General features: G+C 41.5%; 56 protein-coding genes (2 of these 56 cut by a window edge). 31 read left to right on the forward strand and 25 right to left on the reverse strand.

The window, feature by feature from the left end; genetic code table 11:
• Nucleotides 1–407, reverse strand: the 5' portion of a protein-coding gene (locus J0X14_RS05140; RefSeq protein ID WP_207096710.1) for an MlaE family ABC transporter permease. It extends 331 nt beyond the left edge of the window; the window shows 407 of its 738 coding nt (coding positions 1–407); its start codon is at nucleotides 405–407; its stop codon lies beyond the left edge, outside the window.
• Nucleotides 408–526: 119 nt separating this feature from the next.
• Between J0X14_RS05140 and pafA the strand changes: the two genes are divergently transcribed.
• Nucleotides 527–2,194: an alkaline phosphatase PafA gene (gene pafA / locus J0X14_RS05145; RefSeq protein ID WP_207096711.1), complete on the forward strand. Its 1,668-nt coding sequence runs from the start codon at nucleotides 527–529 to the stop codon at nucleotides 2,192–2,194.
• 5 nt (nucleotides 2,195–2,199) lie between these two features.
• Here the strand turns inward: pafA and J0X14_RS05150 are convergent, their stop codons facing one another.
• The 5 genes from J0X14_RS05150 to J0X14_RS05170 form a co-directional block, all read right to left on the reverse strand.
• Nucleotides 2,200–2,628: a hypothetical protein gene (locus tag J0X14_RS05150; RefSeq protein WP_207096712.1), complete on the reverse strand. Its 429-nt coding sequence runs from the start codon at nucleotides 2,626–2,628 to the stop codon at nucleotides 2,200–2,202.
• A gap of 77 nt (nucleotides 2,629–2,705) precedes the next feature.
• A complete protein-coding gene (locus J0X14_RS05155; protein WP_207096713.1) occupies nucleotides 2,706–3,914 on the reverse strand; it encodes a C10 family peptidase in 1,209 nt (402 codons plus the stop codon).
• A 340-nt stretch (nucleotides 3,915–4,254) separates the two neighbouring features.
• Complete coding sequence (locus J0X14_RS05160) at nucleotides 4,255–4,752, reverse strand: GNAT family N-acetyltransferase (RefSeq protein WP_207096714.1); 498 nt, start codon at nucleotides 4,750–4,752, stop codon at nucleotides 4,255–4,257.
• Between the two features lie 55 nt (nucleotides 4,753–4,807).
• Entirely contained in the window at nucleotides 4,808–5,653 is an 846-nt protein-coding gene (locus tag J0X14_RS05165) for a glycosyltransferase family 2 protein (protein WP_207096715.1), read from the reverse strand.
• 55 nt (nucleotides 5,654–5,708) lie between these two features.
• Entirely contained in the window at nucleotides 5,709–6,218 is a 510-nt protein-coding gene (locus J0X14_RS05170) for an integrin alpha (protein WP_207096716.1), read from the reverse strand.
• A gap of 196 nt (nucleotides 6,219–6,414) precedes the next feature.
• Here J0X14_RS05170 and J0X14_RS05175 point away from each other — a divergent pair, with 196 nt between their 5' ends.
• Nucleotides 6,415–7,308: an FkbM family methyltransferase gene (locus tag J0X14_RS05175; RefSeq protein WP_207096717.1), complete on the forward strand. Its 894-nt coding sequence runs from the start codon at nucleotides 6,415–6,417 to the stop codon at nucleotides 7,306–7,308.
• 50 nt (nucleotides 7,309–7,358) lie between these two features.
• Here J0X14_RS05175 and J0X14_RS05180 read toward each other — a convergent pair whose 3' ends face one another.
• A complete protein-coding gene (locus J0X14_RS05180; RefSeq protein WP_207096718.1) occupies nucleotides 7,359–8,417 on the reverse strand; it encodes a 3-oxoacyl-ACP synthase III family protein in 1,059 nt (352 codons plus the stop codon).
• A 161-nt stretch (nucleotides 8,418–8,578) separates the two neighbouring features.
• A complete protein-coding gene (gene gcvP, locus J0X14_RS05185; RefSeq protein ID WP_207096719.1) occupies nucleotides 8,579–11,437 on the reverse strand; it encodes an aminomethyl-transferring glycine dehydrogenase in 2,859 nt (952 codons plus the stop codon).
• 124 nt (nucleotides 11,438–11,561) lie between these two features.
• Here gcvP and J0X14_RS05190 point away from each other — a divergent pair, with 124 nt between their 5' ends.
• Nucleotides 11,562–12,386: a hypothetical protein gene (locus tag J0X14_RS05190; RefSeq protein ID WP_207096720.1), complete on the forward strand. Its 825-nt coding sequence runs from the start codon at nucleotides 11,562–11,564 to the stop codon at nucleotides 12,384–12,386.
• On the opposite strand, the gene J0X14_RS05195 is transcribed toward J0X14_RS05190, so the two are convergent.
• Both J0X14_RS05195 and J0X14_RS05200 read right to left on the reverse strand, forming a co-directional pair.
• Entirely contained in the window at nucleotides 12,383–12,613 is a 231-nt protein-coding gene (locus J0X14_RS05195) for a hypothetical protein (RefSeq protein ID WP_207096721.1), read from the reverse strand. The two genes, J0X14_RS05190 and J0X14_RS05195, sit on opposite strands and share 4 nt — an antisense overlap.
• 2 nt (nucleotides 12,614–12,615) lie before the next feature.
• Entirely contained in the window at nucleotides 12,616–13,170 is a 555-nt protein-coding gene (locus tag J0X14_RS05200; protein WP_207096722.1) for a sigma-70 family RNA polymerase sigma factor, read from the reverse strand.
• Nucleotides 13,171–13,348: 178 nt separating this feature from the next.
• On the opposite strand from J0X14_RS05200, the gene J0X14_RS05205 reads away from it, so the two are divergent.
• Together J0X14_RS05205 and J0X14_RS05210 are read left to right on the forward strand one after the other, a co-directional pair.
• On the forward strand, nucleotides 13,349–13,690 hold the full coding sequence (locus J0X14_RS05205; RefSeq protein ID WP_207096723.1) for a hypothetical protein: 342 nt from the start codon (nucleotides 13,349–13,351) through the stop codon (nucleotides 13,688–13,690).
• 19 nt (nucleotides 13,691–13,709) lie between these two features.
• Entirely contained in the window at nucleotides 13,710–14,066 is a 357-nt protein-coding gene (locus J0X14_RS05210) for a hypothetical protein (protein WP_207096724.1), read from the forward strand.
• Here the strand turns inward: J0X14_RS05210 and J0X14_RS05215 are convergent.
• From J0X14_RS05215 to J0X14_RS05230, 4 genes are all read right to left on the reverse strand, one after another.
• Complete coding sequence (locus J0X14_RS05215; protein ID WP_207096725.1) at nucleotides 14,063–16,099, reverse strand: M3 family metallopeptidase; 2,037 nt, start codon at nucleotides 16,097–16,099, stop codon at nucleotides 14,063–14,065. The genes J0X14_RS05210 and J0X14_RS05215 overlap by 4 nt on opposite strands.
• Nucleotides 16,096–16,491, reverse strand: a complete 396-nt coding sequence (locus J0X14_RS05220) for a hypothetical protein (RefSeq protein ID WP_207096726.1) — start codon at nucleotides 16,489–16,491, stop codon at nucleotides 16,096–16,098. Before J0X14_RS05220 ends, J0X14_RS05215 begins: the two co-directional genes overlap by 4 nt.
• Before the next feature lie 17 nt (nucleotides 16,492–16,508).
• Nucleotides 16,509–16,997, reverse strand: a complete 489-nt coding sequence (purE, locus tag J0X14_RS05225; protein WP_207096727.1) for a 5-(carboxyamino)imidazole ribonucleotide mutase — start codon at nucleotides 16,995–16,997, stop codon at nucleotides 16,509–16,511.
• A gap of 73 nt (nucleotides 16,998–17,070) precedes the next feature.
• Nucleotides 17,071–18,228, reverse strand: a complete 1,158-nt coding sequence (locus J0X14_RS05230; RefSeq protein ID WP_207096728.1) for a 5-(carboxyamino)imidazole ribonucleotide synthase — start codon at nucleotides 18,226–18,228, stop codon at nucleotides 17,071–17,073.
• Between the two features lie 119 nt (nucleotides 18,229–18,347).
• Between J0X14_RS05230 and J0X14_RS05235 the strand changes: the two genes are divergently transcribed.
• The 8 genes from J0X14_RS05235 (at nucleotide 18,348) to J0X14_RS05270 (ending at nucleotide 26,110) form a co-directional block, all read left to right on the forward strand.
• The gene (locus J0X14_RS05235) at nucleotides 18,348–19,454 is read left to right on the forward strand and encodes an adenylate kinase (protein ID WP_207096729.1); all 1,107 of its coding nucleotides are present in this window, start codon (nucleotides 18,348–18,350) and stop codon (nucleotides 19,452–19,454) included.
• Between the two features lie 3 nt (nucleotides 19,455–19,457).
• Nucleotides 19,458–20,015 (forward strand): hypothetical protein, encoded by a 558-nt coding sequence (locus J0X14_RS05240; RefSeq protein ID WP_207096730.1) that lies wholly within the window; start codon nucleotides 19,458–19,460, stop codon nucleotides 20,013–20,015.
• Entirely contained in the window at nucleotides 20,012–21,013 is a 1,002-nt protein-coding gene (obgE, locus tag J0X14_RS05245; protein ID WP_207096731.1) for a GTPase ObgE, read from the forward strand. Before J0X14_RS05240 ends, obgE begins: the two co-directional genes overlap by 4 nt.
• A gap of 66 nt (nucleotides 21,014–21,079) precedes the next feature.
• Nucleotides 21,080–21,601, forward strand: coding sequence for a DUF4136 domain-containing protein (locus J0X14_RS05250; protein WP_207096732.1), 522 nt, complete (start codon nucleotides 21,080–21,082; stop codon nucleotides 21,599–21,601).
• 166 nt (nucleotides 21,602–21,767) lie between these two features.
• Nucleotides 21,768–23,792, forward strand: a complete 2,025-nt coding sequence (locus J0X14_RS05255; protein ID WP_207096733.1) for an alpha/beta hydrolase family protein — start codon at nucleotides 21,768–21,770, stop codon at nucleotides 23,790–23,792.
• A 263-nt stretch (nucleotides 23,793–24,055) separates the two neighbouring features.
• Entirely contained in the window at nucleotides 24,056–24,268 is a 213-nt protein-coding gene (locus tag J0X14_RS05260; protein WP_207096734.1) for a hypothetical protein, read from the forward strand.
• Nucleotides 24,269–24,326: 58 nt separating this feature from the next.
• Complete coding sequence (locus J0X14_RS05265) at nucleotides 24,327–25,385, forward strand: sensor histidine kinase (protein ID WP_207096735.1); 1,059 nt, start codon at nucleotides 24,327–24,329, stop codon at nucleotides 25,383–25,385.
• Nucleotides 25,382–26,110, forward strand: a complete 729-nt coding sequence (locus J0X14_RS05270; RefSeq protein WP_207096736.1) for a LytR/AlgR family response regulator transcription factor — start codon at nucleotides 25,382–25,384, stop codon at nucleotides 26,108–26,110. The genes J0X14_RS05265 and J0X14_RS05270 overlap by 4 nt, the downstream gene beginning before the upstream one ends.
• 46 nt (nucleotides 26,111–26,156) lie before the next feature.
• On the opposite strand, the gene J0X14_RS05275 is transcribed toward J0X14_RS05270, so the two are convergent.
• The 3 genes from J0X14_RS05275 to J0X14_RS05285 form a co-directional block, all read right to left on the reverse strand.
• Nucleotides 26,157–26,534 carry a DoxX family membrane protein gene (locus J0X14_RS05275; RefSeq protein ID WP_207096737.1) on the reverse strand — a complete coding sequence of 126 codons (378 nt, stop codon included), beginning with the start codon at nucleotides 26,532–26,534 and terminating at the stop codon, nucleotides 26,157–26,159.
• Nucleotides 26,535–26,628: 94 nt separating this feature from the next.
• Nucleotides 26,629–27,414: an SDR family oxidoreductase gene (locus tag J0X14_RS05280; RefSeq protein ID WP_207096738.1), complete on the reverse strand. Its 786-nt coding sequence runs from the start codon at nucleotides 27,412–27,414 to the stop codon at nucleotides 26,629–26,631.
• Nucleotides 27,415–27,417: 3 nt separating this feature from the next.
• Nucleotides 27,418–27,729: a cupin domain-containing protein gene (locus J0X14_RS05285; RefSeq protein WP_207096739.1), complete on the reverse strand. Its 312-nt coding sequence runs from the start codon at nucleotides 27,727–27,729 to the stop codon at nucleotides 27,418–27,420.
• A gap of 96 nt (nucleotides 27,730–27,825) precedes the next feature.
• Between J0X14_RS05285 and J0X14_RS05290 the strand changes: the two genes are divergently transcribed.
• Nucleotides 27,826–29,181 carry a UDP-N-acetylmuramate--L-alanine ligase gene (locus J0X14_RS05290; RefSeq protein WP_207096740.1) on the forward strand — a complete coding sequence of 452 codons (1,356 nt, stop codon included), beginning with the start codon at nucleotides 27,826–27,828 and terminating at the stop codon, nucleotides 29,179–29,181.
• 262 nt (nucleotides 29,182–29,443) lie between these two features.
• Here the strand turns inward: J0X14_RS05290 and J0X14_RS05295 are convergent, their stop codons facing one another.
• On the reverse strand, nucleotides 29,444–29,893 hold the full coding sequence (locus J0X14_RS05295) for a DUF1569 domain-containing protein (RefSeq protein WP_207096741.1): 450 nt from the start codon (nucleotides 29,891–29,893) through the stop codon (nucleotides 29,444–29,446).
• A 56-nt stretch (nucleotides 29,894–29,949) separates the two neighbouring features.
• Here J0X14_RS05295 and radC point away from each other — a divergent pair, with 56 nt between their 5' ends.
• From radC to J0X14_RS05325, 6 genes are read left to right on the forward strand one after another with little or no spacing between them, the layout of a single operon-like run.
• Nucleotides 29,950–30,648: a RadC family protein gene (gene radC / locus J0X14_RS05300; RefSeq protein WP_207096742.1), complete on the forward strand. Its 699-nt coding sequence runs from the start codon at nucleotides 29,950–29,952 to the stop codon at nucleotides 30,646–30,648.
• Nucleotides 30,649–30,661: 13 nt separating this feature from the next.
• Nucleotides 30,662–31,957 carry a polysaccharide deacetylase family protein gene (locus tag J0X14_RS05305; RefSeq protein ID WP_207096743.1) on the forward strand — a complete coding sequence of 432 codons (1,296 nt, stop codon included), beginning with the start codon at nucleotides 30,662–30,664 and terminating at the stop codon, nucleotides 31,955–31,957.
• Nucleotides 31,950–32,639: a YjjG family noncanonical pyrimidine nucleotidase gene (locus J0X14_RS05310; protein ID WP_207096744.1), complete on the forward strand. Its 690-nt coding sequence runs from the start codon at nucleotides 31,950–31,952 to the stop codon at nucleotides 32,637–32,639. Before J0X14_RS05305 ends, J0X14_RS05310 begins: the two co-directional genes overlap by 8 nt.
• Before the next feature lie 53 nt (nucleotides 32,640–32,692).
• Nucleotides 32,693–33,241, forward strand: a complete 549-nt coding sequence (locus tag J0X14_RS05315; protein WP_207096745.1) for a hypothetical protein — start codon at nucleotides 32,693–32,695, stop codon at nucleotides 33,239–33,241.
• Nucleotides 33,238–34,692, forward strand: coding sequence for a DUF5723 family protein (locus J0X14_RS05320; protein WP_207096746.1), 1,455 nt, complete (start codon nucleotides 33,238–33,240; stop codon nucleotides 34,690–34,692). The genes J0X14_RS05315 and J0X14_RS05320 overlap by 4 nt, the downstream gene beginning before the upstream one ends.
• Before the next feature lie 12 nt (nucleotides 34,693–34,704).
• Nucleotides 34,705–35,559 (forward strand): hypothetical protein, encoded by an 855-nt coding sequence (locus J0X14_RS05325; RefSeq protein WP_207096747.1) that lies wholly within the window; start codon nucleotides 34,705–34,707, stop codon nucleotides 35,557–35,559.
• On the opposite strand, the gene J0X14_RS05330 is transcribed toward J0X14_RS05325, so the two are convergent.
• Nucleotides 35,556–36,833, reverse strand: coding sequence for a replication-associated recombination protein A (locus J0X14_RS05330; protein ID WP_207096748.1), 1,278 nt, complete (start codon nucleotides 36,831–36,833; stop codon nucleotides 35,556–35,558). The two genes, J0X14_RS05325 and J0X14_RS05330, sit on opposite strands and share 4 nt — an antisense overlap.
• A gap of 119 nt (nucleotides 36,834–36,952) precedes the next feature.
• Between J0X14_RS05330 and J0X14_RS05335 the strand changes: the two genes are divergently transcribed.
• Nucleotides 36,953–37,681 (forward strand): rhomboid family intramembrane serine protease, encoded by a 729-nt coding sequence (locus tag J0X14_RS05335; protein WP_207096749.1) that lies wholly within the window; start codon nucleotides 36,953–36,955, stop codon nucleotides 37,679–37,681.
• On the opposite strand, the gene rlmB is transcribed toward J0X14_RS05335, so the two are convergent.
• The 6 genes from rlmB to J0X14_RS05365 all read right to left on the reverse strand — a co-directional run bounded on the left by rlmB (nucleotide 37,678) and on the right by J0X14_RS05365 (nucleotide 49,235).
• The gene (gene rlmB, locus J0X14_RS05340) at nucleotides 37,678–38,409 is read right to left on the reverse strand and encodes a 23S rRNA (guanosine(2251)-2'-O)-methyltransferase RlmB (RefSeq protein WP_207096750.1); all 732 of its coding nucleotides are present in this window, start codon (nucleotides 38,407–38,409) and stop codon (nucleotides 37,678–37,680) included. The two genes, J0X14_RS05335 and rlmB, sit on opposite strands and share 4 nt — an antisense overlap.
• Nucleotides 38,410–38,443: 34 nt before the next feature.
• A complete protein-coding gene (locus tag J0X14_RS05345) occupies nucleotides 38,444–41,782 on the reverse strand; it encodes a VCBS repeat-containing protein (RefSeq protein WP_207096751.1) in 3,339 nt (1,112 codons plus the stop codon).
• Between the two features lie 81 nt (nucleotides 41,783–41,863).
• A complete protein-coding gene (locus J0X14_RS05350; RefSeq protein WP_207096752.1) occupies nucleotides 41,864–43,186 on the reverse strand; it encodes an arylsulfotransferase family protein in 1,323 nt (440 codons plus the stop codon).
• A gap of 93 nt (nucleotides 43,187–43,279) precedes the next feature.
• Complete coding sequence (locus tag J0X14_RS05355; RefSeq protein ID WP_207096753.1) at nucleotides 43,280–44,200, reverse strand: hypothetical protein; 921 nt, start codon at nucleotides 44,198–44,200, stop codon at nucleotides 43,280–43,282.
• A gap of 30 nt (nucleotides 44,201–44,230) precedes the next feature.
• Nucleotides 44,231–45,961: a SusD/RagB family nutrient-binding outer membrane lipoprotein gene (locus J0X14_RS05360; RefSeq protein WP_207096754.1), complete on the reverse strand. Its 1,731-nt coding sequence runs from the start codon at nucleotides 45,959–45,961 to the stop codon at nucleotides 44,231–44,233.
• A 22-nt stretch (nucleotides 45,962–45,983) separates the two neighbouring features.
• The gene (locus J0X14_RS05365) at nucleotides 45,984–49,235 is read right to left on the reverse strand and encodes a SusC/RagA family TonB-linked outer membrane protein (protein WP_207096755.1); all 3,252 of its coding nucleotides are present in this window, start codon (nucleotides 49,233–49,235) and stop codon (nucleotides 45,984–45,986) included.
• A gap of 428 nt (nucleotides 49,236–49,663) precedes the next feature.
• Between J0X14_RS05365 and J0X14_RS05370 the strand changes: the two genes are divergently transcribed.
• From J0X14_RS05370 to rplD, 10 genes are all read left to right on the forward strand, one after another.
• Nucleotides 49,664–50,464, forward strand: coding sequence for a hypothetical protein (locus J0X14_RS05370; protein WP_207096756.1), 801 nt, complete (start codon nucleotides 49,664–49,666; stop codon nucleotides 50,462–50,464).
• Between the two features lie 58 nt (nucleotides 50,465–50,522).
• On the forward strand, nucleotides 50,523–51,317 hold the full coding sequence (locus tag J0X14_RS05375; RefSeq protein ID WP_207096757.1) for a hypothetical protein: 795 nt from the start codon (nucleotides 50,523–50,525) through the stop codon (nucleotides 51,315–51,317).
• A gap of 40 nt (nucleotides 51,318–51,357) precedes the next feature.
• Nucleotides 51,358–52,152 (forward strand): hypothetical protein, encoded by a 795-nt coding sequence (locus J0X14_RS05380; protein WP_207096758.1) that lies wholly within the window; start codon nucleotides 51,358–51,360, stop codon nucleotides 52,150–52,152.
• 155 nt (nucleotides 52,153–52,307) lie between these two features.
• Nucleotides 52,308–53,129, forward strand: coding sequence for a hypothetical protein (locus tag J0X14_RS05385; protein WP_207096759.1), 822 nt, complete (start codon nucleotides 52,308–52,310; stop codon nucleotides 53,127–53,129).
• Nucleotides 53,130–53,357: 228 nt separating this feature from the next.
• Nucleotides 53,358–53,732 carry a 30S ribosomal protein S12 gene (gene rpsL / locus J0X14_RS05390; protein WP_013305196.1) on the forward strand — a complete coding sequence of 125 codons (375 nt, stop codon included), beginning with the start codon at nucleotides 53,358–53,360 and terminating at the stop codon, nucleotides 53,730–53,732.
• Between the two features lie 19 nt (nucleotides 53,733–53,751).
• Nucleotides 53,752–54,228, forward strand: coding sequence for a 30S ribosomal protein S7 (gene rpsG / locus J0X14_RS05395; protein WP_207096760.1), 477 nt, complete (start codon nucleotides 53,752–53,754; stop codon nucleotides 54,226–54,228).
• A gap of 8 nt (nucleotides 54,229–54,236) precedes the next feature.
• A complete protein-coding gene (gene fusA, locus J0X14_RS05400) occupies nucleotides 54,237–56,363 on the forward strand; it encodes an elongation factor G (protein ID WP_207096761.1) in 2,127 nt (708 codons plus the stop codon).
• Between the two features lie 10 nt (nucleotides 56,364–56,373).
• A complete protein-coding gene (rpsJ, locus tag J0X14_RS05405) occupies nucleotides 56,374–56,679 on the forward strand; it encodes a 30S ribosomal protein S10 (RefSeq protein WP_007094989.1) in 306 nt (101 codons plus the stop codon).
• Nucleotides 56,680–57,001: 322 nt separating this feature from the next.
• Nucleotides 57,002–57,625 (forward strand): 50S ribosomal protein L3, encoded by a 624-nt coding sequence (gene rplC / locus J0X14_RS05410; RefSeq protein ID WP_207096762.1) that lies wholly within the window; start codon nucleotides 57,002–57,004, stop codon nucleotides 57,623–57,625.
• A protein-coding gene (gene rplD, locus J0X14_RS05415) for a 50S ribosomal protein L4 (RefSeq protein ID WP_207096763.1) crosses the window boundary here: on the forward strand, nucleotides 57,625–57,671 show its 5' portion. It continues 583 nt past the right edge of the window; 47 of the gene's 630 nt are visible here — the first part of the coding sequence; its start codon is at nucleotides 57,625–57,627; its stop codon lies beyond the right edge, outside the window. Before rplC ends, rplD begins: the two co-directional genes overlap by 1 nt.

Raw genomic sequence — 57,671 nt, forward strand, 5'->3', positions numbered from 1 at the left:
ATCTTGGGAAAAACCAAATAGTTCAAGGAATTTACGCCCATTACCTCCAAAGCATCTATTTGTTCGGTTACCCTCATGGTTCCAATACTGGATGTAATATAAGACCCCACCTTTCCGGCCATTATGATGGAAGTGAACGTGGGTGCGAACTCCAAAATCACCGATTGCCTGGTGGCAAACCCAATAAGACTTTTTGGTAAAAGAGGACTGTTTAAATTGAGAGCTGTTTGAATGGTAACAACACCTCCGATAAAAAAGGAAATAAAAATGATAATACCCATGGCTCCATAAATAAGATCATCAATCTCCTTTAAAATCAAGGATTTCATGATGGGCCATTTGGTAGGTTTTTTAAATACTTCCCATATCATGATGAAGTACTTTCCAATCGCTTCAAGATATTTCATGGGCTTAAATTGGACTTGCGGGGATAAAAATAAGAATATTGTTAAGCTTTTAACCTTCATTTAAAATTTTAAACAGGATAAATGAATAGCTTTGCTAGCGTTTTAGTTAAATCCAACCCATGAAAAACCACTTTGTTTTACTGTTGCTCGCTTTTTGCATGACTAGCTTTGGCCATGGACAACGTAGAAAGAAGAGCCAAGAAGAAAAAACTCCTGTTGAAATTGCCCAATCGCCAAAATTGGTGGTGGGCATTGTGGTAGATCAGATGCGGTACGACTACCTTACCCGATTTTGGAATCACTATGGAGAAGGAGGGTTTAAGCGGTTGGTGAACGATGGCTTTAACTGTAAGAACAACCATTTTAATTATGCGCCTACCAGTACGGGACCTGGGCATACATCGGTTTATACGGGGACCACTCCGGCAACGCACGGAATCATTGGAAATAATTGGTACGATAAGGAGACTGGGGAAGAGGTGTATTGTGCAGGCGATGATAGCTATCAATCGGTGGGGACAACATCCGATGCCGGGCAAATGTCCCCCCACAGAATGCTTACCACTACGGTTACCGATCAATTGCGTTTACATACCCAACAACGGGGGAAAGTCATTGCGGTGGCCTTAAAGGATAGAGGTGCCATATTACCTGGAGGGCACTCGGCCAATGCAGCCTATTGGTTTGAAGGTGGAACAGCAGGTAATTGGATTACCAGTTCCTATTACATGAATGCCCTGCCCCAATGGGTGAACGATTTTAATACTTCGGATGCTGTTGAAGCATACAAGAAGCCTTGGACCACCCTGAAACCAATTGAAACGTATCTGGAGAGTGGTCTTGACAATAACAGCTATGAGGGAAAGATAGATGGGGAAACCACTACGGCATTTCCACACGACCTCCCAAGCTTATGGGAAGACAATGGTGATTTTGGGTTATTGCGCATTACCCCATACGGAAATAGTATTACCGCAGATTTTGCATTAACGGCTTTGGATGGAGAGGATTTAGGTACCGATACTATAACCGATTTCTTGGCGATTAGCTTCTCCAGTACGGATTATGTGGGGCATTTTTTTGGAGTGAACTCCAAAGAAGTGCAAGATACCTACTTGCGATTGGATCAAGATTTGGCCCGAATTTTTGCTGCTTTGGATGAAAAAGTAGGAGCAGGGGAATACACCGTGTTTTTAACAGCGGACCATGCTGCGATCAATGTGCCAGCGTATTTGGCCGACCAAAAAATACCAGCTGGGTACTTGGACATGGAAGGAATGCGGGAAGAATTTAACGAATACTTGCAATACAAGTATGGTACTACGGATGTGGTGAAAAATATATCCAACAACCAAATATTCTTGGATCATAAAATCCTAACCAATTTGGATATTGACTTGGATGATGCAGAAGAGGATATTGCCAAAGAGTTGCTTAGCTACGAAGTGGTAAACCAAGTATACACCGGCCATCAAATGTGGACGAATGAGTATTCGGAAGGAATCCCTTATATTTTACAGAATGGGTATAACCAAAAACGTTCTGGGGATATCTTGTTTGTGCCCAAACCCGGTTTTATTTCCTACGGAAGAACAGGGTCAACTCATGGCTCGCCCATGATTTATGACACCCATACCCCATTACTCTTTTATGGAAAGGGGATAAATCAAGGCAGTACGGTGAATAGAACGGAGATTCCGGATATTGCCCCTACCATAGCGGCCTTATTGGGCATTGCATTCCCGAACGGAACTACTGGGAAGCCGATTGGGCAGGTTTTGGAGTAATTTGTTTAGCTTTTTACTAGGATTTTATAAACGCCACTTTCCGGATTTAATTGATAATCACAACCTTGAATAAGGATTTGATTGTAACGGGTGAAGTCACAGCAACTTTCCTTTGTTCTTTCAGCTTCCACTTTGAGAGAAAAAATAATGTTGTTCGAAATGAATATATTATACTCAATTTTTTCGGTTTCCCAGCCGAAGGAATTTAGTGTAAGTTGGTTATTGGTAAAAGTGTGTTCTATTAATTTGTTTTCGGTTATGTCCAATACTTTTATTTGTTCGGGCATAAAAGTTTCATTGTCAAATAAATTTTCCCCGGTATTTGCATCAACAAATTCAAAAAGCAAGGGTTGTGGTGGTGTAAAGCATTCATTGCAATCTTTCTTGCAACTTATAATAGCAAATATTACTACTAGCATTACCTTTTTTATCATATTCTTGACGTTTAGGAATGGTATGAGTTATGCCTTTCGTTTGATAATTCAATTAATATTATGACCCTTTGTTTTATTTAAGGTGAGATATCAAATATCATTCGTTTATTATATTTAAAGTTATAGTTGCCCGGATTCCAGGAGTTGTATCCGTAATATCCATTATATGTTCCACCCCACCCCCAGTTCATGTAGTAATATGTAAATTGAGTACTTATATCACAATAAAAGTGAGATTTATAACCTTCACAAACCCAAGCATGTCCACTATCATACCCGCACCACCAAAGAAAACAATCTTTGTCATTATATCCTGCTAAAACTACAGGTCTACCAGCAATTATTTCGTTTTTAATTGTAGCATGATCGGAGACCCCAAATGAAGCTGAAGAATAACCAAACATATTTTTTAATAGACTGACGCCATCAGATGTCTGTGCACTAGACCCATTACAATTATAATTCATGTTTAAACCGCTTCCTATATCCCTTAAAAGTTCAGAAGCTTCATTAGACCCCTGATTGCTAATTGGCATATTCCCCCAGTTATAGGAGTTTGGAAATTGATAATATCTCATCACTTGCCCTATAGCTGTAGCAACGCATCCTGATGGTGGTCTTCCCCCGTTGCTATTACACCCCATACCTGGAAGTAAGTTATTAAAACCATCCCATTGATTCCACTCCGAATTGATTAAGGGACCATAATAGGTATGAGAGTCATTACATTCGTTACCTCCTTGATTGAAACATTTCGAATTTAGATTTGGATACGGATTTACCAATTGTTGCATTGGACAAGGATTATATAATGTTCTTGTTGGGATTCCAGTACTTGCTGTAAAACTTCTTCTTAGATTACCAATATCTATTGAGGTTTCTTCTAACCAACCAATGAGGCCTTGGGGTAGTTTTTCGGAATCTAACACAAATGTGTTGTTTTCTGAATAACCCAATATGGGTTGGGTCCTTTTATCAGCTGAAATAAGGATAAACCCACCCTCTGTATAGTTTATTATATAGTAAGCAGCTTTTCCTGTGAAATCTGGTACTGTCAGACTTGTAGAAACAATTTTAGAATTTGAAGCTGTTTTTCCATACTTGCTATCTTTAGATGTATATGTAATAATTGAGGCAAATGATTTTGCTTCATCTTCGGATACAAAGTAATTGCTATCTTGATTTTGATTGACTTCTCCGATAGGTTCTTCTAAATCGTTATTACAGGATACTAAGAAGATAGTTGATGACAATACTGTCAATACTCTTTTTCTTAATAATTTCATAGAGTCAAGTTTTAGTTTGGGATGCTTGATAGAAATAGATTTCCTTGTATTACAATGTTTCAGTTTTTTGTCATAAAATACTTGATACTTGCGTAAGCTTTTTTTGCAAGATATTGTTGAAAGTGATTTTGAATAATGGGAATTGATGGATGAAGCTTATAAATTCATCAACAACTATTTTCAATTGATGTATGATTATCAACTGACAACATTGAGATGCATGGTTAGATCATTTGTGTTTGTTTACTTAGGATTTGGCTCAGGTAGAATCAGAGTTTGAGTTGGCCATTGATATACGACCTATATGTTTATTTGGTAGTATTTCGATTAAATGTGACACCTATTCTTTTTTAAGAAACAACTGCATAAAAATCAGATCCAGCCATTTATCAAATTTATAGCCCACTTCCTTGAACGTACCAATTTCTTGGAAGCCAAATTTCTTGTGGAATTCAAAACTGCCTTTGTTTGAGGCATCGACCCCAGCAATCATGGTGTGGAAACCTTGCTTGGTGGCTAGTCGAATTAGTTCTATCATGATGTGTTTGCCGATTCCCATTCCTCTATAATTATGGTGGGTATAAATGGAATGTTCCACACTAAATTGGTAGGCATCCCACGGTCTAAAAATGCCATACGTACCAAAGCCAACTACCTTTTTTTCATTTTCAGCAACAATGACCGGCATCTTGTCCTTTACTTTTTTCTCAAACCAAGAAAGTTGTTGCTCATAGGTGCGTTCCTGATAATCATACACTACGGTTGAGTGTAGGATTTCATGATTTATGATTTCCAGAATGGAATTTACGTCCTTGATTTCTGCGGTTCTGATGGTCATGCTCCTCTAAAAAATAGCCTCCAACACAAAGATAGGATGATTTACTTTTTGAAAATCACACTAATTTTGACCAAATCCCTTTCCAACGGTAGCTCCTAATAAATTTTCCTTCTGCTTTGGAAACATAACGAGACCGTCGTTGAAAAAAGGCTTTGAAATATCCAATAAGTGCAAGGAAGTACAAACTGGGATTTTTGGCCTGCCAAGCCATTTTAAGTGCAGCTATTTTGGTGAGTACAATGCTATAACGCATTTTATACATAGCCTCCCCTTTGGTTTGATAGTTTTTTGTACTGTATCCGTGTCCTGTGGGACGAAGGTGTTTTACATGGAGTTCTGGAACGACCAAAGTTTCAAAATCGTGGTATTGGGCCAGAAGTACATCCACAGTGTCCCAACCCACACCCGGACGTAAACCACCAATCTTGTCAAAACAAGCCTTGTGATATAGTTTTATGGGGCCACGAATATGGGATTTGTCCGCAATGTTTTCATAGACCCAATCGTTCCCTTTTTTGATGTATAGCAGTCCAGAACACATGCCCAATTTCCAATTGGCCTGAAAACGATTCAGGATTTCTTCAAAATAATTGGGCGGTAGAATGATATCCGCATCAAACTTGCCAATTAAATTATAGTCTGAGGCATGTTGAAGCCCAAAATTAAAGGCGTCCACTACTTTTTTTCCAGGCACATGCTTATCAGTGGATTGGCGTTGCACCACTTTTATCCAATCGTGTGTTTGGGAAAATCCTGAGGCAATCGCAAAAGTATTGTCGGTAGAATTGTCATCTACAAGGATAACTTCATCCGGTCTTTGGGTTTGTACCACAAAAGAATCCAGACAATCCTTGAGGAAAGCAGCTTCATTATGGGCAGGAATGACAATGCTGATTTGCATTTGCTAAAATTCCAAAAAACAATTCACAAAACCCAAATAAGTTTTGGTTTTGAAATTAAAGAGCAATGTTGAAATAGATTTCTCGACTGCGCTCGAAATGACAATAACGTATTGAACATTGATGATTGTTTATTGTAAATTGATAAGAATCATCGTTCTGCGTAAACAATATAATATTGGTCAGTGAAAAGGCGAAGTAAGGGTCGCAACCCAATTTTTTGGTGGGATTTGGTCCAGAATCCAACAAAGTAATAGCACCTCCAAAATAATCACCCGAATTCAATTCACCTGAAAAGCAATATTCTCCATACGTATAAAGCAAATCTTCTGAAACGGTGCCATCAGAGTTAAGTTCAATCATATAAAATGCTCCTGTATTGGTACCTAAGGTGGGGTTCAAGTGCCCCAAGGCACCGACCACAATATCGTTTGTTCCATCTGAGTTTTGGTCACCTACATTAAGGATTGAACCAGCAAAATAATCTTCAAAAGCCAAATTCGGTGCAAATCCACCTTGTATATCGCTTATTTTCTGATAAGAATTTACCGTAAGGTCTGCATTCATAAATAAAATCCAGACCGCACCTCGTCTAGAGTCGCCATCTGCATCTCTTCGTGCGCCGACCGTTAGATCAATTATGCCATCATTGTTTTGGTCTCATTGATTTTTTAGTTGAAATGCAATAACAGACTATGATTTATCCAATCGGAATGGGACAGTATATAGAATTAAATATCTTTGGTTTCTAAGTATAGAAGTAATGATGGATATTATACGTGCATTGATTTATGACAAGCATGTGAATAAATTTCTACGAGGGTTAATGAAAATATTTGAAGGATCTTTTCCGGATAAGTATAAGTTGAACCCTTCTGGCACTGTTAAATTAAATTTTTCAGATTCCATTTCCATTCGATTAAAAGCAAACCAAACCAGCTATATTCTTAGGGAGCTTTATTGGGGAGAACCAATGGAGTATGAATATACCTCCATATTTGTCGAATTGATAAAGGATATTGGTTCATTTTGGGACGTTGGAGCAAACATAGGATATTATAGTATTCTAGCATGCGTATATAATCCAAAAATAAAGGTTCACGCTTTTGAGCCATCTTTAGGGCCAAAATTCTATTTAAATGAAAACATTGCCATCAATAATGTGGGCAATCAGGTCATTGTGCATTCACAAGCATTGTCCTTAGAAAGCGGTAAAATTGCTTTTTATGAAGTGGTGAATCCTAAATTTCCCAAGATTCTCAATTTGTCGGGAGAACATAATATGGGTACAAAAAAAGGATTGAATTCCAAGGAGGTCATAGTTGAGTCAATTCGGATGGATGATATTGATAATCATCCGCAAGCTGTGGAATTAATAAAAATAGATGTAGAAGGTGCTGAAGTTATGGTTCTCAAAGGAGGACTAAAATTGTTGCAAAAGGATAGGCCAATTGTAATTTGTGAAGTACTCTATAATCAGAATGAAGCAGAATTGGAATCAGTAATGGAGGATTTGAACTACCTATATTATGCGCACATGAAAAATGGTCTAATGGAAATCGGCACCTTGAAACGTAAAAAGGACAATGGTATTCGAAATGTGTTTTTTGTGCCTGCTGAAAAGAAAGGTCTTATAGAGAGATTTATTATCAAATAATAGAGCTAAGATTAACCTGAATTTGTTTTTGACCGAATAGCAATGTTGTTTTAATATTTATAAACCATTGCATTGATGTTCATGCCGGCACCGACACTAGCAAAAATAACAACATCTCCCTTTTTTAATTGATGTTCCGGCATCTCTCCCTTGATGACCAAATCGAACAGTGTGGGAACTGTTGCTACGGAACTATTCCCCAATTTGTGGATGCTCATAGGCATAACGTTTTCGGGAACTTCTTGTTGATACAATCGATAAAATCGTTTTACAATGGCCTCATCCATTTTTTCATTCGCCTGATGAATAAATATCTTTTTGACCTCATCAATACCCACACCGCTTTTATCCAAACAATCCTTCATGGCTTGTGGTACATGGGTACAGGCAAATTCGTAGATTTTTCTGCCATTCATTTTAATATAACGGGTGTTGGCGCACGCTTCCTCCTGATTGGACTTGTCAAAATAGAGGTAATAAGCCTCCTCATTGGCATAGGTGAGGGAGGCATGTCCTAAAACTTGCCCGGATTTGGGATTAGCCTCAAAGATGGCCGCACCTGCGCCGTCAGAAAAAATCATACTGTCTCGATCATGTTTGTCAACAACCCTTGAAAGTGTTTCCCCGCCAATCACTAAACATTTTTTGGCCATACCACTTTTAATGAAAGCTGTAGCTTGAATGGCACTTTCTATCCATCCAGGGCACCCAAAAATCATATCATACGCTACACATTTGGGGTTTTTAATGCGAAGCAGATGTTTTACCCGCGTTGCCAAACTGGGCAGGGTATCCCCTTGAATTTTCCCAGGAGTAAGGTCTCCAAAATTATGGGCGAAGATGATGTAATCCAGTTCTTCTGGATTTATCCCAGAATCCTCAATGGCTTTTTGGGCGGCTAAAAATCCCAAATCTGAAGTCTTCAGATTGGATGGGGCGTACCTTCGCTCTGCAATTCCAGTGATAGATTTGAATTTTTCTATAATTACCGCATTGTCTTGTGGGAAGCTGGACCCGTCGTTTTCTAAAAAGGTGTGGCCCAAAAAGTCTTCATTCTTTGTAATGATGGATGGAATATAACTTCCAGTTCCTGTGATACCAATCTCCATGGTAGAGGTTTTAATCTAAGATAAGAATCAAAATTTAATGTATTATGCATGCATAATATATTTTACAGTGTCCAAGACAAGTTGGGATCACAATCAGAATCAAAAGAGCCTTGATGTAAAAAAATAATCAAGGCTCTTTATCAATTAATATGGTGGTTTGGCTATGCTTCTGCGTAGGCTTCAATAGGGGCACAGGTGCATATCAAATTACGATCCCCAAACGCTTCATCTGTTCTTCGAATAGCGGGCCAAAACTTATTTTCACCAACATAAGATAGTGGAAATGCCGCTTTTTGTCTACTGTAGGGATACTCCCATGTATCGTTTGTAACCATTTCCAACGTATGGGGTGCATTTTTAAGCACATTGTTGGGTTCTTCTGCACTGGTGCTATCGATTTCTTTACGGATGGACAACAAGGCATCACAAAATTTATCCAATTCGGCAAGGCTTTCACTTTCCGTGGGCTCAATCATCAAGGTTCCAGCAACAGGGAAAGATACTGTTGGGGCATGGAAGCCATAGTCTATAAGTCGTTTGGCAATATCGGTCACCTCAATACCATTGGCTTTGAAAGGCCTACAATCAATAATCATTTCGTGGGCGGCTCTACCTCTTTCTCCGGTATACAGCACATCAAATTTCCCTTTCAACCGGTCTTTGATGTAATTGGCATTGAGAATGGCAGCCTTTGTTGCATTGGTAAGCCCTTCTGCTCCCAACATTTTAATGTATCCATAGGAAATTAAGCACACCAAAGCACTGCCCCAAGGTGCTGCTGAAATAGCCGTAATGGCTTCGTCACCTCCTGTTTTCACCACAGGGTTTGTGGGTAAAAAAGGCTTTAATTGTTCCGCCACACAAATAGGACCAACGCCGGGTCCTCCACCACCATGCGGAATGGCAAAAGTTTTGTGCAAGTTGAGGTGACATACATCGGCACCAATGGTTGCGGGATTGGTAAGACCGACCTGGGCGTTCATATTGGCGCCATCCATATAGACTTGACCTCCGTTTTCATGAATTAATTGGGTTATCTGTTTGATGGAGGATTCAAATACCCCGTGGGTAGATGGATAGGTAACCATCAAAGCAGCTAGATTTTCGGAATGTAGCTTAGTTTTTTCTTCCAAATCGGCAACATCAATATTTCCTTTTTCATCGGTCTTGGTCACCACTACCTTCATGCCAGCCATAACAGCAGATGCTGGATTGGTTCCGTGGGCCGAAGCAGGAATCAAACAAATGTTTCGATGTCCATCTCCTCTGGATTCATGGTAAGCTCTAATGACCATAAGGCCAGCATATTCTCCTTGGGCACCAGAATTGGGTTGCAATGAGGTGGCCGCAAATCCAGTAATGACATTCAGTTGCTGCTCCAAAGTCTGGAGCATTTCCTGATATCCTTCAGCTTGGTTTAAAGGCACAAAAGGGTGGATATTTGCCCAATGGGCCATGCTTAATGGGAGCATTTCGGAAGCTGCATTCAATTTCATGGTACAACTTCCCAAGGAAATCATGGAATGGTTCAAAGCCAAATCCTTGCGCTCCAATTTTTTAATGTAACGCATCAACTCAGTTTCGGAGTGATAGCTGTTGAACACTTCGTGTTCTAAATATGGAGCCTTTCGTTGTAAAGATTCAGGAATGGATTGTTCGGCGGAAGAATCAACATCAATTTTGACACTTTCCTTGAAATCCACAGATGCTGAAAATATTTTTATCAGTTGTAAAACATCTTTATCTGATGTGGCTTCATTTAATGATATTGAAATGGCATTATTGTCAATATAGTTGAAGTTCACTTCAGAAGACACTGCTATTTCTTTTAGCCGCTCAACATTGTCAACTTCAATTTTAAGCGTATCAAAAAAGCCGGTATTCAGTTGTTTTATACCCAATTTGTCCAAAGTCAGTGCAAGGGTTCTGGTCTTGTGATGAACTTTTTCGGCAATATATTTTAATCCTTTTGGCCCGTGGTAAACGGCATACATTCCTGCCATAACCGCCAAAAGTACTTGTGCCGTACAAATGTTGGAGGTGGCTTTGTCTCTTTTAATATGTTGTTCCCGAGTTTGAAGTGCCATTCGTAAGGCACGATTGCCATCCGTATCCTTGGTTACACCAATAATTCTACCAGGAATACTTCTTTTGTATTCTTCCTTGGTGGCAAAAAAGGCAGCATGTGGTCCCCCATAACCCAACGGAATGCCAAAACGCTGGGTGGTTCCTACCACAACATCTACGCCCCATTCCCCGGGAGGGGTAAGCAATACCAAACTCAAAATATCGGCTGCAACGGCCACTTTGATGTCATTTGCTTTGGCTTTTTCCACAAACTCACCATAATCGTGAACTTGACCGTATTTTCCAGGATATTGGAGCAAAGCCCCGTAAAAATCCTCGGAAAAATCAAAAGTTTCGTGATTGTCCACTACCAACTCTATTCCAAGTGGAATGGCTCGGGTTTTTAGTAAGCTCAAGGTCTGCGGCAGGATTTCTTCGGACACGAAAAATTTGACAGTCTCGTCCTTTTTTTGCTGGCGCGAACGCAGTTCGAACAACATGGTCATGGCCTCGGCAGCAGCGGTACTTTCATCCAAAAGGGAAGCATTGGCAATTTCCATTCCGGTAAGATCGCTCACCATGGTCTGGAAATTCAACAAAGCCTCCAAACGGCCTTGGGCAATCTCAGCTTGGTACGGTGTGTAAGCGGTATACCATCCTGGATTTTCCAAAATATTCCGTTTTATTACGGAAGGGGTCAGGGACTCATGATATCCCAAACCAATATAGGTTTTAAAAACCTTGTTTTTTTGTGCCAGTTCCTGAATGTGGGTCAAGAACTCGTGCTCACTGATCCCTGCTGGAAGATCTAAGGTTTTTTTCAATTTAATATCATCTGGAATGGTCTCGTAAATGAGCTGTTCCATATTTTCCACCCCTATGGTTTCGAACATTTGGGGAAGGTCTTTTTCTGCAATGCCAATATGTCTGGCGGCAAACACTTCTGTATTCATTTCAATCCAATAAAGTGCACAAAATTAGGGATTAATTCAATGAAAATAAGCAATTTTGAGGGTCTCTAATCCAAAGTTGTTAACCACAAATTAACCTTTGTGGTCGCGGCAAAGATTCAGTTCCATGCGCAGCTTGAAGTCTATTTTTGATTTTTATCTGGATGCCAGTATCCATGTGGCTCTGGCGGTTATATCCCTGACCGGTGTAACTTTTTATCTGTTGGACGCCTCGTTTGACCCATATCTTTTGGGATTCATCTTTTTCGGGGTGATTGTGTGCTATAATTTCGTAAAGTATGGGGTTGAGGCCTATAAATATCTGATCGTCTCCAATGCCTACCACAAAATCATCCAAATCTTTAGCTTTTTGGCCTTTGTGTTCGCTCTTTATTTTATGACGCAGTTAAATCAAAAAATATGGGTAGCCATAGCGATGATGACCTTGCTTTCTGCATTATATGCCGTTCCCCTGCTTCCCAGAGCAAAGAATTTGAGGAATTTGGGTGGATTCAAGATTTATATTGTGGCTTTGGTCTGGGTAGGATTCACGGTTTTGCTGCCGGCCATAGATGCTAAAATCCCATTACATTGGGATGTATGGATATTGTTCTTGCAACGCTTCATTTTGGTGGTTGTGCTTATACTTCCTTTTGAAATTAGAGATCTGCAATGGGATGATAAGAACTTAAAAACACTGCCGCAAGTGTATGGAATCAAAAAAACCAAAAAAATTGGGATTGTCCTAACCGTAATTTTCTTTTTATTGACCTTTTTAAGGGATGAAATCCATGAATATGAGGTGTGGCTACGATTTATTCTTGGTGGAATCATGATTTTTATGCTGTTGTCCAGCCAAAAAATGCAATCCAAATATTATGTCTCATTTTGGGTGGAAGGAATACCTATGCTGTGGCTGGGAATGTTCTGGGTGGTAAAAAATTATCTTTAAAGCCGTTTTTCCAAATCACGCTTCATACACTCCTTGTCATCTTCGGAAAGGGAGGATAGTTCAGCCTTATCGCACAAAGATGTCAACTGGGAGTTCTTTTTGGAATACTTTGCGCAGGTCTTGCAATACAGAACATGTAGCTTAAGTTTTAAGATTTCCCAAAAACTTGCTTCGTCATATTGTGATTTGTTGCAGATATGTGATGCCTCCTCGCATGTAATCTTCATAACTAAAACCAATTTTCATTTAAACAACCCATGAGAGCCGTCCTTGCCCGGTGTATCATTACCCACAGATTGGACGGATTAATTTCTAGTTCATTACAAATATCTTCAGTGCTCATTCCTTGGATGGTCTTCATTTTAAAGACTTGCGACTGTTTTTTGGGCAATTTTTCAATACATTCCTGCAATGCGACCCCCAATTCTTCATTTTCGAGCACATTATCACCATCTTGACTAAACGGGTCGGCTACCTGCTCTTCAAGCCAGTCTCCATCGGAATCTGAGTCGGTAGTATAATTGATGCGTACCTCTGCCTTTCCTTTTTTGGAATTGATCTTGCGATAATGATCTATTACTTTTCGCTTTAGGATGGCAATGAGCCATGTGCGCTCGGCAGCATCGCCCTTAAAGTTTTTGGCAGAATTAAGCCCGGCAAAAAAGGTTTCCTGTACCAAATCCTTGGCAATTTCAGCATCGCTTACACGGGCCACTGCATAATTGAACAGATAGTCGGCATATAGGTCTACCCAAGTATCAGGATGTAGTTTGTGTTCTGCCATATTTTTAAGAAGTACCAAAAATAGTGGTTTTTAACAATGGTTGATGGTTTGTACCTGGTAAAAAACCTTAAAAATAAATTGATGAAGTGACACTTTAATCTAAGATTAACAAAAGTCAACTGGATTTTTGCGTTTAAAAATTTTATAAATTTATGAAAACCAATACGCTAACCATTTAATGTCGACCTCTATTCGGTGGAAAATACCACTCTTCATTTCCATTTTGCTTTTACAGATTGGATGTAACGCATACAAGCCTACACAAGGTAACTCCAATAACTTTGTGGTAGGCCAAAAATATGAGATTCGGATTGGAGACCGCCCAATGGAAAGGGTAATCGTTAATGACGTAACGGATTCAACTTTGGTAGTGCGTAAAGGAAGAACTGAGGTAATCGTTCAAAGGGATATGATCACCGAAATTAAGCACCGAAAAGTATCTACAGGAAATACTGTATTTGGGGTAGTTGTGGGTGGTCTTTTGGCGCTTGTCCTTGTGGGTACTTTGAGCTGGTTGTAAACTAATAAAGTGTTATCGTATGAAAATTGCTGCTTTGTGTTTGGTTATACTGGTACTATTTAATAGTTGTTATACCTACAAACAATTAAATCCTGTTGAAGATGAATTCATTGTGGGTGAAAAATATGAAATCCGTATCGGTAACCAGAAAAAACAACGAGTCCATATTAAGGAGGTGAACGATTCTACATTGGTGGTGATTCAAAATAAAACAGCGTTGGTGGTGCAACGAGCCATGATCACTGAAAACAGGAAAATGGATTTTTCCATGGGAAAAACCATTTTGGCTTCCACCGTAGGTGTTTTGCTTACCTTCATTACTTTAGGAGCACTTATGTGGAATGATAGCAATCAACCCTTGGTGGAATGTTGTTAATCTTTCAGTTCCACCAAGCCAGCTCTTTCCAACAATGCCTCAATTTTGGGCTCTGCTCCTCTAAAACGCTTGTAGAGTTCCATCGGATTTTCTGTTCCACCTTTGGAAAGTACATGTTCTTTAAACTTATCCGCAACCTCCTTATTGAAAATGCCCTGTTCCTTGAAATAGGCGAACGCATCGGCATCCAAAACCTCGGCCCATTTGTAACTGTAGTAGCCCGAAGAATACCCTCCTTGAAAAATATGCGAAAATGAGGTGCTCATACAGGTTTCTGGCGTTTTGGGAAACAAATCTGTACCCTCAAAGGCTTTGGTTTCGTAGGCTTTTACGTCTTTGATGCCCGTTGGGTCGGTGCCATGCCATGCCATGTCCAAAAATCCAAAACTCAATTGGCGTACCGTGGCCATACCTTCTTGGAAAGTGGCCGATTCCTTTATTTTTTCAATCAACTCCATAGGAATCAGCTCACCCGTTTCATAATGATGGGCAAAAAGTTCCAAAGCTTCCTTTTCATAACACCAATTCTCCATAATCTGGCTGGGCAACTCCACAAAATCCCAATAGACCGAAGTTCCGGACAGGGAAGGATATGTAGTATTGGCCAACATACCATGTAACCCATGCCCAAACTCGTGGAACAGTGTGGTGACTTCATTGAAGGTGAGCAAAGAAGGTTTTGTGCTTGTGGGTTTTGTAAAATTGCAAACATTGGAGATATGTGGTCTGCTGTTTGTGCCATTCAGAGTGAATTGGGACTTGTACGAGGTCATCCAAGCACCACCTCGTTTCCCGGCTCTGGGATGGAAATCGGCATAAAAGAGCGAAATAAAATTGTTGGAGGCGCCATACACCTCAAAGGTTTTTACCTCGTCATGGTATTTGTCAATGTTTGATACCTCTTTAAACGTGAGTCCGAATAACATTTCGGCAACCTTAAAAACCCCATTGATCACATTTTCAAGTTTAAAATAGGGTTTTAACTTTTCATCATCCAGATTGAATAGTTTCTGCTTTAATTTTTCAGAATAGTAGGCACTGTCCCATTTTTCCAATTGGTCAATGTTGTCCAGTTGTTTGGCAAAATCTTCCAACTCGTTGAATTCTCTTTCGGCAGCGGGTTTGGCTTTTTCCAAAAGTTCATTCAGAAAATCCATCACTTTCTCCGGGGTTTCGGCCATGCGTTCCTCCAAAACAAAATGGGCATGGGTTGGGTAACCAAGCAAGTTGGCCCGTTCATGTCGTAAAGCAACAATTTTTAGAACATTTTCTTGGTTGTCCAATTCATTATTATGGAATCCTTTACTACCAAAGGCGATTGACAATTCTTTTCGAAGTGCCCTGTTTTTGGCATACTTCATAAAGGGAATGTAGCTGGGGTAATCCAAGGTGATTAGCCATCCTTTCTTGCCTTTGGATTGGGCCAGCTGTTCGGCAGCCTCTTTTTCTCCCTCGGGTAAACCTTCTACATCTTTTTCATCGGCCAGTAAAAGTTCATACTTGTTGGTCTCGGCCAATACGTTTTCACCAAAAGTCAGTTTTAACTTGGCAAGTTCAGCATCTATTTTGCGTAGTCTTTTTTTATCTTCCTCGTTGAGATTTGCCCCATTCCGACTAAACTTTTTATATCGCTTTTCCAAAAGGGTCAGTTGTTCTGGAGTAAGGTCCAATTCATTTCGTTGCTCGTATACCGATTTCACTCTTTGGAAAAGTCCCTCATTTAGAATAATGTCATTGCCAAAATCCGATAATAAAGGGGAGACTTCTTGGGCTATTTTTTGAATTTCTTCATTGGTCTCCGCTGAATTTAGATTGAAAAAAATACTGGAAACACGATCCAACTGTTGCCCAGAAAAATCCAAAGCCTCCAAGGTGTTTTCAAAAGTGGGTGCCTCTGGATTTTCAACGATGGCATCAATTTCTGCCCTAGCATCTTCAATAGCCTGAAGAAAGGCCGGTTTAAAATGTTCGTTCTTTATTTTTGAAAATGGAGCTAGGTCAAATGGCTCCAGCAATGGGTTTGCTATACTCATTTTTTGAATTCTTTGTTTTTTAATCGCATTACCGTGATATCGCTTATCAAATAAGAGAAGCCAATAATTGCGGATAATGCTCCCATGGTCAAAGGGGCATATAGCCTTATTGTGGCACCGTAGGTTCTTTTGTTCATCGCCTCTATGGCTTCATCAGAATATTCGTTTAAATCCACAAAGCCATTTCCGTTCAAATCAAATTTGTCTGCGAATTCAGAGATGAAGTGCCAGCGTACCTCAATAAAAATCAATAAAACCGCATAAAGTGAGAAAACCAATAATCCACTTTTCCATGTACTTTTTAGATACGGGTTTTGGATTTTCTTCCAAGTGAGAAGAATAAAAAGGATAACAATTATCCCCAGTAATATCCCAATTTGGTTATAGTTCATGAGGTTTTATTGGGTTATCATTTTTTCTTGACTTCCTCCGCTCCTTTAATAACCTTGTCTTTTAATCCCTGTTTGTAAGCTTCTATCTTGATTAAAACCGTACTGTCTGAGCTTCCAATAATTTGAGCGGCAAGAATTCCAGCATTTTTGGCTCCGTTTAATGCAACAGTGGCCACAGGGACGCCACCGGGCATCTGCAAAATGGAGAGAACCGAATCCCATCCATCAATGGAATTGCTACTTTTTACGGGAACGCCAATCACGGGTAGAGGAGACAATGAGGCGACCATGCCCGGAAGGTGTGCGGCCCCTCCAGCTCCGGCAATTATGACAGAATAACCATTTTTGTGGGCGTTTTTACCAAAATCAAATAACTTTTCAGGGGTACGGTGGGCGGAAACAATATCCACATCCACTTCAATACCAAACTCCTTTAAAATATCAATGGCATCTTGCATGACAGGAAGGTCACTGGTGCTTCCCATGATTACGGCTACTTTTTTCATAAAATTCCAATCTGTAAATTCCAATAACCAAGCCTGAACTTGAACTTGAACTTGCGCTTGAACTTGGTATTTGTTATTCTTTTGCTACTACTTTAATGGTCTCTTTCACTTTTTGAGCCACTTCCCGGGCTCGTGTCATATCTTCATCAACAATGCTCACATGCCCCATTTTACGGAAAGGCCGGGTCTGTTTTTTTCCATAGATGTGTGGGGTAACCCCATCCATTTTCAAAATGGATTCCATATTCTCGTAAACCACATTTCCAGTATGGCCTTCGGCACCGACCAAGTTGACCATAATTCCTGCTACTTTGCTATCGGTTTTACCTAAAGGTAAGTCTAAAATAGCACGGATATGTTGCTCAAATTGATTGGTGTAACTAGCCTCAATGCTATAATGTCCACTGTTATGGGGTCTTGGGGCCACTTCGTTGACCAAGATTTCATCATTTTGGGTCTGAAACAGCTCAACGGCCAATAGGCCCACATGCTTCATATGTTCCGAAACTTTAAGCGCCACTGCTTTGGCTTTTTCCGCTACAGCATCATCAATCCGTGCAGGGCAGATTACATATTCCACTTGGTTAGCCTCTGGGTGAAATTCCATTTCCACCACAGGATAGGTTTTGACTTCGCCCTTGGGGCTTCTAACCACGATTACGGCCAATTCGTTTTTAAAATCCACTAATTTTTCGGCAATGCACTCCACATTGGGAAGGTCTTTGAGATCACCCATTTTCCGAACCACCTTTACACCCTGACCATCATATCCAAACTGGGCACTTTTCCAAACAAAGGGAAGTTGGAGTCCACCGTTGGAAATGCTATCCTCAATTTCTGAGGTATAGGCAAACCGAGTAAAAGAGGATGTTGGAATTCCATGGTCCGTATAAAAGAGCTTTTGTGTGGCTTTATTTTGAATGGTGCGCAGTGTTTTGGTGGGTGGATATACCGTAACACCTTCGTGCTCCAACTTTTCCAAAGCATCCACATTCACATTTTCAATCTCAATGGTGAGGACATCCACATCTTTTCCAAAATTATAAACGGCATCAAAATCCATGAGATTGCCTTCCACAAATTCATTACAGGCTATTTTGCAGGGAGCTTCGGGAGAAGCATCCATCACTTTGGTGTAAATGTCCCATTTTCGGGTTTCGTAGAGCATCATTTTGCCCAATTGTCCACCTCCTAAAATCCCTAGTTTAAAGTCCGAAGAGAAAAATTGCATTGATCAGCGAATTGGAATGACAGCAAAAATACGTGAATTCCTTGAAGGGATAAAAGACTAAGGGCAATACCGCCCCCAAAAAATGCTATCTTTGCCAACCTGACTAAAATAATGTTGCCTTGATCAAGCTTCACGACAAGATTTTTAAACCCTATCTCAAGGAAGAGCAAATTCTTGGGGCCATCGAAAAAATGGCTGCAGAAATTGCCAAGGATTACAAAGATGAGACCCCGCTTTTTGTGGGCGTGCTCAACGGAGCCTTTATGTTTGTCTCCGATTTTTTGAAGGCCTATCAATACCCTTGTGAGGTTTCCTTTGTGCGATTGAGCTCGTATCAAGGCCTTACTTCAACAGGAATTGTAGAAACCTTGTTGGATGTGCCTGAAGAGATTGAGGGCAAGAGCGTCATTATTTTGGAAGATGTGGTGGATACGGGAAGGACACTGAAACAGTTGGTGCACCTGTTTTCCCAGACCAACGCTAAGGAATTTAAGATTGCCACGCTTTTTTATAAATCGGACATGTACAATGGCGAATACGCCATTGATTATGTAGGGTTGGACATCCCCAATAATTTTATTGTGGGTTATGGTTTGGATTATAATGAGCAAGGGCGAAATCTAAGAGAAGTATACCAATTAAACCAAGCAGATATGATCAACCTAGTGCTCTTTGGAAAACCAGGCGCAGGAAAAGGAACCCAAGCACAGTTCCTAAAGGAAAAATACAATTTAAAACATATTTCAACCGGGGATGTGTTCCGCTACAACATAAAAAACGGAACAGATTTGGGCAAATTGGCCAAATCTTACATTGATAAGGGTGATTTGGTACCTGATGAGGTCACCATTGACATGTTGAAGGATGAGGTGGAGAAAAACCCAGAGGCAGCAGGCTTTATTTTCGATGGATTTCCCAGAACGGATGCCCAAGCAGAGGCATTGGACAACTTTTTGGAGTCCAAGGATATGAAAATAAATGCCACTATTGCTTTGGAAGCCGATGATGATGTGTTGGTAGCTCGACTGTTGGAAAGAGGTAAGAGCAGTGGTCGTTCCGATGATCAAGACGAAAGTAAAATCCGAAACCGCTTTGACGAATACAATCAAAAAACAGCTCCATTGAAAGCTTTTTATGAAAAGCAGGGCAAGTTTCATTCCGTGAATGGCATTGGAGATATCAAAGAGGTCACAGAGCGGTTGTGTGCTATTATTGACAAGCTGTAGGCAATGAAGCACACTCTTTTCTTTTTCATTCTAATTTTAGGTTTTTCATGCAATTCAAAAGACCAGTGGGTTGATGACCTGAACAATTCGGTTAAGGCATATAACAAGAATGCAGAGCTTGAAGAAAAAGAGTATTTGGTAGATTCTGGGACGTCCACAGCTATTTTTGTAGCTCCCTATAAAGAACAGAATGGATTACGAAAGACTGTTTTTAGGCACATGCGAACAGAAATAATGTACTTTGAACGCCATATTTTTTTTGAAGGGGACGATATTGTGTATGAACACCACATGGGGATTGCGCCAAGATTGGTAAATGAGGGACTTGGTGTAAAAGCTTCCAATTATTTAATTTTCAACAAGCAGAGCTTTTTTAAGGATGATGCGGTTGGAAAACAATACCGTCAACAAAAACTGGTTGAAGAATTTGTGGGCAAGGACTCCGTACTCCCCATTGTGCAAAACCTTGATATTGAGGAATCTTTCCTGTATCATGAAGATTATCTAGAGATAAAGAACTATCTTAAGGATATTGAGGCTTTAGAACGTATAGAAGAATGACCGAAGGCAATTTCGTGGATTATGTAAAAGTATATGTCTCCTCTGGAAATGGAGGGAAAGGCTCTACGCATTTACACCGCGAAAAATATGTCGCCAAGGGTGGGCCTGATGGTGGCGATGGCGGAAGAGGAGGCCATGTCATCATTAAAGGCAACAAAAACCTTTGGACGCTTTACCACTTTAAGTTCAAGAAACATTTTAAGGCGGGTCATGGAGAACATGGTAGTAAAAACCGGAGTACCGGAGCTGATGGGGCAGACGTTTATATGGAAGTACCGCTGGGAACCGTGGTAAGAGATACTGAAACCAATAAAGTGTTATTTGAGATCACCGAGGACCAAGAAGAGAAAATCATCTTGGAAGGTGGAATGGGAGGCCGGGGCAACTGGCACTTTAAAAGTGCCACCAACCAAACTCCACGGTATGCCCAACCTGGAATTCCTGGTCAGGAAAACCAAGTAACCCTTGAGCTAAAAGTCTTGGCTGATGTGGGTCTTGTAGGCTTTCCCAATGCCGGAAAATCCACGCTACTTTCTGTAATGACCTCGGCAAAGCCCAAGATTGCCAATTACGAATTCACAACCCTGAAACCCAATTTGGGCATTGTGGAATATCGCGACTTTAAGAGTTTTGTGATGGCCGATATTCCCGGTATTATTGAGGGAGCCGCCGAAGGCAAGGGCTTGGGGCATTATTTTCTGCGCCATATTGAGCGTAATGCCACTTTACTTTTTTTAATTCCGGCGGATAGCAAGGATGTCAGTCAGGAATATGCCATATTATTGGATGAATTGAGACGATACAATCCAGAGCTCTTGGACAAAGGTCGATTGGTGGCCATTTCTAAATGTGATATGTTGGATGATGAACTCATTGCCGAAATGCGTGAGGAAATGAAAGAGGATTTTAAGGATGTGCCCTATATGTTCATCTCATCAGTAAGTCAATTGGGCATTCAGGAACTCAAGGATAAACTCTGGGAGCTGTTGAACGAATAACAGCACTTATTCCATTCCAATAGTCAAATATTCATTATTTTTAGTGGTAATCCAGATGTTTCTATCATGCGGTACCTACTTTCCATAGCATTTTGTTGTTTTTTGGCATCATGTTCTTCCATTAAGGTGAACTACGACTACGACAAGGGGACTGACTTTTCCAACTATACCACCTACAACTATTTTTCGGATATGGAAACGGGTCTGAGTCAATTGGATGAGCGAAGATTGATACGTGCCTTGGATTCAACTCTACAGTTTAAAGGATATCGTTTGGCTGAGGAGCCCGAATTTTTCATCAATATCCTCAGCAGTGAATACCAAAGTGCCCCTAATAGTTCAGTGGGTATTGGTATGGGTGGAGGTGGACGAAATGTAGGCGGAGGTGTTTCCGTTGGCTTACCCATTGGAAATGGAGGTGTACAGCGTCACATACAGTTTGATTTTGTGGATGCCCAACGGGATGCTTTGTTCTGGCAGGCTTCCACGGAAAGTGGTTATAGAGATAATGCTTCGCCAAGTGTGAGGGAAGACCGACTACAAGCTTTAGTAAAAAAGGTATTTTCAAAGTTTCCCCCTGAAAACTGATTGAGTACCCTTCATCACCTTCAGAATACCGTTGTTGCCCATAGTGCAGTGGGATAGGTTTGTTTTTGCCAATACATTTAGAATCAATATGTAACAAAAGAGCATAAACCCAGTCTTATTTTTTATAGCAAAACTAAATTTCAATCAAACAATTAAAACAACACGTATGAAAACAACACAAAAGATCAAATTGGTCTTCGGGTTTTCCCTGTTCCTATTTTTGGGAACTCTGGTTCAAGCCCAAGAAAAACCAGGGGACAGCACTTTGGTAAGTTCGGAAGAAGAACTACAATCCCTAGCTGCATTAGATCAAGGCGATTACCGGTACACCGTTGAGGACTATTTTGGCAACCCAAAGGCCTTTACATTCCGATTTTCCCCTGATGGAAAATATCTTTCCTATAGAGAAAGTGATGAAAACGGAAAACGTCACATTTATGTGAAAAACTTGGAAACCAATGAAGTCAAAAGGGCCATAGAGGAAAAAGAAGAATTGGTAAGGGTATATGGCTGGCTCAACAATGAACGGCTATATTTTTCAATGGACACCGGAGGAGATGAGAACTACCATATCTATGCTGTTGATTTAGATGGCGGCAATTTAAAGGACCTTACGCCATTTGATGGGGTACGTGCGGATTTCAACGAACTCTTGAGAGATGACAAAGAACACATTATTGTGGATTTGAACAAGAACAATGCCCAAGTGTTTGAACCCTACAAGCTGAATGTGATCACAGGGGAGATTACACAATTATACACCAATGACGACCCAGTAAATCCCATTCTGGGATACGATTTTGATAAATATGGAAAGCTGAAAGGGTTTGCAAAACTGCGAGATGGTGTGGAGCAAGATATCTACTATGAAGATGGTGAAGGTGGATTTAAAGTATTGAAACAACTCAATTGGAAAGATAATTTCTTTATAGCAGATTTTAATTATGCCACGGAATATCCACATGATGCCTACGTGGTTTCCAATTTGGACAATGACAAAGCTGAAGTGCAACTCTATGACCTCAAGGAGAACAAAATCATTAAAAAGGTTTTCTCGCATGATCAATATGATGTACAAGAAGGAGGTATTTCCAGAACCCGTAATCATGAGATAGACTACTTTTCCTATGAAGGTGAAAAAAGTGTGATAGTTCCCGTAAGCGATGTGTTCAAAAAAATGGACGCCAAAATAAAAGAAGAACTTCCCGGAATGCAGTATGATATTTTGGACAGCACGGAGGATGAAAACTTGTATATGCTCTATGTAGATAGCGATAGGGTCTACGGCATCTACTACGCCTACAATGTGGCCGAAAATAAGTTAACAGAGTTATATAACACCATGCCCCAGCTAAGAGCGCAAGATATGGCCGAAATGCGCCCCATTACCTTTACCAGTAGGGATGGCATAACCTTGCACGGTTATATTACCATGCCCAAAGCAGCTTTGGCAGGTGAAAAAGTGCCTGTAATTGTTAATCCTCATGGTGGTCCACAAGGAATCCGTGATTCTTGGGGATTTAACCCAGAAGCGCAATTGTTCGCTAGTAGAGGATATGCTACGCTTCAGGTGAATTTTAGAATTTCTGGCGGTTATGGACGCGAATTTTTGGAGTCGGGATTCAAAGAAATAGGAAGAAAAGCCATGGACGATGTTGAGGATGGACTTAAATATGTTGTGGAACAAGGCTGGGTAGATTCCAAAAAAGCCGCTATTTATGGCGGAAGCCACGGAGGGTATGCCGTTTTAAGGGGGTTGACAAAGACTCCAGATTTATATGCTTGTGGTGTGGATTATGTTGGGGTGTCCAATTTGTTCACCTTTATGAAGACCATTCCGCCCTATTGGAAGCCCTATCTAAAAATCATAAAAGAGATTTGGTATGATGAGGACATTCCCGAAGAGAAGACAATCATGGAAGAAGTTTCCCCTGTATATCAAATTGATAAAATTAATAAACCATTGTTTGTGGTACAGGGTGCCAATGATCCACGGGTAAATATTGACGAATCTGACCAAATTGTAAGTGCCTTGCGCGAAAAAGGCTATGATGTACCCTATATGGTAAAATATGATGAAGGACATGGATTTGGAAAAGAGGAAAACCGATTGGATCTCTATAAATCCATGATGGGTTTTTATGCCAAGCATTTGGGGCAACAAGAAATACCCCAACCTTTAAAAGATTAGGGAAATCATAGATATTGAATGGAAAAGGGGCCTTTGTGGCCCTTTTTTATTTTTGACTGCTTCAATAAAATCTGATTTACCGTTCGTATATGCATTTTTACCACTGCCCATAATCTCCTTTTATATAGGGGTAAAGTCCTCTACTTTAGCATCATACAAAACCATTAAAGCAAAACACAATGATCGCACTGGCAAAAATTATGATATCCCTCTTGATGGATATTCTGTTATAAACCGATTTTTAAACTTTTAAAACCAATACAATGAAAAAACACAGTACAACGCAGAAAATAATTATGGGAATTGGAATTGTGGGTGCCTTGATCGGATTCTATGGTAAATGGACCGGATGGGCTTACGATGACTATTTTGCGTTCTTCTATACCGGAATGACCATGGTTTGGATAACATTTTTACCCTCTAGTAGATCCTGTTGTATCCCTTTTTGGAAAAAGAGCATTAAAAAACAGCAGTAAAGGAATTCTACAGGTTGCATAGCAAAGAGTATATTTGGGTTATCACTGATTCTATTTCATGGAATTGAGCACAAAAAAAAGAAACTACGTTTTTTGGATACTTCAACTTTTGGGTTGGGGTTTCATTAACACCATCTCCATTTTTGTGGTAAAGGGTATTAGTCCCCAATTGCTACTTTATTCCGTGGTTATGGGTACCTTTCTAGGTATTTTTACCACTTCGTTGCTTCGATGGTACTTAAAGCGAAATGTGCAGTTTGAATCGTTTGGCGGGAAGGATTTCATAAAAATCTTAGTGTCTTTTTTGTTCACTGCATTCCTTTTTGGCATTTTAAACACGCTATTCGGCTTCCTATACGTTAAATTGGGGCCAACATTGACCGAAACCGAGCGTCAAATCTTTGAGAATTATGATAATCTGGGAATTCAAATATTGAATTCAGTTTTCATGATTGGAGCTTGGACAGTGACCTATTTGGTCATTAAGTTGTTGTTGAAACTCAATCAAGACCGTATTGAGCGCTTGGAACTGAACACTCATTTAAAACAGGCCCAGTTGAATACCCTTAAGGGACAGATCAACCCGCATTTTATGTTCAATAGCCTCAACAACATTCGTGGGCTTATGCTGGAGGATGTGGAGAAATCCCGTGAAATGTTGACCAAACTCTCCGAGATTTTGCGATACTCCCTCACCAAGAACAACATAAATGCCATTTCGGTACACGAAGAACTGGAGGTGGTGGACAATTACATTGATCTTTCCAAAATTCAATTTGAGAATCGCTTGGAATTCATTAAAAATGTGGAAAGTGATACGTTGGATTTGCAGATTCCTCCCATGATAATACAATTGCTAGTGGAGAATGCCATTAAGCATGGAATTTCCAATTTAAAACATGGGGGAACCATCACCTTGAATATCAAAAAAGAGGAAGCGGCCTTGGTCATTCAAGTTAGGAATACAGGTAAACTTCAAATTGCGAAAGATTCCACACAATTGGGGTTGAAAAACATTGAACAACGTTTAAAGCTGCTCTATGCTGACAAGGCCTTCTTTAATTTAGAAGAGATTTCCGATGAGGTGGTGGCACACATTAAAATTCCATTGGCATGAAGATAAAAGCTGTAATTGTGGAAGATTCCAGGTTGGCCCGAAACGAACTGAAGGAACTCATTAAAAAGTATGGGGAAATTGAGTTGTTGGGCGAAGCGGAAAACGTGGACAACGGTTTTGACCTTATTCAAGAAGCAACACCAGATCTATTGTTTTTGGACATCAATATGCCCGAAAAGGATGGGTTTGAACTCCTGGAAATGCTGGATGAGGTGCCTATTACTATTTTTACCACTGCTTTTGACGAGTATGCCATTAAGTCTTTTGAATATAATGCATTGGACTATTTGTTGAAACCCGTTAGCGAGAAACGTTTTGCGATGGCCTTGGACAAGGTCAAGGCCAAGATGGAGAATACTGATCAGAGCAAAGGTGCTGAAACCAAAAAGCTATCCGAGAGCAGTCAGATTTTTATAAAGGATGGAGAATCTTGCTGGTTGGTAAAGATTGGCGATATTGCCCTGTTTGAAATTGTAGGGAACTATACCCGGGTCTATTTTGAGGATAAAAAGCCATTATTGTACAAATCGCTTAACCAAGTAGAGGAAAAACTTCCAGAGACTTCTTTTTTTAGGACCAATCGGCAGCAAATTGTGAATACCAACTTCATAGAAAATGTAGTGCCCTGGTTCAATGGCAAGTTAAAATTGACCTTAAAAAACGGAGAAGAAGTTGAAGTGTCGCGAAGACAATCCTATATCTTCAAGGATAAAATGAGCCTTTAGGTGTGTCTAAAATTAAAAAGACCTTCAAATTGAAGGTCTTTTAGTTCTATGGCTTTAGTAAACCCGCATATCGGTCTTTATACCCCACTAGGGCCAAAATGTTCAATATCAACAACGCCAGGGCAGGACCTATTCCCTCTGGCAATAATGTGGCATGGAACAATACCGCATTTATGGAAACGCTCATTAAAATTATGGCCATCAGAGCGCCATATTTGTTTAAAATAAACGAAAGACCTGCCAAAATTTCCACAATGGCTACCAATTTTAGGGTATATGAGGATGAGACAGCACCAAAAAAGGCAATGACAGAATCGGGCATTTCACCTCCCATGGGAATGAAACTTAAAAATTTGTTCAGTCCAAATACTAGGACAAATATTCCCAATAATATGCGGACTACCATAAAAACTTTTGAACTCATAGGTGTAATTTTTGTTGGTTACATAATAGAAATATACAAAAATTAAGAATATGATAATTCAATACGGATTTTTTCTACAAGGAGGGAGCAACAATTACATGGATTTTAACAACCCTCCATCAATGGGAATGTTGGTTCCGGTAATGTAAGCAGCTTGTTCAGATACCAAAAAAGTAACCAGATATCCATATTCTTCTGGTTTTCCTATTCGTTTCATGGGGACTTTCTCTTCCATTGCAGAAAGTACTTCTTCGGGAGATACTCCCATTTTTTCGGCCTTTTTGGTGTTTAGTTGGGCAATTCGGTCAGTATCAAAATAGCCGGTCAAAACACTGTTCACCGTAATGCCATCTTGGGCCACATCAAAGGCCAAACTCTTGCCCCATGTCACCACAGCAGCTCTAATGGTATTGGAAAGAGCCAAATAGTTTAAGGGTTCTTTTACGGATATTGATGCTACATTAATGATCCGCCCCCACTTGTTTTGCTGCATGTGCTTTAGCGCAAGTTCTGTGGTATAGACCACCGACTTAAACAATAAGTCAAAAGCTCCTTGATAATCATCAACGTCTTTTTCCAGTGCCCCGCCACCCTCCGGGCCTTGGGTATTATTAACTAAAATATCAATGGTGTTGCTTTCAAAATAGGATGAAATGACCTTTTTAAATGCATCAAAATGGGAAAAATCAACCACCAAATACTGATGTTTTTGGCCTTGGGAGCTATCCATTTCCTGAATTAATTTCTTCATCCGTTCCTCATTTCGCGCCATCAGGGTGACACTAGCTCCACTTTCGGCCAATTGCCGAGAAATGGCTTCACCAATTCCTTTACTACTCCCGCCCACAAGGGCTTTTTTTCCTTTCAGTGAAATGTTCATGGGTTATCTATATTCGTCTCTTGTTGGACTAAAAATGTCCATTAATTTACATTTTGTAAGTGCTTTTCCGCTATGTGGTACATTAGAAGGAATAATGACCACATCACCAGAACGGTATGTATTTGTCTTTCCGTCCAAGGTAAATTCAAAACTACCTTCTACCACATGCATGATCTGCTCATGGATATGAAAATGCTCAGGTACTTCCGCATCTTGGTCCACATCCCAAAACGCCCAACTCATGCGTTCTCCATGCACCATTTTTGCGTGGTAGCCAGGCATAATTTCCTTGGATTTGATTTCTGATAGGTTCATCGTTTTCAATTTTACGCCAATATAAAAATTAATAAGATGGATTCTTTGTTTGGATTGGTTTTGCCATTGGCTATTTTTGACGGATAAACACAATTGATGAATATCCATTTTATTGCCATAGGGGGGAGTGCTATGCACAATTTGGCCTTGGCCTTGGAGCACAAAGGGTACAATATCACTGGAAGCGATGATGTTATTTTTGAACCTTCCAAAAGTAGGTTGGAAGCCAAGGGGTTGTTGCCCGACAGTTTTGGTTGGTTTCCCGAAAAAATCCACAATCGTCTGGATGCTGTTATTTTGGGGATGCATGCCAAACCCGATAATCCAGAGTTGCTCAAGGCACAGGAAATGGAGCTAAAGTTGTATTCTTATCCTGAGTTTTTATATGAGCAGTCCAAATACAAGACCCGAGTGGTCATTGGAGGAAGTCACGGTAAGACTACCATCACTTCCATGATTTTGCATGTTTTGGACTACCATGACATTGAAGTGGACTATATGGTGGGAGCCCAATTGGAGGGTTTTGACCGCATGGTGCATTTGACCGAGGAGAATGATTTCATCATATTGGAAGGAGATGAATATTTATCCTCTCCTATTGACCGAAGACCAAAATTCCACCTATATCAACCCAATATCGCATTATTGAGTGGTATTGCCTGGGATCATATCAATGTCTTCCCCACTTTTGAGACGTATGTGGAACAGTTCCAGATTTTTGTGGATGGCATTGTAAAAGGGGGGAGTATCACGTATAATGAAGAAGATTCAGAACTGGTCAAAGTTGTTGAGGCCACCGAAAATACCATTCGAAAATTTCCGTACCAAACTCCTGAGTACAGTGTGGAAGATGGTGTCACTTTGCTGCATACTCCAGAAGGAGAAATGCCCATTGAAATTTTTGGGAAACACAATCTGAATAATCTTGCGGGGGCCAAATGGATTTGTCAGCAAATGGGAGTGGACGAAGCTGATTTTTATGAAGCCATTGCTTCTTTCAAGGGAGCATCCAAACGATTGGAAAAGATTGCCGAAAGCAAAAATAAAGTGGTGTATAAGGACTTTGCCCATTCACCCAGTAAAGTAAAGGCGACCACTCATGCGGTTAAGGAGCAGTATCCTGAGCGAAAGCTGATAGCCTGCTTGGAACTCCATACCTACAGTAGCTTAAATGCGGGCTTTTTGGAAGAATACCAAGGTGCATTGGATGCCGCCGATAAAGCTGTGGTTTTTTATTCCCCAGATGCAGTGAAGATCAAAGGATTGGAGGAAGTTACCGCAAAACAGATTGCGAAAGCCTTTCAAAGAAAGGACATCGAAATTTATACAAATACGCAAACCTTTCAGGACTATCTTTTTGGGCAGAACTTTGATAACACAGCTTTGTTGTTGATGAGTTCGGGGAACTATGGGGGGTTAAATTTTGAAAGGATAAAAGAAATCTTCGAATAAGCACCTTCTGAAATTTTGTCAGGGTTATGGTTAGGGAATGGTAATTGCTTGTAAATCTGGGTGAAACAATTTTTAACCAAGCTTTTTTTGTATCTCAAACGGCTTTCGTCAATTGCAATGATTGCATTCATGCTTGGTATTTCCAATGTTTTCTTGCAAGAAGATAGAATGATTAACGACTCGCGTAAAAAATTGGAGCAGAAAAAAATTCAAGATGAGGATGACCAGCTTTAATCAAAAACCTCTACACAAAACCTTTGAATCAAATCCTAAATTGCCTTAGATGATGGTCTAGGTGCTTATATTCCAATTGCCCCCATTGATCGTAGGTTAAATGTCCAAAAGCTGGGTGTGGATCCCTGTCTTTTTTTATCCTTTCCTCATGGAAGTCATTGACTAGGGCAACCAATTTATCTTTTTCTACCTTGAAATCACGCTTATCTTCCACCTTAAAACCCGGTGCTGTGGGGAGATTGTGTTTCCATGGCTTATCATTGTACATACTTTTCTTAAAACCTTTATACAACAGTCGCATAAAAAAATTGGGCTTTTTTATTGTATGTTTGCCTAAAGCTATCTTCAAGGGATACTGACAGTGGCGCAGCATTTGTCCAACCTCCATTTTGCCCCACTCCCTTTGAGAGGATTCAGAAAGTTTATTGATTCTATTTAAAATTTCGGTGTGGGTTTCAGAGTCGAAAAGGGATTTCATATACCTTGATTTCTTTACCCTGAAAATTACATAAATTAATCTTCTATCTTTAAGGCATGCAAGAAAAAGTGGTCTCCTTTTCCATCAAAAACTGGGCAGATGATGATAAGCCAAGGGAAAAATTGGTTCAAAAAGGAAGTTTTGTGCTCTCCGATGCAGAACTGATTGCCATTCTTATCGGTTCTGGGAACAAAGATGAAAGCGCAGTGGAACTGTCTAAACGGATTTTGGCCTCGGTGGGGCATAATTTGAACGAGCTGGGGAAGCTTACCGTAAATCAATTGAAAAAATTTAAGGGCATTGGCGAGGCCAAAGCGGTGACTATTGCAGCTGCCCTGGAAATGGGTCGGCGTAGAAGAGGGGAAGAAGCCCAAAAAGTGACCAAGGTTTCGGCCAGTAAGGATGTCTTTGAGTTAATGTATCCGTTGATGGGCGAATTGCAGCATGAAGAGTTTTGGATTGTGTATTTGAACAATTCCAACAAAGTCATCCATAAATCGCAATTGAGCAAAGGAGGTATTACCGGGACATTGGTTGATGTGCGATTGGTACTCAAACAAGCTTTGGATCTTGGGGCTGTGGGGATAATACTGGCGCATAACCATCCTTCGGGCACCCTAAAACCCAGCGCGGCCGACAAACAGATTACCGATAAGTTAAAAAAGGCATCAGAAGCGTTGGATATAAAAATACTGGACCATTTAATTTTGGCCCAGCATCATTACTTTAGCTTTGCAGACCAAGGAATATTGTAGTTGATTCAATTTTATGCTATTACTCTTTACCCATAAGGTTACCAACAGACTTACCTATACGGCAAGGCATATTTTTGAGGAAATATTGGGTATTGAAGTGGCATTTACCACCAAGGTTGAAGATTTCATCAAGCATTCCGGTCCAAAGATGACCTATTCCAAACAACCCCTTCAGAATGAATTCTTTCTCAGGAGCAACGATCTGTTGTTTGAACAGGGCATTAACGATCTGGACATAAAAGTATCCGATTGGGAAGGGATTCCATGTTTTTTTGCAAGTGGTGAAAAAAGTACTGTCCCGTATGATATTTTTTCTGCGAGTTTCTTTCTTTTAAGTCGATACGAAGAGTATTTGCCCCACGTCAAGGATAGTGTGGGTCGATTTCCTGTGAAGGAAAGCATCGCCTACCAAAACAATTTTTTGGAACTCCCTGTGGTAGATCTTTGGGCTTACAAATTACTTGACCTTCTTAAAGAGCGTTTTCCCGATATAGAAAATAAGGAACGGACGTATGATTTTACCTCCATCATTAATGTGACCACCTCCCACTGTTATGCCATGAGGGGTTTGGCCAGAAGCTTGGGTGGCTTTTTCCTGGATTTGGGAAGATTTAACTTTAGGGCATTGGTATATCGACTTTGGGTGCTTCTTGGTCTAAAGAAGGATCCTTATGATAACTTTTATGAGTTGGTGGACATCCATAAAAAGTTCCCAATAAAAACCATGTTCTTCTTTCAGTTTGCCAAGCATTCCGCGCACGATAAGAACATATCACCAAACAATAACAAGTTTAGATATCTTATAAAATCCATAGCAGATTATAGTATTGTTTCCCTGAGCACCTCTTTTTTGTCTTCCACGAACAAAACTGTCTTGTTGGAAGAAAAAAAACGGCTGAGCAACCTTATCAACCGGCCTATAAATTACGCCAGACTCAGGTACAATAGGGTCAGTGTGCCCACCACCTATCGGAATTTGGTGGAAACAGAATTCACCGATGATTTTTCCATGGGCTATACCCACGAGATTGGCTTTAGGGCTGGAACCTGTACCCCCTTTCATTTTTACGATATTAATATGGAGGTGCGGCAACCGTTGAAGGTACATCCTTTTGCCATTCATGATTATGCGTTGGTGAACTTTAAAAAAAGGGATGAGATTTTTGAGAAGTTGGATAGGGTATATCGATTAGTGAAGCAGGTGAACGGGGATTTTGTCATTGTGTTTTCCAATGAGCTTTTGGGTAGCAAGCACAAGTTGGACTGGATGGAGCTGTATCAATCATTTTTAAAGCGCTATTATGTTTGAGCACCGTGTTACCGATGTCTTTTTTGATTTGGACCACACGCTTTGGGATTTTGAAAAAAACTCAGCCCTCACTTTTCAAAAAATCCTTACCCAAAATTCGGTAAAAGTAGAGCTGGAAGCTTTTTTGGGCGTTTATGCCCCCATTAATCTAGAATATTGGAAACTGTACCGGGAAAACCGAGTGACCAAAGATGAACTTCGATTTCAGCGACTAAGGCGGACTTTTGATGCCATTGGGGCAGTGGTACAAGACGATCTTATTCACATTCTGGCTCACGAATACATTGAGCACCTCTCCACCTTTACATATTTGGTGCCCAATGCGGTGGAGGTTTTGGAATATCTATCACCAAAATACCGATTGCATATCATCACCAACGGGTTTCAAGTAGTGCAAGAAAAAAAAATGATCGGGAGTAACATTCACCGGTACTTTGAGCAAATTGTAAATTCGGAAATGGCAGGGGTAAAAAAGCCTCATCCCTATATTTTTGAGTTGGCTCTTACCAAGGCCAATGTTGACCCAAAAAACACCATTATGGTGGGCGACAGCTTAGAGGCCGATATCCTGGGAGCACAGGCTATGGGAATGCAAACCATTCATTTTAACAGCAATGGAGAGCCTGATCATAACCACGGTATAATGATTAACAATTTGGGTGAAATAAAAAGCATTTTGTAGAGTTATAGTAGGGTATGGTGCACTTCTACTGTTTTTAAAGAAAAATATTTGTTATGAAACGGTTGTTCCTGCGTCTACTCACGGGGTCTGCGCTTTTTTGCATCTTACTGTCTTGCTCTGAGGAGCAGGATTTTGATCAGTTCGATGATCTCTCCATTACTCCCACAGTGGCATCCAGTGTTTTTTATTTAGAATCAGATGAGGAAACCATCAATGCTGTTCCAGCAGGGCCATTCTATTACCAAACGGTAAATTTTGATGCCTTCAATGAGGAGTATGTGGCAGAACGGCTTCTGGAAGGCACCATGATTTACGAAATTGAAAATACAACCAGCAAACGACTTCAAATCGGCATTGAATTTTTGGACGAAGGAGGAAATGTCATCGATGTGGAACTTTTTAGTATTGAACCCAACCTTCCGGAAACATTTACAAGGGAAGTGGCCTACGGCCCAACCGGGAAGAGTTTGAATATTCTAACAGCTACCGACGGTCTCCGAATTTCTGGAAATAACCAGAGCGATACCAACAGTGTTTCCAACGCTTCTGAACCCAAGGTTATTTTAAGATCGGCTGCTGAATTCTTATTTCGACTAAAATGAAGAGAATTCGGTTGTTTTTATATATATCACTCTTGGGAGTTGTATCAGTATGTGCCCAAAACAAGCAATTGCTCTACGACTTTGTTGAGATTCCCCAATCTTTAATGGTAAATCCAGGGGTAAAAACATCGGAAAAATGGCATACCGGTGTGCCGTTCATTTCTGGGTTGGCTTTTCAAGCAGGGACGAGTGGCGTAACTGTGAACGACCTTTTTGCCAATGATGGCATTGACTTTACCACCAAGGTTCGGGAGCGCGTGTTGGATGCCATGACCCATAGGGACGATTTTAGTACTACAAGCCAAATAGAAGGATTTAATGTTGGGTTCAGAGGTAAAAATAGGCCTGATGACTACTATTCCTTTGGAATATATGGCGAAACAGATATTATTGTGTATTGGCCCAGGGACTTGGCCATTTTGGCATTCGAGGGCAATGGAGGTGCCAATATTGGAAGAAATTTTGATTTAGGGGATGTAAGTCTTCGGGGCGAAATGATAAACGTGTTCCAATTTGGAGTCAACCGAAAAGTCAGTAATACCCTCACGGTTGGTGCACGGGCAAAATTGTATTCCAGTGTCTTCCAGTTTCAATCAATAGGCAATTCAGGGTCTTTTAGAACCACCCAAGGGCAGGACAACATTTATGTAAGCACAATTACGGCCGATATGCAACTACAAACTGCAGGGGTCAAAGAAATTTTCGACATTTTGGATGATGACTCCCGAAGTGCGAGGGAAGAATTGCCCCTGCTCTTTGCAAAACGGGTGCTTTTTGGCGGAAATCTTGGTCTTGGTTTCGATGCAGGGTTCAGTTATAATCTAAATCCACAAACCACCATAACTGCAAGTATCCTAGATGTTGGCTTTATTTATCAGTCCAAAGACCTCCAAAACTATACCCTTCGCGGTAGTGCCAGTACCGAAGGGATTACTGTATTCTTGCCAGAAGACATCAACAATGTTAACAATGACCTGTGGCAAGATTTGGTGGACGATATTGAGGAGTCTCTCCCCTTTGAAGAGAATTCGGAAAGTTATATTTCCCTTAGACCCGTTAAAGCCTATGGATCTATCAGGTACGATTTTGGTGAAGGGGGTAACGGTTTTGACGATTGCTACTGCAGCATTTACAGGGATGGCGGCAGTAATCGTGATTTTTATCCCAACAGTGTAGGGGGGCAGCTTTATATGATAAAAAGACCCCGTGGCATTCAAGCGGCATTGACCGGATTCTATCAACGCCGGTTTGGGAGGGTACTTTCCTTAAAGGGGACTTATACGGTGGACAAATATTCGCTCACCAATATAGGGTTGGGGCTAAATCTTCAGGCAGGGCCCATTAATTTTTATGTGTTGGCCGATAATCTTCTGAGTTACCGCAATGTGGCCAATAGCCATTACGCTTCTTTACAGTTCGGATTTAATATCATATCTTGGAACGGTAATTGAGGAAACAACTATATGAAGAAAAAAATAGTATTTACGCTGGTGTTTGTTTTGGTGACAAGCATGGCTATGAAAGGGCAGTTGAACGAGTATAAATATATTATCGTTCCCAAAAAATTTGAGACGTTCAAAAAAGAAAATCAATATATGACCAGTACCATGGTCAAACATTTGTTTACCCAAAAGGGCTTTACCCCAGTTTATGATGATGCGCTGCCCGAAGACTTGGCAAACAACAGGTGCCTAGGTCTTTTGGCCAGTTTATCAGATGATTCTTCCATGTTTTCTACTAAGGTAACAGTCATATTAAAGAACTGTCAGTCTATTGAGGTGTATAGGACTATGGAAGGAAAAAGCAAGGTAAAAGAATATACAGGTGCTTATAAAGATGCCCTTGAAAACGCTTTCACTTCGTTTGATGCAATGGACTATGCCTATACCCCTAAAAAATCAGAAGTAAAAGAAGTGGCTGAGCAACCTATTACCGTGAGTTTTAAGGACGATGTGAAAAAATTGGACGAAGAACCCCAAACCACCATGGTTGTAAAACAGGAAGCCACTCTGGAAAACCAAAGCTATGAAAGTATTGAACCTAAGTCTTCCACATACACCCAACCTAGTGTAAAAAGTGTACAGCCAACCTCCACTGTTTCTGGTTTGTTGTATGCCCAACCCATTGATAACGGATACCAATTGGTGGATAGCACTCCCAAAGTGGTGATGAAGCTCATGTCAACCTCCATGGAAAATGTGTTCTTGACCGATTATCAAGGAAACAGTGGCATGGTGATGCAAAAAGATGGAAAGTGGTTCTTGGAATATGCCGAAGGTGGCGAAAAGAAGTTAAAGGAACTCAACATCAAGTTTTAGAACCCGTATTTGTCCTTCCAACGTTTTTTTAGAAATTCCCGCATGGCATTTTCCCTTGGGTTATTTCCTGGGCGATAAAAAGCGGTACCCGAAATCTCCTCTGGAAGGAACTCAAAGTCTGCAAAGTTGTTTTCGTGGTCATGGGCATATTGGTAGCCTATTCCGTACCCAATATCCTTCATCAATTTGGTGGGAGCATTTCTAATGGCCAAGGGTACCGATAGGTCGCCGGTCAACCGTACTTTTTGTTGCGCCTCGTTAATGGCCGCATAGCTAGCATTGCTCTTGGGTGAACTGGCCAAATAGGTAGCGCATTGGCTTAAAATGATTCGTGCTTCGGGATAGCCAATAGTGTTCACCGCTTGAAACGTAGTGTTGGCCAATACAAGGGCCGTTGGATTGGCATTGCCAATATCTTCGGAAGCCAAAATCACCATTCTTCTGGCAATGAACTTTACATCCTCTCCGCCTTCAATCATTCGGGCTAGCCAGTACACGGCGGCATTGGGGTCGCTTCCTCGAATGGATTTTATAAAAGCCGAGATAATATCATAATGCTGTTCACCAGTTTTATCATAAAGCACGGTGTTCTTTTGCACCTTGTTCAAAACCGATTGATTGGTAATGGTGACCTCTTTTGTATTTTCGGAGTTGACAATAAGCTCAAAAATGTTCAATAATTTTCTGCCATCGCCGCCTGAGAGTCGAAGCAATGCTTCCGTCTCTTTAAGATTGATTTTTTTGTCTTTCAGAACTTTATCGGTTTTCATGGCCCTGTTCAAAAGAGCTTCTAAATCTTCTTTGTCAAAAGGATTTAGGATATAAACTTGGCATCGGGATAAAAGTGCAGGAATCACCTCAAAACTTGGATTTTCGGTAGTGGCTCCGATTAAAGTAACCCACCCTTTTTCCACCGCACCCAATAACGAATCTTGTTGCGACTTGCTAAATCGATGAATCTCGTCAATGAACAAAATAGGATTTTTGGCCGTGAACAGTCCGCCACTCTGTTTGGCTTTTTCAATCACCTCTCGAACATCCTTAACCCCACTGCTGATGGCACTCAGTGTATAAAAAGGCCGCTGGCTCTCACTGGCAATGATGTTGGCCAAAGTGGTTTTTCCGGTTCCCGGAGGCCCCCAGAAAATCAAAGAAGGAATTACGCCATTTCGTATTTGGTTGGTCAAGGCACCTTTTGGCCCCACCAAATGCTGTTGACTGATGTAATCCTCTAATGTTTTGGGACGTATACGTTCTGCCAAGGGTTCATTCATGCCGATAAAAATAAGACAATTTTAGAGGTATAAAGGACATCTCCACACCAGCGTTTTCAACAAACCTGACAATTTGTGTAAATTCATGTCCGTGGTCAGGTAATTGATATACCAAGCATATGCAGGCAAATGAACATTTCAAATTTTCCAATGGGGTTGTTTTGGCACCCTTACTTGCCGTGTTAGCCATTTGGACCGTATTTTGGGTTGAAGTCAAGTTTGGCATCAACTTTAATGATTATGGAATTTACCCCAGAAGAATTTCAGGGTTAAAAGGAGTCTTGCTAAGCCCATTCATCCATGGTTCTGTAGAGCATTTGTACAACAACACCATTCCTCTTGCGGTTTTAACGGCTTTTCTGTTTTATTTCTATCAAAAAGCAGCCTTACGGGTTTTTGTTTATGGAATCTTGATTTCGGGGCTACTTACTTGGATCATTGCACGACCATCCTACCATATTGGGGCTAGTGGGGTCATTTATGTGTTGGCCAGTTTTATTTTTTTCAAAGGTGTTTTTGCGAAGCATTATAGGTTGGTGGCCCTTTCCTTGGTGGTTGTTTTTATTTATGGAAGCATGTTGTGGTATATTTTTCCGGTACGGGAGAATATTTCATGGGAAGGCCATCTAGCGGGGTTCATTACAGGATTTGTTTTGGCCCTGACCCTAATCGTGAAAGTTCCGGTTGAAAAAAAGTTTGAATGGGAGCGGGAGGACTATAATGAAGAGGACGACCCTTTTCTAAAACATTTTGATGAGGACGGGAACTTTATTGAAACTACGGAAGAGCCGCATAATCAAATCCAAATAAAATACCATTACAAAAAGGACAACGAAGGCAACATTTAACCTCTTCGTTGCCGTACCACTTCATACAAAAACACCCCACAGGCCACCGAAACATTGAGAGAGCCAATACTTCCCAAAAGGGGTAGTTTTGCGGTACGATCTAAAATATTGAGGATGGATGGCGAAATACCCCTATCCTCTGAACCCATGACGATGGCGCATGGTTGGTTAAAGTCCACTGCGTAGATTTCATCTTCGGTCTTTTCGGTGGCACCCACAACACTGATTCCCGATGATTGTAGATAGAATATGGCATCCTTGAGGTGGTCTACCTTGGCAATGGGCACATTAAAAGCTGCTCCGGCAGATGTTTTTACGGTGTCATCGGTGATGGGAGCTGCTCCACTTTTAGGGATGATAATGGCATGTACCCCACAGCATTCTGCGGTTCGAATAATGGCGCCAAAATTACGCACATCCGAAACTTGGTCCAATAGCAAGAAAAAGGGCATTTTTTCCTGTGTTATCACATTTTCCACCAAAGTTTCAAATTCATGGAATTGTACGGGTGAAATCTGAGCCACTACCCCTTGGTGGTTGTTTCGGGTAAGCCGGTTGAGTTTTTCAATGGGTACATAAGAAGCACTGATACCATTTTTTCTAATGGTCGACTCCAATTCCTTAAAAAGCTCACCTTTAAGGCCTCTTTGCAGAAATATCTTGTTTATGGGCTGGTTGGCCTCCATGGCCTCCATTACAGCCCTTATTCCATAAATCTGGTCACTCATTTCCTTGGATCAATTGTTGAATGCTGCAAATATATCACGAAGAAATCTTGTGGGCACCCATGGGGCCATTATTTGTGGTATGTAACAAGAGGGTCTCGTTTTTGGCATTGGTGATCAGCTCAACACTTTTTACATTGCCCCCCATAAAAAGCCCGGAATCTGGATAGGGTACGCTGATGTACCCATTGTTTCCGTTAGAAAGTAGAATCACTCCGGATAGGGCATCCAATCGGGGCGTTTCCACCTCAGTTTCATAAATGTTGCCTACGGCAATGATATCGTCATACCCATCTTGATTAAGGTCGGCAACAGCGCAATCCAAAATTGGAATGGTCTGCCCCGCTACAGGGAGGATATGCTTTTCAAAAACAAGATTGCCTTTGTTGACCAATACAACAGACTCGAGTTGAGTCACTGTACTTTCATAGGAGGTTTTCAACTTCTCTCCATAAATGTCCACCAAACTGGCGTTGGCAAATTCGGAATAGGTCTGGAATTTTTCCTTGATAAAAGGCATTTGTTGCGATGAGCATTCCCTTCCGCGAACAGGCACAAAAGTTCCATGGTATTTTTTGCTCAATACAATGTCATTGGTACCGTTTTCATCAAAATCGGTGGCATATACCTTGAACGGTTTTTCTTCTGAAGCCTTGAACTTGATATTAAGGCCCACATTACCGATCACATAATCTTTTAGACCATCCTTGTTCACATCAGTCTCGGTAACAGAGAACCACCATCCTTGTTCACTAAGCATAGAGTCTTCTTGCCCCATATTTTTAAAAGTTCCCTGGTTATTGATAAAAACCCCGATTCCGGTCCATTCGCCTACAGCGATAAAGTCGGGCCAGCCATCATTGTTCACATCTGTGGTCTGGATGTCATTTACAATACCAAAATCTTGGAATTCCGGTGCTATTTGCTGGGTAACATCTACCAGTTCGCCATCCCTATTTTCAAATAAAACAGAAGTTTGTGGTTTTGGATATTGTTTGGGAACCACCCGATTACCTACCAGAATGTCATTATCTCCATCTTTATCAAAATCTATGATGGAAACCGATTTTCCATTTTTGGGAAGCTTGGACAGTGCATCGCTTTGCAATCTTGTAAATTGCCCCCGGCCATCATTGATATAGATTCTGTCTGCGTGATAGGATGAATTTTCAGCAAATTCGTTTCCGCCACTGACCACATATAAATCCATATCAGCATCGCCATCAAAATCAAAAAATACGGATTCCATATCCTCAAATTGGGCATCATTGGAGAGGGAAGGGGAGTTCAACTTTGAAAACCCGCTATTAGATTGTACATAGAATTGTCCAGCTTGCCCAGAAGCGCCTCCTACGTGAATATCTTCCAACCCATCGCCATTGATATCACCTTTGGTGATAAAGGGTCCCAGATTGGATTGTTTATAAGGGAGAAGGATTTCCGTTTCAAAATCGTCATACACATTTTCGGTATGGACAAAGTCCAATCCCAATGCTTTGGCATCGAATCCAGTAAAATAGATGTTCTTTTCTGATTTGGAAGGAATGGGTACGGTGGCGTCACTTTCATTGAAGGTAAGTGTGGAATTCGCTGGTACGTTGAATTTTTGTTCCATTTTGCCAGATTTCCAATATACCGTCACTGTATCCACTGTATTTTGATGGGCAAGCCCAAAAAAGGCTTTGGGCTCTTGGGCGGAACGGTAGCCACGGACCCTTTTTACTTCAACCATCTGTGAAGTATTGCCCGTACTGACCTTGACTTTGGCAAATTCCTCGGAGGAATCCCCATTGGTAATGACCTTTAGGTAATTTCCGCGTTCCTCCTCAACGGAAAGGTTTTGGTACACAAATGCGGATTCATCCATGTTATTGATGATAATGTCAAGATCACCATCATTGTCCAAATCTCCGGAAGCGGCACCATTACTGAACGAAAAATCATCCAAGCCCCAATCTTTGGCAACATCATCATAAATGAGCTCTGAGGTTCTCTTGTACATGATGTTGGGGAGTTTTTCAGAGGGCATGGACTCATAGAGCTGCTGTTTTACTTCCAAAGGAACATTTTGACCATATTTTTGTCTCGCCTCAAAGACCTTTCCCTGCAGATCGTTATCCAAGGCATAACGGCGATACCCATTGGTAACATGGATTTCCTTGTGCCCGTCCAGATCAAAATCGTTCATGAGTACAGACCAGCTCCAATCGGTATTGGCCACACCGGACAGTTGCGAAATATTGCTGAATTTGTTATTGCCCATGTTTTTTTGGAGGGAGTTGTACATATATTGATAGTGGTATCCGGCCTTGTTCACCAAATAATCGAATCGTTTGGTGTTCATAGAGGCCATCAGTGTTTTGGAACGTACATGGTCGTTAGCGGCCATGTCCAGCACAAAAATGTCCTGAAGGTCATCATTGTCCAGATCGGCAATGTCCACGCCCATACCGTAAAAAGAGATTTGGTCAGTGGTTTCTTTAATGTGGTCTGAAAAAGTGCCATTTTGATTGTTGATGTAAAGTGCATCAGGCAAATAGTAGTCACTGGCCATATAGATATCCATCCATCCATCTTCATTAATATCGGCAACAGCAAGCCCAAGGCCAAAGATGGGTTTGTCAAGACCAGCGGCTTTGGTAATATCAGTGAAAGTTCCACCATCGTTTCTGTAAAGGTGGGATGAATTAAAATAGGCGGTTTCCGCATCGGAATTCACATAGCGGTTAAAGCTGATTGGATCCATGCCATAGAGTTCGTTCTCGTTCATGACAAGACAGTCCAGATCACCATCTTTGTCCATATCAAAAAAGACAGATTGGGTACTGATACCCATATCGGCAAGCCCATATTGTTCTGCCTGCTCCTCAAATGTTCCATCTTGTTGGTTAATGAACAATAGATTTTTTCGTCTGTCCCGGGTATTGGGCCCACCTTGGGAGACGTAGATATCCATCCATCCGTCTTGATTTATATCGGCAAAAGTTACCCCATTGGACCATATTTTCCCGGTGTTGATTTGAGCCTTTTCTGAAACATCTTTGAAAACAAGGTTACCTTGGTTTAAATACAGGGTGTTGTTGACTTGGTTTCCGCAGAAAAAGACATCCAGGAGGCCATCATTGTTCAGGTCTTCCATTCCTACTCCAGCCCCGTTGTAGAAATAATCGTAATCGAAAAGGTTATTCAGGCTGGCTACATCATGGGTAATGGTATTGGAAAATGATATACCGCTCTCCTGCGCACTTATTTTTTTGAAAATGGGATCAATATTTTCCAAATCTGTATCTGATTTGGACATTTCCTTTTCTTTCTTTGAATCGGCGCAACTTGAAAGTAGTACCAAAACCAATATGGCTCGAAAAAAATTTCTCATAATTAATAATGATATGTTTTTGTCGAATGATTTATGCTGCAATTACCAATTTTTTTAGCAAATGGACAATTAACCGTATTTTTAAAGTCCCAAAGGGACTATAGCTGAGTCATCTTTGTCATAGTGATAGGCTCTCCAAAAAAAACCTTGGGAGGAGAATTTCCATACTACTTCACCTGCTTCAGTAACTTCCCAAACACCAAAATCACCTTCCGTGATCATTCTGTTTCCATTTGGAAGACGAACCATTCCCGAGACTTTCCCAGAATATAAATCGGGATCAGTAAAACTCCAGTCTATGGTTGGTTCATTATCAGTATTGGCAAGTAAACTTAGAGGGCTTGGTAATATGAACTCATAGGCTGTGGATTGCATAATGTCATTTCCATTGGAGAAGATGGATATTTTACCTAGGTCGTCACCAGATAGCAATAGAGGATGGTGGTTTTGATGAAATAGCCGTTCTCCCAAAGGATTGTCATAAGCCTCTGGGTTACCAAAACGATACACCAAATCACCACCGACACCATAGGTGCCCCCACTGTGGGAAGCAGCTTCTTCCGTGGTTGTACTGTGGTCTATTACCCAAACCTCACTATAAAAATTAACACTTAGGTAAATTAACTCATTCTCTTCATCATATTCTATTCCATTGGCGTGCATGATATCACCTTCTTTATCGAGGACGTAGTTAAGGTCAATAAGTCGTGGGTTATCTGCAATGGAACCATAATTATCTTTGGTGTCATCATAATCTTGGATTAGGTGGTCCCAAGCATGCCATTCCCATATAATTTCATTCGTTATTGGATCTATTTCTATGATAGCTTCAGGAAATATGTCGATCTCTAAACTGGACCCTGCTTGATTGGCATCTGCGGGCGACAATTTTTCCCAAACAATTGTTAGAATTTTCCCGTTTGGCAGCAATTCAACATCATGGTGGGTGATGTAATCTTCTGTAGAATAATCAAAATTCCATTCGACCGAATTATCGGGATTGATCAGCTGTATCTTACCCCCTTGGCCCCCATAGGCAATTTTGGGGTCATCGGCGATAAGTATGGCTAGCAACTGTCCATTGGGAAGTAGTTCAACATCGTTGCCAATACCACTTTGCAATTCCCATTCATGGGCAATGGTTGCTTCTTTGTCCATTAAATAGACACGATTGGCTCCAGCATCATTGATCAATATATACCCATCATATACCAAATCGGTATTGAGAAGTTCCACAGTTCCTGCTTTTTCCCCGGTTTCTGAGGAATCATCAACTGGTATATCATCCGTTGGATTTTCATCGGAAGAAGTATCATCTGTTGTTGGTGCGTTGTCGTTATTTTCACAGGAAAAAAAGACGAGCCCAAACAATAGGAGGAGTGGTAGAAAAAGAATCCGTTTCATAGCAAAAAAATAGTCAGCTATAAATATAGAAAAAAGCCACCTCGCAGAGGTGGCTTTTTTATTAAAACTATATTTAATGGAATTCTGGACCGTTTAAGGTTTACAGAAATCTATTGTAATAGGACCAGCAGAAGTTCCTGCAGTTATACTGGCGACCAGATTACCGTTCGGAGTATAGATCTGCATTTCAATCTCACCATATGCATCACCTGGGAAATACCAGTCAGCCGTTGCTGTTCCCACTGGGATATCAATGGTGGTAGAGGCCGAATCAACACCTGGAGTACAGGTATAGCTGGAAGGCCCATAAGGAGAACACATTCCAAATTCGATAACGGTACCGTCATCCAAGGTTACTGTAACAGGGTCACCCGCAGTGGTATCACTGGTCTGCCATCCATCACCATAGGTATCCTGCATGTCAATCGTCCAAGTTCCAGCTGTTGGTGGAACTGGGGGACAGACTATCGCAGAGGTATAGGCATATGGAGATCTAAAGAAAGACCCACCGGTTACCGTACCGTTGGCATCGTTGGTAAAGACCCTGCCATCGGTGAGCACGCCTTCCAAACGGATGGCGAACACATCACCCCCCTCGATATCGGCATCAGCGATCCCAGTCCCAGCGACAGCTTCCGCATAGGTCATTGAAACATCCCCTCTCGGGTACCCAAAGGGCCCTGGGGAAAAACTGGAGGCGGGAACGGTCATAATCAATGCCTCGGGAGTGGTCACATCGGTTTCCCCATCGGGAACATCGGTGTCAACATAGGTCGCGTACACACGTACCTCCGAGAACAAATCTCCCCCTTCTGCATCCTGCGCCTCAAGGGTGACCCCCCAAACGGAGTCAGGATTATTGATGTCAAATTCAACTCCTAGGGAACCGACAGTTCTAAGGACGAGTCCCCTGGTGGTATCATCAAATATCTCATCGACGAGCTTCTCTTCGCTACAGGAAAAAGCAATGCAAACGAAAAAAAGCAGTGTTATATGTTTTTTCAAATTTTTCATGTTTTTAATTTTTTACGTTCATTGCCAATATTAGTTAGAGAATGGGAACCCACTTGCTGGATTCGTATCCCAGAACACTTGGACAGTTTGATCTGATTTCTGCGTAATGTTCGGGTTACTGGTCACTGCCTGGTTGGGATAGTACATGGAACGGATGAACGCTCCCGGATCTGGCTCCCTGTTGGGCTGTAAGGTAGTTGGGTACCCCGTTCTCCTATAGAAGTTATAGGTCTCTATACCGTTTCCATAGTGGCTCACGAAATACTGCTCCGCCAATATATCCCATTGGTCGTCACCAGTGGCACCGTCAAAGGCCGCGATAGTGGCATCGATGAAAGCGGTGACATCCCCGGACGTGGGCTCGAACGAAAGGTCGGCACCGGCATCATTTGCGACAAAGGACTGTGCCTTTGCAATCTGCTTGGTGAGCGCATTTTCCAAATGGGTCGAGGCGGTTCCTGGATCACCAGCGGCCAAGGCCATCTCGGCCCTCCAGAAGTCCACCATAAACGCATCCAAGATAGGAGTGATACCTACACCACCAGCTCCAAAAGACAATGGGTCATTACCTTGGGCAATCGCAGCAAAACTGTCATCGTCAAAACGGCCACCCGCCGGGTACACCCCAAAAGTGGTCTTCAAGAGTCCGTCCGGTGGGCCACCCTCGTCATCGCCGTGGTCCCTTCCCCAATAACCATTGGGCAGTGCACAGAAGGTAAACCCTCCACTCACATAATGTGCAGGGGGAGTCTGCAAGGAACATGTCAACAATTCCTCATCCGGTGGAAAACCATCCTGACCTGGCACATCCAAGGTCTGGCGGTAGAAATAGTACCGCAACCTGGGGTCATCACTGGTGTCCATTAGGTAAGACAACCAGTTGGAAGTATAGTGGGACGCACCTGCAGAGGCATAGTTGATACCAAAGTTAGGATGTCTAACATCAGGCTGGGAAGCACTTGTGCCTGGCCAGAACCAATCAAAGTCATCCGCGGTGTCCATGATATAGTTGCCAGAGTTGATGATGGCATTGAAACTTGCCGCAGCTGAAGGATCTACCAAACGAGTCTGTACATAGATCTTGAGCTTCAAGGTATTTGCAGCGTTCACCCATTTGGAGTAGTCATTGTTGTAAAAATAGTCCACCGGTGGAACGGAAGCCGTCGTATTCGTAAAGTTCACGATGGCCTGGTTCAAAAGTGATAGCGCCGCTGCGTACACGGACTCTCCACTGTCCAGGGTAGGGTTCAATATCTCCGGTGCCTGAAGGGCCTCGGTGTAGGGAACGTCCCCGAAGAAATCCACCAAGGTGACCAAGGTATAGGCCTCGATGAACTGCCCGATGCCCACATGCCTTGTAAGCCCAGCTTCTTCCGCTGTAGCGGTCATAAGACGGATATCAAAAAGGATTCCCCTGTAGGCATTGTCCCATTCATCATCCGTATCGATGTCCTGATAGGCACTTCGATAATCACGGGAGTTCAGGGGCATCAAACGGGTAAGTTCACTACCCAAGATGGAAAACCCATCCCCGGTCACGTTACCACCGGTCTGGAAATTGTCGTTGGGGTCCCCGGTCGCGTCCCCATCAATCTGTCTTGCAAAATCTTCCTGAATCGAGGTCAGAAAGAAATCCGGGCTTGCCTGTTCGGGCGTCAAGAAGTTAGGATCCTGTGTAAGGTCCAGTTCTGTGGACTCACAGGATACCATCAATGACCCAACAAGCAAGGCTGATGCTATATATGTGCTTATGTTTTTCATTTTTATAACTATTTTTTTCATCTTAGAATGTTGCTTTAACACTGAATCCATATCTTCTGGAACTTGGTCCGTTCAAGAAATCGAACCCGAACCCGTTACCGACACCTGTACCTGATGTGTTAACGTCCATATTGGCACCATCTGGAGTGTTAATGGCATCATACCACAAGTTGAATCCAGAAACCGTGAAGGACAAAGTTCCGAAAGGAGTTCTATCCAAGAACTTCTTGGGAACAGAATATCCAAGGGAAACCTCCTGCAATCTCAACATGGTGGCATCGTATACTTGAAGCTCACTTGGACCGAAAAGTATATTGTTGAAGAAGTAATCCGAGTTGTTGATCTGGATATCGTTCACAGCTCCGTTACTCTGTTTTACCCCTGGAAGGATATAGGTGTTCTCCCTATCAACGGTCTCCACGATAAGACCCCTACCCAAAAGTGTGGCGATCGTACTAGAGTAGATGTCACCACCTTGGGTCCAGTTGAACTGGAAGCCAAAGTTGAAGTTCTTATAGGAAAAGGTGTTGTTAAAGTTGGCCATGAAATCCGGGTTTGGATCACCGATCACTCCATCCTGCGAATCTTGTACGTAATCACCGGCAGAGTTTACGACCAAGTTACCAGCATCGTCCCTTAATACACGGCTACCGTAGATTACCCCAAGAGGCTGGCCCTCGATGGCCGCGTTACCCAAGTTACCAAAACCAGAGTAAACGATAAGGTCAGTGTCCTGTCCAAGATCCTCAACAGTGGTCTCAGTGGCACTGAAGTTCACATTGGACCTCCAGTTGAACCCATCGCTGTCGCTTCGGATCAGGTTCAGCCCAAGGTCGATCTCCACTCCTTCACCCTTGATCTCACCAACGTTCGTGGTGGTCCTAAAGTATCCAGAAGCTGGATCCAAAGGCTGGGTCACGATAAGGTCGGTAGTGGTCCTTTGGTAAACTGAGGCATCCAAAGTGATGCGTCCGTCCCACCATCTTGACTCTAGACCAAGCTCTATCTCAGAGACCTGCTCTGGTAATAGTTCTGGGTTACCCAAGTTAAGCGGACTTGTATTGGTCACAATGTTCCTTCCTGTGTTATCTTGGAAATCCTGAGTGTCCAGTACAAGTCTGGAAGCCACTGGATAGGAATCAGAGTTCTGGTCGGGGAAACCTGCAGAGGTACCGTAACCAGCTCGAATCTTGAGGTAGTTCAACACATCGCTCTTCAAACCGTCAAAAGCGGTCGTTGGAACAAAGGACAAACTAGCGCTTGGATAGAACAAAGATCTGTTGGCCTTGTCCAAGTTGGATACCCAGTCGTTCCTTGCGGCAAGGGTAACAAAGACAAAGTTATCGTAGTCAAATTCCGCCTGACCGTAAAGACCAATTACATTACGTTCTGAAGTAAGCTGGATCTCATTGTTGTTCAAGAAGTTGAAGTGTCGGAGCACGCCAAATACCTGTTGGCCGTCACTGGAGACACCGGTCTGGTTGAAAATCTCCCTTCTTCCGTTGAAACCGACGTTGAACGTACTACCAATTGTCTCTGTAAGATCAAAGTCACCGTTGATCGCAAAGTTGTGGTCCCAGATGGTGTTGGTATTGTTCCAGGTCTCGTAGACACCGCTCTGAAGCCTGATATCGTTACTGTTACTGTTCACACCACCCTTGTTCTGGTAGTTCACGTTGTTCTCGCTATAGTTGTCGATACCGACCCTGTACACAATGTTCAGGTTCTCGTTAATATCGTATTGAACTCCCATGTTACCGAACACCCTGTTGGTCTGTTGCTGGGTACCGGAATTATTTATGGTCCACAAGGGGTGCTGTATGGAGTTGTTCTGGCGATAGTAAACACTGCCTCCCGTAATGGGATCTTGGTACGGTAACCCAACAACATCCACTGAACGGGGCGTAAAGTACAAATCCCCAAACACGGAGGAACCACTACCGGTGGCCCCGTTACCCTGGCTCAATGCAACAGGTGGTGAGATGAACTTAGTACGTGCATAGTTAAGTGTACCGGACACGGTGAACTTGTTGCTCAATACCGCTCTACCCCCGATACCGAAGTTGTTCCTGTTCAAACTGTTGCCAGGAGTAAACCCTTGGTCCTTCAAATACCCATAGTTGGCGTTATAGGAAACCTTCCCGTCAGAGGAGGCCCCTGCAACGTTGATGGAGGTATTGGTTACAGTACCTGTCCTGAAGAAGTCCTGAAAACTATCATAGGGTCTCCACTCATAACGGGCTCCCTGAAACTCTGGAAAGGCTGCCTGGATGGCCGATGTTGAAGTGGAGTATGGGTGGGGCAGTGTTCCGTTCGAATCGAAGGAACTACTGTTCCCCCAACCGGCAAGACCCTCTCTCCTAAAGCTCGGTCCCCAGTTACTGAAGAACCATCCAAAGGCCTGGTCGAAACCGTTACCGTACTCATCCTGATAATCCGGCATTGAAGCGATCTCGTTAAAGAACATGGAGGAGGTCACCGTGATCTCGGTCTTCTTGGCCCCTTCACCTCCTGATCCGGCCTTGGTGGTGATCAAAATCACACCGTTCCTACCCAAGGATCCGTATAGTGTGGAGGCAGCAAGACCTTTCAATACGTTCACGCTCTCGATACTGTTCGGATCAAGATCCAAGAACCTACTGGAACCGTTGTTACCGTTGATGAAATCCTGACGGCTACCTTGTCTACCAGATGGGTTGGTATCCCCGTTGAAAGGAACACCGTCCACGATGAACAAAGGCTGGTTGCTCTGGCTAAAGGAGTTGAAACCCCGGATGATGATGTTGGTTCCCGAACCGGAAAGACCGCTCTGTTGGGTGATGTTCACCCCGGAGGCCTTACCCATAAGGACACGTCCAAGATCACCTTCGGCCTTCTCCTCCAATTGTTCGGAGCTCACCTCGGCGACCGCATATCCCAGGGCCTGCTTCTCCCTCTTGATACCAAGGGCGGTCACAACGACCTCTTCAAGGGCCTGGGTGTCCTCTTCCATCTGGACATTGATTACATTCCCTGCACCAACCGGCCTACTTGTGGCCCTTTGCCCTATATAGGTAAAAAGCAGTGTTTGACCTTGACTTGCACTGATTGAATAGTTACCATCAAAATCTGTTTGGGTACCGTTGGTGGTCCCTTCGACGACAATGTTGACCCCAGGTAACGGAAGGCCATCGGCATCCGTAACAGTACCTGTAATCGTCTTGTCTTGTGCAAAGGATACATGCACAACAAACGCCAATAACAGCGTTAACAATCCATTAAGTTTTGTTCTCATTTTTAAATTATTTGAATTAGCTAGCCGCTAAAATCATAATTTCATGTTAATAATCCAAACTAATTTTACTAAATTTTTAAGATGATGTTAGCAAATGCAATAACCTCAAAATGACCTTTGGTATTTAACAGACTTATTAATTTGACCCCTTAAAAATTACATTGATTATAAAATGAGCCTAAATTTATAGGTGGTGTTCGTGAGCGTGTCTGGCTGTAGCCGCAAGTTGCGATGGGTTAGTATAATATAGGTTGGGTTATACCTTAATTATATATAAACAAAATTTTGGACAGCGTTTTTTGCGGTTTTGTTGCATTCGCCCAAGTACTTTTGGTAAAATTGATATTTGTGTAACTTCCATGATGCTTAACCCCTTAATTTTTATATATTTAGAGTGGATACTTAATATTATCTTAAAATTTTAAGTTATGAAAAGATTGTTTTATGTCATTTTAGGTTTTGCAATGACCTTTGGATTATATGTAAATGCTCAAGGAAACATCCATGTACAGGGAGAAGGAGGGGTGTTTACTCCAGAAAGATTGGCACTTTTGAAAAGTGATCGCGGAGAACTGGGAGGTATAGGCAATAACCCAGCCATGATGAACCTGTACAGCGATATGCGGATGAAGTTTGGCCGTATGGGTGAGGAAGTAAACCTGACCTTGGATGATATTGACGGTACCATATACCCAAATGAAGACTTTGTTTTAGGTGCCCTCTATGAAGATGGTGTAGCCTTTAAGCGGTTGTACCTTCGTTACGATGCATATAACGATGAGGTGGAGCTCAAGGAATCTGCTGATTCTGAAGTGGTCCGGGCCATGGTGAAGCATCCAAAGTATTCCTGCTCCATTGGCAATGATAAATTTGTTTATACGGATTATCAAAATGAAGATGGTGAATCCGTAAGTGGGTATCTAAAACCTCTGGTTTATGGAGATGGCTATGTTTTGTACGAAAAACAAATAAAGGTCTTTAAGGAAGGTAAACCCGCAAAGACCTCATTGGACAATTCCTTTCCGCATCGTTTTTTAGACAAGACAGAATATTATGTGTCCGCAGGTGGAGAAGCCCCCATATTCATGAAAACAAAAAAGTCGGATGTACTTTCCCTGTTTCCTGAAGATCAATACAGTGTTATGAAAGAATATATGAAAGGCAAGCGTATTGATTTTGATGACAGCAGGGATTTAATGAATCTCTTTGCTTATGCAAATACACTGTAGAAATCACAGAAGTCAATTGTTGTGGGTTTCTGTATAATTGAGAACTTAAAAAAATGAAATGATGAAAAGAAATTTAATAGGACTGTTTATGATTTTCGCAGCCGTAACAGCTATAAATGCCCAGGGCAATATTCATTCTGCCGGAGAAGGTGGGGTTTTTATTTCCGAAAGACTTGGGTTGTTAAAGAATGGCCAAGGTGGCGGCTTGGGAAACAACCCTGCAATGATGAACCTCTACAACGATATTCGAATGAAGTTTGGTCGTATGGGCGAGGAAGTCAACTTAAATTTAGGTGATATAGAAGGGAGCATATATCCAAATGAAAACTTTGTGATAGGTACACTTTATGAAGATGGTGTTGCTTTCAAAAAGATACACATGCGCTATGATGCCTATAATGATGAAGTTGAGCTAAAGGAAACAAAGGATGACGATTTGGTGCGGGCCATGGTACAACATCCCATATATTCTTGCTCAATGAACGGGAATCAATATTATTATCTTGTTTATCAAGATGAGGACGGCCATCAAAAAGAAGGATACCTAACACCAGTGTTCTCAGGAAATTATTACGCCCTCTTCGTACAACAAAAAAAGGTGTTTAAAGAAGGTAAGCCTGCAAAAACTTCGTTGGACAATTCCTTTCCGCACCGTTTTGTGGACAGGACCGAATATTATTTTTCAAAAGGAGGCGATATACCTATTTATATGAAGACAAGAAAGTCAGATATAATTACCTTGTTCCCGGAGGAAGACCAAAAGACTATCAAAAGCTATATGAAAGATAAGCGCCCCAATTTAAATGACAAAAATGATTTGCAAAACCTTTTTGCTTATGCCAGCACCTTATAAAATTGCTGTTTAAATCTAATTTAGAACTTAAAAAATGATAATGAGAAAGAAAAATATCTTTGGAATGCTTTTTGTTATTGGGGCAGCGATTTCCGTTAGCGCCCAAGGAAATATCCATGTTCAAGGAGAGGGTGGAGTTTTTACTGCGGATAGACTTGCCTTGTTGAAGAACGGTGAAGGCGGAGGATTGGGAAACAACCCGGCCATGATGAATCTTTACAGCGATATGCGGATGAAGTTTGGCCGAATGGGAGAAGAAGTAAACCTTACCTTGGATGATATTGACGGCACCATATATCTTAACGAGAACTTTACTTTGGGAACCCTCTATGAAGATGGGGTGGCCTTTAAGAAATTATACCTCAGGTATGATGCCTATAATGATGAAGTTGAACTAAAAGAGTCTATTGACGCTAATGTGGTGCGGGCAATGGTGCAGCACCCGAGATATTCATGTTCTGTGAATGGTAACGATTACCTGTTTGTGGAGTATTTTGAAGAAGACGGTACATTAAAAGAAGGCTATTTATCACCCTTGGTTTCAGGGGGAGATTATGTTCTGTTTGTCAAGAACATCAAAGTGTTTAAAGAAGGAAAGCCTGCCAAGACTTCATTGGACAATTCCTTTCCGCACCGATTTTTGGATAGAACCGAATATTATGTATCCGTGAATGGAAAATCCCCGGTTTTAATGAAAACCAAAAAGTCCGATGTGCTTTCTTTGTTCGCTGAGGAAGATCAAAAGGCCATTAAGGACTATATGAAAGATAAGCGCCCCAATGTAAAAGATGTTGACGATTTACGCAATCTGTTCGCATATGGTAATTCGCTATAGTAAAAAGTGTATTTATCTCAAATTTAAGGTGTTATATTTTAATTTTTGTGCCTTTTGAGAGAATAATAAACTGTGACATATAGATATGGTCAGGTGTTGGCATATCTTAACTGGTGGAACGTAGAATTTTTGGAGTAAACCTTAAAAACAAAAAAATGAAAAAGCAATTGATTTCTTGTTTTCTATTCCTGTTGGGAGCGGCAGTTTTTGGTCAGCAACAAATGATGAATCCTGCCTTTGCTAAAGGAGGCGATAAGGCTGGCAGGGATGCGCTTGGTCTCTGCTGTACGTCCCAAGCCTCTTTGGGAAACAACCCCTCGGTAATGAACTTTTTCTCCGACTTAAGGAACAAGTTTGGGGATGTTACCTTCACCAAAACAGATGGATATGCTAGAGTACAGGGAAGTGCCTATTATGTAAAGGAGTTTAAAAAGGCCACCATTTATGACAAAGGGGAGGAAGTGGCCGAATTTTATGTGCGATACGATGCATTTAATGATGACTTGGAGGTGAAGCGCAACAAGTATAGCGTCACAAAAGAGTCACTTATTAGGGACAAAGACGTTTCTTGCGTGGTGGATGGCCGCGAGTATAAGTACATGTCGTTCAAGGACGATAACGATGAGATGGTAGAGGGTTATGTGGTTTCCATTTATGAAGGAAACACCTACGCCGTATATGAAAGGTTGCGCAAAACCTATAAGGATGGAAAATACGCAAAGACGTCACATGGGACTGATTTCCCACCACGCTTTTCAGACAAAACGGAGTACTACGTGTCAGTTTCCAATGATGAACCGGTCTATGCTAAATTGAACAAGAAAAAAGTATTGGATTTTTTTGATGGATCTTCTAAAAAGGAATTGGCCAAATATATCAAGAAAAAGGGTATTGGTTTTAAGGATGCAGAAGATTTGGTTTCCGTTTTTAGAAAAGCGGACATAATGGGCAATACGATTGCTGTGGCCAGTAACTGAAAAAAAATAAACTATAAGACAAAGCACCTTTACTAGGTGCTTTTTTTGTTGCAAAAATGCCCATTTAATGCATTTTTTAGATGTTGACCAATGCATGAGATGATGCAAAAATCAACAAAGAATAAAAAATCTTTGAAATTAATTATATTGGGATTTGATTACTAACGAAATATCACTACATTTGCAGCCCTCAAAATGAGGGTTATTTAGTTTTTAATAGAAATTTTAATGCCAACAATTTCACAATTAGTACGAAAAGGAAGGGCCACAATTACCAAGAAGAGTAAATCGGCTGCTTTGGATTCGTGTCCTCAACGAAGAGGGGTTTGTACGCGGGTTTATACCACCACGCCTAAAAAACCAAACTCTGCAATGCGTAAAGTTGCAAGGGTAAGGTTAACCAACGGTAAAGAGGTGAACGCATACATCCCTGGTGAAGGACACAACCTCCAAGAGCACTCGATAGTATTGGTTAGGGGCGGAAGAGTAAAGGATTTGCCTGGTGTGCGATATCATATCGTTCGTGGGGCGTTGGATACTGCCGGTGTGGCAGGAAGAACGCAACGACGATCTAAGTATGGTGCAAAGCGTCCTAAAAAGTAATCAACTTTAAGAAGAAGCGATGAGAAAAAAGCAGGCAAAGAAAAGACCACTTTTACCAGACCCAAGATTTAACGATCAGCTTGTTACACGTTTTGTGAACATGATGATGTGGGACGGTAAAAAGTCAATTGCGTTCAAGATTTTCTATGATGCAATTGATATTGTTGACGAAAAGAACACTGACGAAGAAAAAACAGGATTGGAACTTTGGAAAGATGCCCTTTCCAATGTTATGCCGCACGTAGAAGTAAGAAGTAGAAGAGTAGGTGGTGCAACATTCCAGATTCCAATGCAGATTCGTCCAGATAGAAAAATATCCACTGCAATGAAATGGTTGATCCTCTACGCAAGAAAGCGTAACGAGAAATCCATGGCGCAGAAACTGGCTTCTGAGATTTTGGCCGCTGCCAAAGAAGAAGGTGCCGCAGTGAAGAAAAGAGTAGATACACACAAAATGGCCGAGGCCAATAAAGCATTCTCACACTTTAGATTCTAATCATTACAATGGGAAGAGATTTAAAATATACAAGGAATATAGGTATTGCAGCTCACATTGATGCTGGTAAAACAACTACTACAGAGCGTATTCTTTTTTATACCGGTGTGAGTCATAAAATTGGTGAGGTGCATGATGGTGCAGCTACTATGGACTGGATGGAGCAAGAGCAGGAACGTGGTATTACCATTACCTCTGCAGCTACCACCTGTACATGGAAGTTTCCCATGGAGAATGCACAACCATTGCCTGATACCAAAGATTACCACTTTAACATTATCGACACTCCCGGACACGTGGACTTTACCGTAGAGGTAAACCGTTCACTTCGTGTTTTGGATGGTTTGGTTTTCTTGTTCAGTGCGGTTGATGGTGTTGAGCCACAATCCGAGACCAACTGGAGGTTGGCTGACAACTATAAAGTGCCACGTATTGGTTTCGTTAATAAAATGGACCGTCAAGGTTCCAACTTCTTGAACGTGTGCAAGCAGGTTCGCGAAATGTTGGGTTCCAATGCAGTGCCGATTGTTTTGCCAATTGGTGATGAAGCTGATTTTAAAGGTATCGTTGACTTGGCCAAAAACAGAGCTGTTGTATGGCACGAGGATAACTTCGGTTCTACCTTTGATGTGGTTGACATTCCTGCAGAAATGCAAGATGAAGTGAAAGAATATAGAGCAGCTTTGATAGAAGCTGTTGCCGAATATGATGAAAACTTGATGGAGAAATTCTTCGAAGATGAAGATTCCATCACTGAAGATGAAGTGCACGCTGCTTTGCGTGCTGCGGTTATGGATAGAGCGATCATTCCTATGATCTGTGGTTCTTCCTTCAAAAACAAAGGGGTTCAATTCCTTTTGGATGCCGTTTGCCGTTACTTGCCTTCTCCTTTGGACAAGGATGATATCATTGGTATAAATCCTGATACAGAAAAAGAAGAGAGAAGAAAACCAGATCCAAAACAACCGTTTGCTGCTCTTGCCTTTAAGATTGCTACCGATCCTTTCGTAGGTCGTTTGGCGTTCTTTAGAGCATATTCTGGCCGTTTGGACGCAGGTTCTTATATCCTGAACAACCGATCTGGAAACAAAGAACGTATCTCCCGTATTTATCAAATGCACTCCAATAAGCAAAATGCCATCGATTTTATCGAGGCTGGTGATATTGGTGCAGCTGTTGGATTTAAGGACATCAAAACTGGAGATACCCTTTCTGATGAAAAACATCCAATTGTATTGGAGAGTATGCAATTCCCTGATCCCGTTATCGGTATCGCGGTTGAGCCTAAAACAAAGGCTGATGTGGATAAATTGGGTATGGCTTTGGCTAAATTGGCCGAAGAAGATCCAACCTTCCAGGTGAAAACCGATGAAGCTTCAGGTCAGACCATTATTTCTGGTATGGGTGAGCTTCACTTGGACATCATTGTTGACCGTTTAAGACGTGAGTTCAAGGTTGAGGTAAATCAAGGTCAACCACAGGTTGAATACAAAGAAGCTCTTACGGCTACAGCAAACCACAGAGAAACATATAAGAAACAAACCGGTGGTCGTGGTAAATTTGCGGATATCGTATTTACTATGGAACCTGCTGAAGAAGGTAAGGTTGGTCTTGAGTTTGTCAATGAGATTAAAGGAGGTAATATTCCTAAAGAATATGTTCCATCTGTAGAAAAAGGTTTCAAAGAGGCTATGAAGAATGGTCCTTTGGCTGGATTTGAGATGGATAGTATGAAGATTACCCTTAAGGACGGATCTTTCCACCCTGTGGATTCTGATTCATTGTCCTTTGAATTGGCTGCTAAATTAGGTTATAAGTCTGCTGCTAAAGCGGCAAGAGCCGTATTGATGGAGCCTATCATGAAACTTGAGGTGTTGACACCTGAAGAAAACATGGGTGACATTGTAGGTGACTTGAACCGTAGAAGAGGTCAAGTTAACAACATGGACGATAGAGCTGGTGCCAAAGTTGTGAAAGCTGTTGTGCCACTATCAGAAATGTTTGGATATGTAACTTCCTTGAGGACCTTGTCTTCAGGTAGAGCAACTTCCACAATGGAATTTTCACACTATGCAGAAACTCCTTCCAATATTGCGGAAGAGGTGATCAAAGCAGCTAAAGGAGTAACCGCTTAATTTCAGCAAGATGAGTCAAAAAATTAGAATAAAATTGAAATCTTACGATCACAATTTGGTGGACAAATCTGCTGAAAAGATCGTGAAAACAGTTAAAACAACTGGTGCTGTGGTAACTGGGCCCATTCCATTGCCAACGCACAAAAAGATATTTACGGTTTTGCGTTCACCTCACGTGAACAAAAAATCGAGAGAGCAGTTCCAATTGAGCTCTTACAAGAGATTATTGGACATTTACAGCTCTTCATCAAAAACCATCGATGCCCTTATGAAGCTTGAGCTTCCAAGTGGTGTTGAGGTTGAGATCAAAGTTTGATGAGGACTTGACTTTCTGGTTTACAGAAAGTCTTAGACGAACAAACACTGAGCGAAGTCGAAGTGTCTTATTGAAGAGATGCTGAAACAAGTTCAGCATAAACATGTCCTGAACGATGGTTCGGGAAAAACGGTGAAAGAAAAAAATCTGGGTCAGAGCAGAGTCTTTTCTTGACCCAATTTTTTTGCCAAGAAATTGGCTGGAATATTGAAAGTTTAAATTGTCCCCTTGAGGGGACCTGCCCGATGTTCAGGCGGGCTTTAGGGGTGTCCGAAAGGATTTCCTTAAGTGAAATAGAATTTAATTTTAATTGTAAATAAATATGTCTGGGTTAATAGGAAAAAAAATCGGCATGACCAGCATCTTCGACGAGAATGGAAAAAACGTTCCATGTACCGTTCTTGAAGCTGGACCATGTGTGGTTACCCAAGTCAGAACCGAAGAGGTTGACGGGTACAAAGGCCTTCAACTTGGTTTCGATGACAAGGCAGAAAAACGTGCTAACAAGTCCGAGTCCGGTCACTTTAAAAAAGCAGGTACTTCTCCAAAGAAAAAAGTCGTTGAGTTCCAAGGATTTGAAGGTGAATACAAGTTGGGAGACACCGTAGGTGTTGACATTTTCATGGAAGGTGAGTTTGTTGACGTTGTTGGTACTTCTAAAGGAAAAGGTTTCCAAGGGGTTGTAAAACGCCATGGTTTTGGTGGAGTTGGACAAGCGACCCACGGTCAGCATAACCGATTGAGAGCCCCTGGTTCCATCGGTGCTGCTTCATACCCTGCCCGTGTTTTCAAAGGAATGAAAATGGCAGGTAGAATGGGTGGTGACAGAGTAACTGTACAAAACTTAAGAGTATTGAAAGTGGTTCCAGAGAAAAATCTTTTGGTTGTAAAAGGTTGTGTTCCTGGTCACAAAAATTCATATGTAACTATTCAAAGGTGGCAATAATGAAGGTAGCAGTATTAGATATCACAGGAAAAGAAACCGGAAGAAA

Origin of the sequence: Allomuricauda sp. CAU 1633, from assembly GCF_017313225.1 — a bacterium.
In the GTDB taxonomy this organism is placed as follows: Bacteria; Bacteroidota; Bacteroidia; order Flavobacteriales; family Flavobacteriaceae; genus Flagellimonas.

What these genes read in the sequence shown, in the direction of transcription:
- rpsJ (WP_007094989.1), top strand. Translation starts at nt 56,374, where the DNA reads ATGAGTCAAAAAATTAGAATAAAATTGAAATCTTACGATCACAATTTG.
- fusA (WP_207096761.1), top strand. Translation starts at nt 54,237, where the DNA reads ATGGGAAGAGATTTAAAATATACAAGGAATATAGGTATTGCAGCTCAC.
- rlmB (WP_207096750.1), bottom strand. Translation starts at nt 38,409, where the DNA reads ATGAGTGACCAGATTTATGGAATAAGGGCTGTAATGGAGGCCATGGAG.
- J0X14_RS05220 (WP_207096726.1), bottom strand. Translation starts at nt 16,491, where the DNA reads ATGAACTATAACCAAATTGGGATATTACTGGGGATAATTGTTATCCTT.
- J0X14_RS05275 (WP_207096737.1), bottom strand. Translation starts at nt 26,534, where the DNA reads ATGAGTTCAAAAGTTTTTATGGTAGTCCGCATATTATTGGGAATATTT.
- J0X14_RS05215 (WP_207096725.1), bottom strand. Translation starts at nt 16,099, where the DNA reads ATGAGTATAGCAAACCCATTGCTGGAGCCATTTGACCTAGCTCCATTT.
- J0X14_RS05315 (WP_207096745.1), top strand. Translation starts at nt 32,693, where the DNA reads ATGAAACGGTTGTTCCTGCGTCTACTCACGGGGTCTGCGCTTTTTTGC.
- J0X14_RS05195 (WP_207096721.1), bottom strand. Translation starts at nt 12,613, where the DNA reads ATGAAGATTACATGCGAGGAGGCATCACATATCTGCAACAAATCACAA.
- J0X14_RS05255 (WP_207096733.1), top strand. Translation starts at nt 21,768, where the DNA reads ATGAAAACAACACAAAAGATCAAATTGGTCTTCGGGTTTTCCCTGTTC.
- J0X14_RS05305 (WP_207096743.1), top strand. Translation starts at nt 30,662, where the DNA reads ATGCTATTACTCTTTACCCATAAGGTTACCAACAGACTTACCTATACG.
- J0X14_RS05150 (WP_207096712.1), bottom strand. Translation starts at nt 2,628, where the DNA reads ATGATAAAAAAGGTAATGCTAGTAGTAATATTTGCTATTATAAGTTGC.
- J0X14_RS05180 (WP_207096718.1), bottom strand. Translation starts at nt 8,417, where the DNA reads ATGGAGATTGGTATCACAGGAACTGGAAGTTATATTCCATCCATCATT.
- J0X14_RS05205 (WP_207096723.1), top strand. Translation starts at nt 13,349, where the DNA reads ATGTCGACCTCTATTCGGTGGAAAATACCACTCTTCATTTCCATTTTG.
- rpsG (WP_207096760.1), top strand. Translation starts at nt 53,752, where the DNA reads ATGAGAAAAAAGCAGGCAAAGAAAAGACCACTTTTACCAGACCCAAGA.
- J0X14_RS05325 (WP_207096747.1), top strand. Translation starts at nt 34,705, where the DNA reads ATGAAGAAAAAAATAGTATTTACGCTGGTGTTTGTTTTGGTGACAAGC.
- J0X14_RS05175 (WP_207096717.1), top strand. Translation starts at nt 6,415, where the DNA reads ATGATGGATATTATACGTGCATTGATTTATGACAAGCATGTGAATAAA.
- J0X14_RS05385 (WP_207096759.1), top strand. Translation starts at nt 52,308, where the DNA reads ATGAAAAAGCAATTGATTTCTTGTTTTCTATTCCTGTTGGGAGCGGCA.
- rpsL (WP_013305196.1), top strand. Translation starts at nt 53,358, where the DNA reads ATGCCAACAATTTCACAATTAGTACGAAAAGGAAGGGCCACAATTACC.
- J0X14_RS05170 (WP_207096716.1), bottom strand. Translation starts at nt 6,218, where the DNA reads ATGAATGCAGACCTTACGGTAAATTCTTATCAGAAAATAAGCGATATA.
- J0X14_RS05230 (WP_207096728.1), bottom strand. Translation starts at nt 18,228, where the DNA reads ATGCAATTTTTCTCTTCGGACTTTAAACTAGGGATTTTAGGAGGTGGA.
- J0X14_RS05160 (WP_207096714.1), bottom strand. Translation starts at nt 4,752, where the DNA reads ATGACCATCAGAACCGCAGAAATCAAGGACGTAAATTCCATTCTGGAA.
- J0X14_RS05290 (WP_207096740.1), top strand. Translation starts at nt 27,826, where the DNA reads ATGAATATCCATTTTATTGCCATAGGGGGGAGTGCTATGCACAATTTG.
- J0X14_RS05345 (WP_207096751.1), bottom strand. Translation starts at nt 41,782, where the DNA reads ATGAGAAATTTTTTTCGAGCCATATTGGTTTTGGTACTACTTTCAAGT.
- pafA (WP_207096711.1), top strand. Translation starts at nt 527, where the DNA reads ATGAAAAACCACTTTGTTTTACTGTTGCTCGCTTTTTGCATGACTAGC.
- obgE (WP_207096731.1), top strand. Translation starts at nt 20,012, where the DNA reads ATGACCGAAGGCAATTTCGTGGATTATGTAAAAGTATATGTCTCCTCT.
- J0X14_RS05295 (WP_207096741.1), bottom strand. Translation starts at nt 29,893, where the DNA reads ATGAAATCCCTTTTCGACTCTGAAACCCACACCGAAATTTTAAATAGA.
- rplC (WP_207096762.1), top strand. Translation starts at nt 57,002, where the DNA reads ATGTCTGGGTTAATAGGAAAAAAAATCGGCATGACCAGCATCTTCGAC.
- J0X14_RS05190 (WP_207096720.1), top strand. Translation starts at nt 11,562, where the DNA reads ATGCGCAGCTTGAAGTCTATTTTTGATTTTTATCTGGATGCCAGTATC.
- J0X14_RS05285 (WP_207096739.1), bottom strand. Translation starts at nt 27,729, where the DNA reads ATGAACCTATCAGAAATCAAATCCAAGGAAATTATGCCTGGCTACCAC.
- J0X14_RS05280 (WP_207096738.1), bottom strand. Translation starts at nt 27,414, where the DNA reads ATGAACATTTCACTGAAAGGAAAAAAAGCCCTTGTGGGCGGGAGTAGT.
- J0X14_RS05330 (WP_207096748.1), bottom strand. Translation starts at nt 36,833, where the DNA reads ATGAATGAACCCTTGGCAGAACGTATACGTCCCAAAACATTAGAGGAT.
- J0X14_RS05320 (WP_207096746.1), top strand. Translation starts at nt 33,238, where the DNA reads ATGAAGAGAATTCGGTTGTTTTTATATATATCACTCTTGGGAGTTGTA.
- J0X14_RS05200 (WP_207096722.1), bottom strand. Translation starts at nt 13,170, where the DNA reads ATGGCAGAACACAAACTACATCCTGATACTTGGGTAGACCTATATGCC.
- J0X14_RS05375 (WP_207096757.1), top strand. Translation starts at nt 50,523, where the DNA reads ATGATGAAAAGAAATTTAATAGGACTGTTTATGATTTTCGCAGCCGTA.
- J0X14_RS05350 (WP_207096752.1), bottom strand. Translation starts at nt 43,186, where the DNA reads ATGAAACGGATTCTTTTTCTACCACTCCTCCTATTGTTTGGGCTCGTC.
- J0X14_RS05355 (WP_207096753.1), bottom strand. Translation starts at nt 44,200, where the DNA reads ATGAAAAATTTGAAAAAACATATAACACTGCTTTTTTTCGTTTGCATT.
- J0X14_RS05360 (WP_207096754.1), bottom strand. Translation starts at nt 45,961, where the DNA reads ATGAAAAACATAAGCACATATATAGCATCAGCCTTGCTTGTTGGGTCA.
- J0X14_RS05365 (WP_207096755.1), bottom strand. Translation starts at nt 49,235, where the DNA reads ATGAGAACAAAACTTAATGGATTGTTAACGCTGTTATTGGCGTTTGTT.
- gcvP (WP_207096719.1), bottom strand. Translation starts at nt 11,437, where the DNA reads ATGAATACAGAAGTGTTTGCCGCCAGACATATTGGCATTGCAGAAAAA.
- J0X14_RS05335 (WP_207096749.1), top strand. Translation starts at nt 36,953, where the DNA reads ATGCAGGCAAATGAACATTTCAAATTTTCCAATGGGGTTGTTTTGGCA.
- J0X14_RS05270 (WP_207096736.1), top strand. Translation starts at nt 25,382, where the DNA reads ATGAAGATAAAAGCTGTAATTGTGGAAGATTCCAGGTTGGCCCGAAAC.
- J0X14_RS05265 (WP_207096735.1), top strand. Translation starts at nt 24,327, where the DNA reads ATGGAATTGAGCACAAAAAAAAGAAACTACGTTTTTTGGATACTTCAA.
- J0X14_RS05310 (WP_207096744.1), top strand. Translation starts at nt 31,950, where the DNA reads ATGTTTGAGCACCGTGTTACCGATGTCTTTTTTGATTTGGACCACACG.
- radC (WP_207096742.1), top strand. Translation starts at nt 29,950, where the DNA reads ATGCAAGAAAAAGTGGTCTCCTTTTCCATCAAAAACTGGGCAGATGAT.
- J0X14_RS05260 (WP_207096734.1), top strand. Translation starts at nt 24,056, where the DNA reads ATGAAAAAACACAGTACAACGCAGAAAATAATTATGGGAATTGGAATT.
- J0X14_RS05210 (WP_207096724.1), top strand. Translation starts at nt 13,710, where the DNA reads ATGAAAATTGCTGCTTTGTGTTTGGTTATACTGGTACTATTTAATAGT.
- J0X14_RS05380 (WP_207096758.1), top strand. Translation starts at nt 51,358, where the DNA reads ATGAGAAAGAAAAATATCTTTGGAATGCTTTTTGTTATTGGGGCAGCG.
- J0X14_RS05370 (WP_207096756.1), top strand. Translation starts at nt 49,664, where the DNA reads ATGAAAAGATTGTTTTATGTCATTTTAGGTTTTGCAATGACCTTTGGA.
- J0X14_RS05155 (WP_207096713.1), bottom strand. Translation starts at nt 3,914, where the DNA reads ATGAAATTATTAAGAAAAAGAGTATTGACAGTATTGTCATCAACTATC.
- J0X14_RS05240 (WP_207096730.1), top strand. Translation starts at nt 19,458, where the DNA reads ATGAAGCACACTCTTTTCTTTTTCATTCTAATTTTAGGTTTTTCATGC.
- purE (WP_207096727.1), bottom strand. Translation starts at nt 16,997, where the DNA reads ATGAAAAAAGTAGCCGTAATCATGGGAAGCACCAGTGACCTTCCTGTC.
- J0X14_RS05250 (WP_207096732.1), top strand. Translation starts at nt 21,080, where the DNA reads ATGCGGTACCTACTTTCCATAGCATTTTGTTGTTTTTTGGCATCATGT.
- J0X14_RS05165 (WP_207096715.1), bottom strand. Translation starts at nt 5,653, where the DNA reads ATGCAAATCAGCATTGTCATTCCTGCCCATAATGAAGCTGCTTTCCTC.